At 62.2% G+C, this 54,926-nt stretch carries 62 protein-coding genes (1 of these 62 running past the window's edge); 27 read left to right on the forward strand and 35 right to left on the reverse strand.

The window, feature by feature from the left end; genetic code table 11:
* The 3 genes from ASD02_RS10920 to ASD02_RS10930 all read right to left on the reverse strand — a co-directional run.
* Positions 1-653 (reverse strand): ThuA domain-containing protein (locus ASD02_RS10920; protein WP_057220851.1); only part of this gene is annotated, 653 nt, incomplete at its 3' end.
* Positions 654-772: 119 nt separating this feature from the next.
* A complete protein-coding gene (locus ASD02_RS10925; RefSeq protein WP_025428080.1) occupies positions 773-1,114 on the reverse strand; it encodes an SMR family transporter in 342 nt (113 codons plus the stop codon).
* A gap of 17 nt (positions 1,115-1,131) precedes the next feature.
* Complete coding sequence (locus ASD02_RS10930; RefSeq protein WP_025428081.1) at positions 1,132-1,692, reverse strand: TetR/AcrR family transcriptional regulator; 561 nt, start codon at positions 1,690-1,692, stop codon at positions 1,132-1,134.
* 139 nt (positions 1,693-1,831) lie between these two features.
* Between ASD02_RS10930 and ASD02_RS10935 the strand changes: the two genes are divergently transcribed.
* Positions 1,832-2,224 (forward strand): group II truncated hemoglobin, encoded by a 393-nt coding sequence (locus ASD02_RS10935; RefSeq protein ID WP_057220852.1) that lies wholly within the window; start codon positions 1,832-1,834, stop codon positions 2,222-2,224.
* A gap of 7 nt (positions 2,225-2,231) precedes the next feature.
* Positions 2,232-2,600, forward strand: coding sequence for a DUF423 domain-containing protein (locus ASD02_RS10940; protein WP_025428082.1), 369 nt, complete (start codon positions 2,232-2,234; stop codon positions 2,598-2,600).
* 31 nt (positions 2,601-2,631) lie between these two features.
* Here ASD02_RS10940 and ASD02_RS10945 read toward each other — a convergent pair whose 3' ends face one another.
* The 5 genes from ASD02_RS10945 to ASD02_RS10965 form a co-directional block, all read right to left on the reverse strand.
* On the reverse strand, positions 2,632-2,946 hold the full coding sequence (locus tag ASD02_RS10945) for an antibiotic biosynthesis monooxygenase (RefSeq protein ID WP_025428083.1): 315 nt from the start codon (positions 2,944-2,946) through the stop codon (positions 2,632-2,634).
* A 10-nt stretch (positions 2,947-2,956) separates the two neighbouring features.
* Positions 2,957-3,226: a hypothetical protein gene (locus ASD02_RS10950; RefSeq protein ID WP_025428084.1), complete on the reverse strand. Its 270-nt coding sequence runs from the start codon at positions 3,224-3,226 to the stop codon at positions 2,957-2,959.
* A 62-nt stretch (positions 3,227-3,288) separates the two neighbouring features.
* Entirely contained in the window at positions 3,289-3,705 is a 417-nt protein-coding gene (locus tag ASD02_RS10955; protein WP_025428085.1) for a DUF2325 domain-containing protein, read from the reverse strand.
* 215 nt (positions 3,706-3,920) lie between these two features.
* Complete coding sequence (locus tag ASD02_RS10960) at positions 3,921-4,835, reverse strand: energy transducer TonB (protein WP_057220853.1); 915 nt, start codon at positions 4,833-4,835, stop codon at positions 3,921-3,923.
* A 62-nt stretch (positions 4,836-4,897) separates the two neighbouring features.
* Positions 4,898-5,332: a hypothetical protein gene (locus tag ASD02_RS10965; protein ID WP_107028056.1), complete on the reverse strand. Its 435-nt coding sequence runs from the start codon at positions 5,330-5,332 to the stop codon at positions 4,898-4,900.
* 213 nt (positions 5,333-5,545) lie between these two features.
* On the opposite strand from ASD02_RS10965, the gene hemP reads away from it, so the two are divergent.
* The 7 genes from hemP to ASD02_RS11000 all read left to right on the forward strand — a co-directional run bounded on the left by hemP (position 5,546) and on the right by ASD02_RS11000 (position 10,713).
* Positions 5,546-5,728 (forward strand): hemin uptake protein HemP, encoded by a 183-nt coding sequence (hemP, locus tag ASD02_RS40585; RefSeq protein ID WP_025428088.1) that lies wholly within the window; start codon positions 5,546-5,548, stop codon positions 5,726-5,728.
* Between the two features lie 10 nt (positions 5,729-5,738).
* Positions 5,739-6,800 (forward strand): hemin-degrading factor, encoded by a 1,062-nt coding sequence (locus tag ASD02_RS10975; protein ID WP_025428089.1) that lies wholly within the window; start codon positions 5,739-5,741, stop codon positions 6,798-6,800.
* 10 nt (positions 6,801-6,810) lie between these two features.
* Positions 6,811-7,761: a hemin ABC transporter substrate-binding protein gene (locus ASD02_RS10980; RefSeq protein ID WP_025428090.1), complete on the forward strand. Its 951-nt coding sequence runs from the start codon at positions 6,811-6,813 to the stop codon at positions 7,759-7,761.
* Positions 7,748-8,872 (forward strand): iron ABC transporter permease, encoded by a 1,125-nt coding sequence (locus ASD02_RS10985; protein ID WP_025428091.1) that lies wholly within the window; start codon positions 7,748-7,750, stop codon positions 8,870-8,872. Before ASD02_RS10980 ends, ASD02_RS10985 begins: the two co-directional genes overlap by 14 nt.
* A gap of 9 nt (positions 8,873-8,881) precedes the next feature.
* On the forward strand, positions 8,882-9,673 hold the full coding sequence (locus tag ASD02_RS10990) for a heme ABC transporter ATP-binding protein (RefSeq protein WP_025428092.1): 792 nt from the start codon (positions 8,882-8,884) through the stop codon (positions 9,671-9,673).
* Positions 9,674-9,832: 159 nt separating this feature from the next.
* Positions 9,833-10,201 carry a DUF883 family protein gene (locus ASD02_RS10995; protein WP_025428093.1) on the forward strand — a complete coding sequence of 123 codons (369 nt, stop codon included), beginning with the start codon at positions 9,833-9,835 and terminating at the stop codon, positions 10,199-10,201.
* A gap of 80 nt (positions 10,202-10,281) precedes the next feature.
* Positions 10,282-10,713 (forward strand): hypothetical protein, encoded by a 432-nt coding sequence (locus ASD02_RS11000; protein WP_025428094.1) that lies wholly within the window; start codon positions 10,282-10,284, stop codon positions 10,711-10,713.
* On the opposite strand, the gene ASD02_RS11005 is transcribed toward ASD02_RS11000, so the two are convergent.
* The 3 genes from ASD02_RS11005 to ASD02_RS11015 all read right to left on the reverse strand — a co-directional run bounded on the left by ASD02_RS11005 (position 10,710) and on the right by ASD02_RS11015 (position 13,124).
* Positions 10,710-12,218, reverse strand: coding sequence for an HWE histidine kinase domain-containing protein (locus tag ASD02_RS11005; protein WP_025428095.1), 1,509 nt, complete (start codon positions 12,216-12,218; stop codon positions 10,710-10,712). The genes ASD02_RS11000 and ASD02_RS11005 overlap by 4 nt on opposite strands.
* 148 nt (positions 12,219-12,366) lie before the next feature.
* On the reverse strand, positions 12,367-12,921 hold the full coding sequence (locus tag ASD02_RS11010) for an RNA polymerase sigma factor (protein ID WP_025428096.1): 555 nt from the start codon (positions 12,919-12,921) through the stop codon (positions 12,367-12,369).
* An 8-nt stretch (positions 12,922-12,929) separates the two neighbouring features.
* Entirely contained in the window at positions 12,930-13,124 is a 195-nt protein-coding gene (locus tag ASD02_RS11015) for a NepR family anti-sigma factor (RefSeq protein ID WP_025428097.1), read from the reverse strand.
* 135 nt (positions 13,125-13,259) lie between these two features.
* Here ASD02_RS11015 and ASD02_RS11020 point away from each other — a divergent pair, with 135 nt between their 5' ends.
* On the forward strand, positions 13,260-14,054 hold the full coding sequence (locus ASD02_RS11020; RefSeq protein ID WP_025428098.1) for a response regulator: 795 nt from the start codon (positions 13,260-13,262) through the stop codon (positions 14,052-14,054).
* A gap of 319 nt (positions 14,055-14,373) precedes the next feature.
* Here the strand turns inward: ASD02_RS11020 and ASD02_RS11025 are convergent, their stop codons facing one another.
* The 9 genes from ASD02_RS11025 to ASD02_RS11065 form a co-directional block, all read right to left on the reverse strand.
* Positions 14,374-15,957: an FGGY-family carbohydrate kinase gene (locus tag ASD02_RS11025; protein ID WP_057206516.1), complete on the reverse strand. Its 1,584-nt coding sequence runs from the start codon at positions 15,955-15,957 to the stop codon at positions 14,374-14,376.
* 97 nt (positions 15,958-16,054) lie between these two features.
* Positions 16,055-16,723 (reverse strand): HAD family hydrolase, encoded by a 669-nt coding sequence (locus ASD02_RS11030; protein WP_025428100.1) that lies wholly within the window; start codon positions 16,721-16,723, stop codon positions 16,055-16,057.
* A gap of 110 nt (positions 16,724-16,833) precedes the next feature.
* Positions 16,834-18,318, reverse strand: coding sequence for a mannitol dehydrogenase family protein (locus ASD02_RS11035; protein WP_025428101.1), 1,485 nt, complete (start codon positions 18,316-18,318; stop codon positions 16,834-16,836).
* A 40-nt stretch (positions 18,319-18,358) separates the two neighbouring features.
* On the reverse strand, positions 18,359-19,132 hold the full coding sequence (locus ASD02_RS11040; protein ID WP_025428102.1) for an L-iditol 2-dehydrogenase: 774 nt from the start codon (positions 19,130-19,132) through the stop codon (positions 18,359-18,361).
* Complete coding sequence (locus tag ASD02_RS11045) at positions 19,129-20,130, reverse strand: ABC transporter ATP-binding protein (protein ID WP_025428103.1); 1,002 nt, start codon at positions 20,128-20,130, stop codon at positions 19,129-19,131. The genes ASD02_RS11040 and ASD02_RS11045 overlap by 4 nt, the downstream gene beginning before the upstream one ends.
* A gap of 11 nt (positions 20,131-20,141) precedes the next feature.
* A complete protein-coding gene (locus tag ASD02_RS11050; protein WP_025428104.1) occupies positions 20,142-20,972 on the reverse strand; it encodes a carbohydrate ABC transporter permease in 831 nt (276 codons plus the stop codon).
* Positions 20,973-20,977: 5 nt separating this feature from the next.
* Positions 20,978-21,850 carry a sugar ABC transporter permease gene (locus tag ASD02_RS11055; RefSeq protein WP_025428105.1) on the reverse strand — a complete coding sequence of 291 codons (873 nt, stop codon included), beginning with the start codon at positions 21,848-21,850 and terminating at the stop codon, positions 20,978-20,980.
* Positions 21,851-21,993: 143 nt separating this feature from the next.
* Positions 21,994-23,304: a sugar ABC transporter substrate-binding protein gene (locus ASD02_RS11060; protein WP_025428106.1), complete on the reverse strand. Its 1,311-nt coding sequence runs from the start codon at positions 23,302-23,304 to the stop codon at positions 21,994-21,996.
* Between the two features lie 209 nt (positions 23,305-23,513).
* A complete protein-coding gene (locus ASD02_RS11065; RefSeq protein WP_025428107.1) occupies positions 23,514-24,467 on the reverse strand; it encodes a sugar-binding transcriptional regulator in 954 nt (317 codons plus the stop codon).
* A gap of 312 nt (positions 24,468-24,779) precedes the next feature.
* Between ASD02_RS11065 and ASD02_RS11070 the strand changes: the two genes are divergently transcribed.
* Together ASD02_RS11070 and preA are read left to right on the forward strand one after the other, a co-directional pair.
* Entirely contained in the window at positions 24,780-26,141 is a 1,362-nt protein-coding gene (locus ASD02_RS11070; RefSeq protein ID WP_057206520.1) for an NAD(P)-dependent oxidoreductase, read from the forward strand.
* A gap of 20 nt (positions 26,142-26,161) precedes the next feature.
* Positions 26,162-27,475 (forward strand): NAD-dependent dihydropyrimidine dehydrogenase subunit PreA, encoded by a 1,314-nt coding sequence (preA, locus tag ASD02_RS11075; RefSeq protein WP_025428109.1) that lies wholly within the window; start codon positions 26,162-26,164, stop codon positions 27,473-27,475.
* Positions 27,476-27,529: 54 nt separating this feature from the next.
* Here preA and ASD02_RS11080 read toward each other — a convergent pair whose 3' ends face one another.
* Complete coding sequence (locus tag ASD02_RS11080; protein WP_025428110.1) at positions 27,530-28,552, reverse strand: NAD(P)-dependent alcohol dehydrogenase; 1,023 nt, start codon at positions 28,550-28,552, stop codon at positions 27,530-27,532.
* Between the two features lie 106 nt (positions 28,553-28,658).
* Here ASD02_RS11080 and ASD02_RS11085 point away from each other — a divergent pair, with 106 nt between their 5' ends.
* The 4 genes from ASD02_RS11085 to ASD02_RS11100 all read left to right on the forward strand — a co-directional run bounded on the left by ASD02_RS11085 (position 28,659) and on the right by ASD02_RS11100 (position 32,639).
* Positions 28,659-29,558, forward strand: coding sequence for a LysR family transcriptional regulator (locus tag ASD02_RS11085; RefSeq protein WP_025428111.1), 900 nt, complete (start codon positions 28,659-28,661; stop codon positions 29,556-29,558).
* 128 nt (positions 29,559-29,686) lie between these two features.
* Positions 29,687-29,845, forward strand: a complete 159-nt coding sequence (locus ASD02_RS39725; RefSeq protein WP_143347943.1) for a VOC family protein — start codon at positions 29,687-29,689, stop codon at positions 29,843-29,845.
* A gap of 139 nt (positions 29,846-29,984) precedes the next feature.
* Positions 29,985-31,661 (forward strand): adenylate/guanylate cyclase domain-containing protein, encoded by a 1,677-nt coding sequence (locus ASD02_RS11095; RefSeq protein WP_057206555.1) that lies wholly within the window; start codon positions 29,985-29,987, stop codon positions 31,659-31,661.
* A gap of 48 nt (positions 31,662-31,709) precedes the next feature.
* Positions 31,710-32,639, forward strand: coding sequence for a DMT family transporter (locus ASD02_RS11100; RefSeq protein ID WP_051509177.1), 930 nt, complete (start codon positions 31,710-31,712; stop codon positions 32,637-32,639).
* A 12-nt stretch (positions 32,640-32,651) separates the two neighbouring features.
* Here ASD02_RS11100 and ASD02_RS11105 read toward each other — a convergent pair whose 3' ends face one another.
* Positions 32,652-33,305: a TetR family transcriptional regulator C-terminal domain-containing protein gene (locus tag ASD02_RS11105; protein WP_025428115.1), complete on the reverse strand. Its 654-nt coding sequence runs from the start codon at positions 33,303-33,305 to the stop codon at positions 32,652-32,654.
* 285 nt (positions 33,306-33,590) lie between these two features.
* Between ASD02_RS11105 and ASD02_RS11110 the strand changes: the two genes are divergently transcribed.
* On the forward strand, positions 33,591-34,841 hold the full coding sequence (locus ASD02_RS11110; protein ID WP_025428116.1) for a Zn-dependent hydrolase: 1,251 nt from the start codon (positions 33,591-33,593) through the stop codon (positions 34,839-34,841).
* An 82-nt stretch (positions 34,842-34,923) separates the two neighbouring features.
* Complete coding sequence (gene hydA / locus ASD02_RS11115) at positions 34,924-36,378, forward strand: dihydropyrimidinase (protein WP_025428117.1); 1,455 nt, start codon at positions 34,924-34,926, stop codon at positions 36,376-36,378.
* A gap of 98 nt (positions 36,379-36,476) precedes the next feature.
* On the opposite strand, the gene ASD02_RS11120 is transcribed toward hydA, so the two are convergent.
* Positions 36,477-36,890, reverse strand: coding sequence for a cupin domain-containing protein (locus ASD02_RS11120; protein WP_025428118.1), 414 nt, complete (start codon positions 36,888-36,890; stop codon positions 36,477-36,479).
* 121 nt (positions 36,891-37,011) lie between these two features.
* On the opposite strand from ASD02_RS11120, the gene ASD02_RS11125 reads away from it, so the two are divergent.
* The 9 genes from ASD02_RS11125 (at position 37,012) to ASD02_RS11165 (ending at position 47,413) form a co-directional block, all read left to right on the forward strand.
* Positions 37,012-37,803 (forward strand): ABC transporter ATP-binding protein, encoded by a 792-nt coding sequence (locus ASD02_RS11125; protein ID WP_025428119.1) that lies wholly within the window; start codon positions 37,012-37,014, stop codon positions 37,801-37,803.
* A 43-nt stretch (positions 37,804-37,846) separates the two neighbouring features.
* Complete coding sequence (locus tag ASD02_RS11130) at positions 37,847-38,269, forward strand: GNAT family N-acetyltransferase (protein ID WP_225906277.1); 423 nt, start codon at positions 37,847-37,849, stop codon at positions 38,267-38,269.
* Entirely contained in the window at positions 38,266-38,601 is a 336-nt protein-coding gene (locus tag ASD02_RS11135) for a hypothetical protein (protein ID WP_025428121.1), read from the forward strand. The genes ASD02_RS11130 and ASD02_RS11135 overlap by 4 nt, the downstream gene beginning before the upstream one ends.
* Positions 38,602-38,603: 2 nt before the next feature.
* A complete protein-coding gene (locus tag ASD02_RS11140; RefSeq protein ID WP_025428122.1) occupies positions 38,604-39,488 on the forward strand; it encodes an ABC transporter permease in 885 nt (294 codons plus the stop codon).
* Positions 39,485-40,354, forward strand: coding sequence for an ABC transporter permease (locus tag ASD02_RS11145; protein WP_025428123.1), 870 nt, complete (start codon positions 39,485-39,487; stop codon positions 40,352-40,354). Before ASD02_RS11140 ends, ASD02_RS11145 begins: the two co-directional genes overlap by 4 nt.
* Before the next feature lie 97 nt (positions 40,355-40,451).
* Positions 40,452-41,444 carry an ABC transporter substrate-binding protein gene (locus ASD02_RS11150; protein ID WP_025428124.1) on the forward strand — a complete coding sequence of 331 codons (993 nt, stop codon included), beginning with the start codon at positions 40,452-40,454 and terminating at the stop codon, positions 41,442-41,444.
* Between the two features lie 536 nt (positions 41,445-41,980).
* Positions 41,981-43,168 carry an efflux RND transporter periplasmic adaptor subunit gene (locus tag ASD02_RS11155; protein WP_025428125.1) on the forward strand — a complete coding sequence of 396 codons (1,188 nt, stop codon included), beginning with the start codon at positions 41,981-41,983 and terminating at the stop codon, positions 43,166-43,168.
* Between the two features lie 14 nt (positions 43,169-43,182).
* The gene (locus ASD02_RS11160) at positions 43,183-46,497 is read left to right on the forward strand and encodes an efflux RND transporter permease subunit (RefSeq protein ID WP_025428126.1); all 3,315 of its coding nucleotides are present in this window, start codon (positions 43,183-43,185) and stop codon (positions 46,495-46,497) included.
* Between the two features lie 235 nt (positions 46,498-46,732).
* On the forward strand, positions 46,733-47,413 hold the full coding sequence (locus tag ASD02_RS11165) for a Crp/Fnr family transcriptional regulator (protein ID WP_025428127.1): 681 nt from the start codon (positions 46,733-46,735) through the stop codon (positions 47,411-47,413).
* A gap of 201 nt (positions 47,414-47,614) precedes the next feature.
* On the opposite strand, the gene ureG is transcribed toward ASD02_RS11165, so the two are convergent.
* The 12 genes from ureG to ASD02_RS11225 form a co-directional block, all read right to left on the reverse strand.
* A complete protein-coding gene (ureG, locus tag ASD02_RS11170; RefSeq protein ID WP_025428128.1) occupies positions 47,615-48,235 on the reverse strand; it encodes an urease accessory protein UreG in 621 nt (206 codons plus the stop codon).
* A 130-nt stretch (positions 48,236-48,365) separates the two neighbouring features.
* The gene (locus tag ASD02_RS11175) at positions 48,366-49,037 is read right to left on the reverse strand and encodes an urease accessory protein UreF (protein WP_025428129.1); all 672 of its coding nucleotides are present in this window, start codon (positions 49,035-49,037) and stop codon (positions 48,366-48,368) included.
* Positions 49,030-49,503 carry an urease accessory protein UreE gene (ureE, locus tag ASD02_RS11180; RefSeq protein ID WP_025428130.1) on the reverse strand — a complete coding sequence of 158 codons (474 nt, stop codon included), beginning with the start codon at positions 49,501-49,503 and terminating at the stop codon, positions 49,030-49,032. Before ureE ends, ASD02_RS11175 begins: the two co-directional genes overlap by 8 nt.
* A gap of 1 nt (position 49,504) precedes the next feature.
* The gene (locus ASD02_RS11185; RefSeq protein WP_057206526.1) at positions 49,505-49,801 is read right to left on the reverse strand and encodes a putative quinol monooxygenase; all 297 of its coding nucleotides are present in this window, start codon (positions 49,799-49,801) and stop codon (positions 49,505-49,507) included.
* A 94-nt stretch (positions 49,802-49,895) separates the two neighbouring features.
* Positions 49,896-50,435 carry a peroxiredoxin gene (locus tag ASD02_RS11190; RefSeq protein ID WP_025428132.1) on the reverse strand — a complete coding sequence of 180 codons (540 nt, stop codon included), beginning with the start codon at positions 50,433-50,435 and terminating at the stop codon, positions 49,896-49,898.
* Between the two features lie 195 nt (positions 50,436-50,630).
* Entirely contained in the window at positions 50,631-51,281 is a 651-nt protein-coding gene (locus ASD02_RS11195; RefSeq protein ID WP_038577388.1) for a TIGR02117 family protein, read from the reverse strand.
* 64 nt (positions 51,282-51,345) lie between these two features.
* The gene (ureC, locus tag ASD02_RS11200; protein ID WP_057206528.1) at positions 51,346-53,058 is read right to left on the reverse strand and encodes an urease subunit alpha; all 1,713 of its coding nucleotides are present in this window, start codon (positions 53,056-53,058) and stop codon (positions 51,346-51,348) included.
* A 4-nt stretch (positions 53,059-53,062) separates the two neighbouring features.
* Positions 53,063-53,710 (reverse strand): hypothetical protein, encoded by a 648-nt coding sequence (locus ASD02_RS11205; RefSeq protein ID WP_025428135.1) that lies wholly within the window; start codon positions 53,708-53,710, stop codon positions 53,063-53,065.
* Between the two features lie 2 nt (positions 53,711-53,712).
* A complete protein-coding gene (locus ASD02_RS11210; protein ID WP_057220864.1) occupies positions 53,713-54,129 on the reverse strand; it encodes a lysozyme inhibitor LprI family protein in 417 nt (138 codons plus the stop codon).
* An 8-nt stretch (positions 54,130-54,137) separates the two neighbouring features.
* Entirely contained in the window at positions 54,138-54,443 is a 306-nt protein-coding gene (locus ASD02_RS11215; protein WP_025428137.1) for an urease subunit beta, read from the reverse strand.
* A gap of 19 nt (positions 54,444-54,462) precedes the next feature.
* Positions 54,463-54,717, reverse strand: a complete 255-nt coding sequence (locus ASD02_RS11220) for a DUF1272 domain-containing protein (RefSeq protein WP_025428138.1) — start codon at positions 54,715-54,717, stop codon at positions 54,463-54,465.
* A gap of 12 nt (positions 54,718-54,729) precedes the next feature.
* A protein-coding gene (locus tag ASD02_RS11225; protein WP_025428139.1) for an urease subunit gamma crosses the window boundary here: on the reverse strand, positions 54,730-54,926 show its 3' portion. The gene runs 106 nt beyond the window's last position; only the last 197 of its 303 coding nucleotides appear in the window; its start codon lies off the right edge, out of view; its stop codon occupies positions 54,730-54,732.

Raw genomic sequence — 54,926 nt, forward strand, 5'->3', positions numbered from 1 at the left:
TTGACCGAATTGCGCAGCACCTTCTGCACGTTGGCGTCGTGATAGGTCGGATAGGTCTCGTGACCCGGGCGGAAATAGAAGATGTTGCCGGCGCCCCGACGCCAAGTCAGACCCGAACGGAACACCTCGCCGCCGGCAAACCAGGAGATGAACACGGTTTCGAGCGGTTCCGGCACGGAGAACTGCTCGCCGTACATCTCCTCGTTCTCGAGCACGAAGTTCTCGCCGATGCCCTCGGCGATCGGATGACGCGGGTTGATCGCCCAGAGCCGTTCACGCTCGCCGGCCTCGCGCCACTTCAATGCGCAGGGCGTGCCCATCAGCCGCTTGAAGATCTTGGAGAAATGGCCGGAATGCAGGACGATCAGGCCCATGCCTTCCCAGACGCGCTTGGCAACGCGCTCGACGACCTCGTCGCTGACGGCGCCGTGGTCCTTGTGCCCCCACCACAGAAGCACATCGGTCTTCGCCAGTCGCTCCTCGCTCAGGCCATGCTCCGGTTCCTGCAGCGTCGCCGTCGTTGCCTCGATCGAAACGTCCGTGTTCAGCGCCGCCGCGATGGTGTTGTGCATCCCGTTCGGATAGATGCTCCTGACCACCTCATTGGTCTGCTCATGGATATTCTCGCCCCATACGATTGTTCTGATTGACATCGGCAAATTCCCGTTTATGCGCAGCTGTTAAAATTGAAAGCGGTTTCAATTTGTAAGGCTAGTGACACGCCGGCGCCTTTGCAAGAGCTTTTTGCCCTCTAGGCGTCAGTGGCCAGACATCAATGGAACGTGGATTTCGAGAAGACGTTGAGGACCACGACGCCGGCGATGATGAGCCCGAGCCCGAGCATGGCGGCAAGATCCAGCTTCTGGCCGAAGGCAAAGTATCCGACGAGCGAAATCAATACGATGCCGAGACCGCTCCAGACCGCATAGGCGATGCCGACCGGGATGTAGCGCAGCGTATAGGACAGAAAGAAGAAGGCGACAGCGTAGCAAACGACCATCGTCACGGTCGGCAACAGCCGGGTGAAATGCTGTGCCGCCTGCATTGCCGAGGTGCCAAGCACCTCGAAGACGATGGCAACGACCAGGACGGAATAGAGCATAGCGGGGTTCATCTGGGTCTCCATCCGGTCTATCGCGTCGAAAGCGCTTTGAGATTTTCAGCCAGGGCAACACGCGCCGCGGCATCGAGTTCATGGCTCTGCATCAGGTCGGCGAGCCAGAGACCGTCGGCGGCAAAACGGGCGAGCACGCAGTTGGGTGAAGAGTCGGTTTCCGCAAACTCCTGAGCCCGGCGGTTGACCCATTCGCGCCAGCGGATCTTCAGGTTCGGCTCGGCAATCAGCGCGATCGTCAGCATTCGCCAGCCCGGAACGTCGGTGTCGGGATCGAGCTTCGAGCAGACATCGACATAGGCGCGGGTAAAGCGTCCCTGCGCCTCCGGATCGCCAGCCATCGCCGCCTCGATCGCCGCATCGAAACGCGCGACGAGATCGTCGAACAAGCCATCGAGCAGCGCCGACTTGTTGGGGAAATGGTGCAGCAGCCCGCCCTTGCTGACGCCGGCCGCTTGCGACACCGCATCGAGCGTGATGCCCGCCACCCCCTGCTCGTGCGACAGGCGTGCGGCGACCTCCAGCAATTGCTGGCGGACCTGCTCGGGCTGCTTCTTGCGGCGATGGGCTTCTGTCATGCTTCCATAAAGATACCGTCTGGACGGTTTGTCAAGATCGATGTGTCGAACCGCGCGGAAACGCCGCAAAGGCGAGACTGGAAAGCCGTTGTCCACAAGACCTTGGCGGGCTAGGACTTCGGGGACGAAGGAAGCGGCAATGGCAGAACCGGAAACGACGACACTCTACGAAGCGATCGGCGGCGACCCGACGGTGCGCGCGCTGACCCGTCGTTTCTATGAACTGATGGATACGCTGCCCGAAGCGGCACGCTGCCGCGCGGTTCATCCACCTGACCTTTCCGGCAGCGAGGAAAAATTCTACGAACATCTGACCGGTTGGCTTGGCGGTCCGCCGATCTATGTGGAAAAGCGTGGCCATCCGATGCTGCGGCGCCGGCATTTCGTTGCCGAGATTGGGCCGGAGGAGCGCGACGAATGGCTGCTCTGCTTTACCCGCGCACTGGAAGAAACGGTGGCTCACCCAAAACTGCGGCAGATCATTCTCGATCCGATCACCCGCCTCGCCTTGCACATGCAGAACAAGGAATGACCTGACAATGCCGACCAGTGGATTGCGCGCAACGACGCTCTTCGTCGCGGGATTGATGGGGATTGCCGGGGTGGTCAGTGCTGCAGCCGCCTCGCATGGCACCGACCCCAGGCTGCTCGCCGAGATCTCGGCCATGTGCCTGGCGCACGCGCCGGCGCTCGTCGCGCTTTATGCGGCCTGGCCGAGCTTCCGCACGGCTCCGGTCGCAGCCTTGCTGATCGCTTTCGGCACTGCGCTGTTTTCCGCTGACCTTGCCATGCGTCACGTGACCGGACAGGGCCTGTTTCCGATGTCGGCACCGCTCGGCGGCACGACGATCATGGCCGGCTGGCTTGCCGTTTCAATCGGCGCCTTCCTTCCACGAAAGGCGCCGTGACGCTCAACGCGCCAGTTTGAAGCTCTTGAGATCAGGCGCCTTCGACGACGGAAAAACCTTCGAACTTCGGCGGGCCGAGATACATCGAGCGGTTTTCGCCGGCATTCTTGTGCGCGGCCCGGAAGTTCTCCGACTTCGTCCAGGCGGAAAAGGCATCCTTGTCCTTCCAGGTCGAGTTCGAGACGAAGAGCGTATAGCCCTCGTCCGGCACGTTTTCGCCCCTCAGAAGATGAAACGAGACAAAACCCGGCATGTCCGCAAGGCTTGAATCGCGGCTCTTCCAGACGGCTTCGAAAGCCTCTTCCTGGCCAATGGCGATACGAAAACGGTTCATTGCGAAGAACATGGCCTGCCTCCTATGCGCTGTCTTTCTTGCGAGCCGCGTCGTTCGCGGCTCTCGGGAAGGCCAGAATAGTGCCCTCCTGCGGCTCCGCAAGCCCGAAAGGGTCGCGGCCGGGCCGGCGCGTTTCCCAAGACGGGAACTCGGTGACATTGGGGTTTTCCTCGATCATGCGCGAACGCCGCGTCAGCAATTCGTAGAGTTCGGGCACCAGCCCGTCGCCATTCTGCGCTGCCAATTTGTGCAGGCCGATCATCATGCACTTGTCCGGGCGGTTTTCATTCATCTCGAAAAAAATCTCCATGCGCGCGGAAGGTCAATCACCTCCATCGCGCGTCATATGTTTGGCTATGCCAAGTCGTTGCGGCTGTTGGTCAGGTCCTGCAGCGCCCGCTCAAGGCTCGACTTCGAGCCGTTGCGCAACGGCACGAAAGCCTTGCCCCACTTCTTGCAGCCGGTCTTCACGCGAAGACACGCATCGTGGCTGATGCAATCGATCGGGCAGAAAACACAGTCGACGGAAGGAAGGACACGGTCGATGCGCGATACCGCCTCGCGCAGGCCGCCATCGTGGTGAAGCAGCTCGGCACCGAAGGAGCTGACAATCTCGCGCAGATGCGCAACCTGGCAATCGCGTCCGCCGACATAGAGGAAACTGCGGCCTTCGAGTGTCGCCTTGGCGGCCTCTTCGCAGACCTCGACCCGTTCGGAACCGGAACGACCCTTGCCGTTCTTGGCCGCATTATGGTGACGCTTGCCGCGCATGCAATCTTCTCCGCCTCTTTGCTGCGTCGACGGCCCTCATGGCAACCGATCGCACCGGGATCGACACACACCGTTCGGTTGCGTCACGGCGGCAACTTATTAAACTTGATTATCAGAGTAAAGTATAAACATGAGTTTTATAATCATATTTTTCCCATCAGTTTTGAAGGGCTTCGGCTTCTGCCGCGGATCACACCGTGGCCGGCGGCAGTCGCCTAGCGAACACTTGCCTGAATAGGCAAAGTGAACGGTATTGCACTTTTTCCGGCCCCCTCTGGAATGGCAGGAAATGGAGCCGCACGGCGCACGGCATCAAGAGCAGCCGTGTCCAGAACGAGTGAGCCTGAACTCCCGGCAACGCTGACGCGGGAAACACCGCCGTCCGCCAACACCGTAAAACTCACCGTCGTCGTGCCCGACAGCCCCTGTCGGCGCGCTTCGGATGGAAGCTTGTATCGCCGGTTTATCTTCGCGCGAACTTTGCCATTGTAGTTCGACATATCGGCGTTGCCGACCGCGGTAGAGCGGTTCTTGCCGGTTGCCGCCGCAGAATTGCCGTTTACGTCCCCATCCAGCTTACCCTTGACCTGGCTCTGTGCCTGTTCCCCCTTGTCGCCCGTTTTCTTGCGGGTGACTTTCTTTTTCCTGACGGGATCCTTCTTGGGTTCAGGCTTTTCAACCTTCTCCTTCTTCGGCTCCTGGATCTCCGGCTTTTCCTCGGGCTCGACCGTCTCGATCGGCGCGACGCTGGCAGTAACCACAGCCTCGGCGACCTGCAGGGTGGGAACCTGCTCGGCAGGCAGGATGACATCGGCTTCCGTGGCGATCAAATCATGCGGTTGCTCCGCCGTGATCTCCTGCGTGGTCGACGTGACGTCTTCGACCGGGGTAATCTCCTCGGGCTTGACTTCGTCGGGAACGTCTTCGGTCGGCTCGACGACTTCCGTCGGATCGCCGGACTGCAAGGTTTCTTCGAAGGCATCACCGAGGATCGCAACTTCGACCTCGGCACCGCCGGCGATCAGGTCTTGCGGCTGTTCCGGCGTAGAGGAGGCAAGGTACATGGCAACGCTGGTATGCGCCACGAGCGAGAAGGCAATTGCGCCGATCCATTTCACGGTATGCTTCATCTTGGCCTAACCTTCGCCGCGAGCCGCGACGCAAACGCAGTACTCAATGCGAAAAATCAACCTCAGCCCTTGAGTTCGACCGGCGACTTCGAACCGGTCTTGAGGCCCTTCATGCAGGCATCGCCCTCTACACCATCGCCGACGCAGGCGGGCGCGTCATTGATCAGCAGGCTCTTCACCGCTTCGCAATTCGTGCCGGGAAGATCGAACTGCCGAACCTTGGTCTTGCCAGCAGGCAGATCGCGGAAGTCGAGCACCGCCATGCGCTCGACCAGACCCTTCTGGTCGAAGATCACGAACTCAAAGGAAACCTTGCTCAAATTCTGCACGAAGGCGTTGCCGGCGACGAAGGTGAGCTTGCAGCCCTTCTGCGACGGCGTGACCTCGTTGAGTTCGATGTTGAGCGCGCCAGCGGACGACGCCTCCTGGGCGACTGCACCGCCTGCCGCAAGAACAAACGCGAATGCCACGGGAACAACCATACGGGAAAGGTGCATCATTCTAATACCACTCACGATCGGCGCTCCGAACCCTGGGAGCGTTGAAGTCGTCGCCATCTATCCACAAGCGCGGACATCTTAACTTGAGTGTGGCGATCCGGTATTGCGTCCATAAAGAAATATGAGTAATGAAGTCAAGATAGTAAACGAATTGCACGGCAGGAAATGCGGGAAAAACACCGCCTCCCGCCATCTAGAGACGACCGAACCGTGGCAGCCGACGACACCGATTATGCGCGATTTTCACAACCTGTAGCCTCCGCGCAGCGGGCCCAGCGGATCGTCGAGAGCCGCGACCTCTTTCGCGGCGAAAGCGAGATCCTCATTTCCCACGACGGGGCGATCTACCGCATGAAGATCACCCGCCAAGGCAAACTGATCCTGAACAAATAGGCAAATAACAATGACCGAGAGCCTCCGTCCCACCCCGTCCGAAATCCGTGCCTACCGCGCTGAGAACCCGAAAATGCGCGAGCGCGACATCGCGGCCCAGCTCGGAGTTTCGGAAGCAGCCCTCGTGGCGGCCGAATGTGGCTTGACCGCCGTGCGCATCGACGCGGATGCCAACCGCTTCCTGCTGCGCGCCGAGGAACTGGGTGAGGTCATGGCTTTGACCCGCAACGAAAGCGCAGTTCACGAAAAGATCGGCGTCTACGAAAAGATCACAACCGGCGAGATGGCCAGCATCGTGCTTGGCGAGCAGATCGACCTGCGCGTCTTCCCGAGCGCCTGGGCGCATGCCTTTGCCGTAACCAAGACCGATGACAGCGGCGAAGCCCGCAAGAGCCTGCAGTTCTTCGACAAATGGGGCAATGCGGTGCACAAGCTGCACCTGCGCCCGGCGTCAAATGTCGCCGCCTACGACAAGATCGTTGAAGACTTCCGTCTCGACGACCAGTCGCAGACCTTCGTTGCGGACGCCAGCGCACCGGCTGCCGATGACAAGCAGGAGAACGTCGTCGACGTCACCGAGCTGCGCGACCGCTGGTCCAAGATGACCGACACGCATCAATTCCACGGCCTGCTGCGCAAGCTGAAGATCGGCCGCCGCCAGGCGCTGCAGCATATCGGCGACGACTTCGCCTGGCGTCTCGACCCGTCGAGCATCGAAACGATGATGCGTGCCAGCGCCGAGATCGAACTGCCGATCATGTGCTTCGTCGGCAATCGCGGCGTGATCCAGATCCATTCCGGCCCGATCGCCAAGATCGCCCCGATGGGTCCGTGGCTGAACGTCATGGACCCGACCTTCCATCTTCACCTGCGCACCGATCACATCGCCGAGCTTTGGGCCGTGCGCAAGCCGACTGCCGATGGTCACGTCACCTCGATCGAGGCGCTCGACGCCAAGGGCGAGATGATCATCCAGTTCTTCGGCAAGCGTAAGGAAGGTTTTGCCGAGCGTCCCGAGTGGCGCGATATCGCCGAGGGCCTCGCACGCCTTGACACCACCGTCGCAGCTTAAGGACAGCGTGATGATCAACGGTCTCGACTTCCGCCGCCTTCGCCTCTGGGAGCTGGCTCTGGCCGCGTTTGCGGTTTCGGCTCCCTTCCTGTTGCCCGCCGTGGCGCCAGGGGCGCCGTCGTTCATCCGCCCGGCGATGGCACAGAGCATTGAGCAGCCGGACGTCTCGCGCGTCGTTTCGGTTGGCGGTGCGGTTACCGAGATCATCTACGCACTCGGCGAGGAAGGCCGGCTGGTCGGCCGCGATTCGACCAGCACCTATCCGGAAGCTGCAACCAAGCTGCCTGATGTCGGCTACATGCGCGCGCTCGCCCCGGAAGGCATCATCGCGGTCAATCCGACCGCGATCGTCGCCGTCGAAGGCAGCGGCCCGCCGGAGGCGCTCGCCATCCTGAAGGATGCCAACATCGCCTTCACCAGCGTGCCGGAAACCTTCGACAAGGACAGCATCCCGGCAAAGATCCGCTCGGTCGGCACCTTCCTCAATGTGCCCGACAAGGCCGATGCGCTCGCAAAGTCGGTGGAAGCCGACCTTGCTGCAGCGGTTGCCGGTGGTGCCAAGCGCCCGGAAGGCGAGCGCAAGCGCGTTCTTTTCGTGCTCAGCACCCAGGGCGGCAAGATCATGGCGTCGGGCACCGGCACGGCTGCCAACGGCATCATCGAGCTTTCCGGCGCGATCAACGCCGCCGGAAAATTCCCGGGCTACAAGGCCCTGACCGACGAGGCGATCATTGAAGCCAAGCCCGACGTCATCCTGATGATGGACCGCGGCGGTGAACACAGCGCCAAGGCGGACGAACTCTTCGCCCTGCCTTCGCTGAGCCTGACGCCTGCCGCCAAGACCAAGACGCTGATCCGCATGGACGGCCTGCACCTGCTCGGATTCGGCCCGCGCACCGCAAGCGCCATTCGCGAACTCAACGCCGCAATCTACGGAAAGAAGGCCAATGCCTCGCAGTGAGGCTTTGGACCTCGGCAGGCGCGTGACCGCCCTCGCCGCCGATATCCGGGCCGAATGGCGGTCGGGCAATCGTGCGCGGCTGGCCCGCGTCGTCATTGTTCTACTCGTCATCTTCGCGGCAGCCACCTTCATCGGCTCGATCATGACCGGTGCCGCCGACGCTTCGCTGTCCAACGTCGTGCGCTGGCTGCTCGGCGCGAGCGATGCGGATCAGGTCCTGAGCGTTCGCGACCGCATCATCATTCTCGACATCAGGTTGCCACGAGCGGTGCTCGGAATGCTCGTCGGCGCATCGCTTGCTGTCTCCGGCGTTGTCATGCAGGGGCTATTCCGCAACCCGCTGGCCGATCCCGGCCTTGTCGGCGTCTCCTCCGGTGCAAGCCTCGGCGCCGTTCTGCTGATCGTGCTCGGCTCGGCCGTGTTCGGCCCGCTGTTTGCGCTGTTCGGTTTTTATGCGCTCCCGGTCGCAGCCTTCATCGGCGGCCTTGTCACCACGCTTCTGCTCTACCGGATCGCCACCCGCGGCGGCCAAACCTCGATTGCCACCCTGCTTCTCGCCGGCATTGCGCTTGGCGCGCTCACCGGCGCCTTCACCGGCGTGCTGATCTTCATCGCCGACGACAAGCAACTGCGCGACGTCACTTTCTGGGGTCTCGGCTCGCTTGCCGGCGCCAGCTGGACGAAGATCGCCGCGGCCGCGCCGATCATCCTGTTGTCGCTCGCGGTCACGCCCTTTCTGGCGCGCGGCCTCAACGCCATCACGCTCGGCGAAGCAGCCGCGTTCCACATGGGCATTCCGGTGCAGCGCATGAAGAACATCGCCATCGTCAGCGTCGCCGCAGCAACCGGTGCGTCCGTTGCCGTCAGCGGTGGCATCGGCTTCGTCGGCATCGTCGTACCGCATCTGCTGCGCCTCGTCATCGGCCCGGATCACCGCTATCTCGTGCCGGCATCGGCGCTTCTCGGCGGAACATTGCTGATCCTGGCCGACATGATCGCCCGCACCATTGCCTCGCCTGCAGAGTTGCCGATCGGTATCGTCACCGCCTTCATAGGCGCGCCGTTCTTCCTCTGGATCCTGCTGCGCGGTCGCACGACCATGGGACTGTGAGCCGAAACCATGATCAAGGTATCCAACCTCTCCGTCCGGCTTGGCGGCCGCCAGGTCATCCACGGCATCTCGCTTGAGGCAGAGCCGGGCGCGCTGACCGCGATCGTCGGGCCGAACGGCTGCGGCAAGACAACGACGTTGAAGGCGATCTCCGGCGAGTTGCCGCCGGAAAGCGGATCAGTCAGCATCAATGGCCGCAATCTCAAGGGCCTGAAACCCTGGGAGCTCGCGCTGAAACGCGGGGTGCTTCCACAATCGACGGTGATCTCGTTTCCCTTCACGGTCCGCGAAGTGGTGCGGCTCGGCCTGACCGCAGGCGCGACATCAGATGCCAGGGCCAATGACCGCATTGCCGCCGAAGCGCTCGAGGCCGTCGATCTCGGCGGCTTTGCCGGGCGCTTCTATCAGGAGCTTTCGGGCGGCGAACAGCAGCGCGTGCAGCTGGCGCGCGTCCTCTGCCAGATTTCCAACCCGGTCGGCGATGGCGAACCGCGCTATCTGCTGCTCGACGAACCGGTCTCGAGCCTCGATATCCGCCACCAGTTGACCATCATGCAACTGGCGCGCCGGTTCTGCGAGCGCGGCGGTGGCGTCATCGCCGTCATGCACGATCTCAACCTGACGGCGATGTTCGCCGACCGGATGATCATGATGAAGGCCGGGAAGATCCGCGCAGGCGGCGCGCCGCGAGAGGTGTTGACCGACGAGACGATGGAGGTGGTGTTCGGCTGCCGCATGCAGGTCAGCGCCATGCCGGCAGCCGACGTGCCCTTCGTGTTGCCGCAGACGGCGACGCTCTAGCCGGCAAATCGCGCCAACTTCAAGATTTATCGAAACAATTTGCGCACTCGTGCGTTGTTCTCCCCGAAGTACCGGTCGTGGCAATGCGCTTGCCATGTCGGTGCCAACGGATCACGCCGGTCGTCCTTGGCCGGCGTTGCAGCGAAAGGGAGACCAATCATGGCTTCAGGCCTCTTCTCAGGTTCAAGTTCACGGTCGAGCAAGCGCAACGGCGCGCTCGCTGACATTTCCATCGAAGACCAGCTCAGCGAACTGCGTAGCGACATGGCGGCGCTCGTTGCCCTGCTTGCCGATCGCGGTGCCGACGCTTCGAAACAGGCGCGTAGCAAGGCGCACGATGCCCGCGAGCACGCGGAAGCCGGCCTTCAGGATTTGCTCGCAAGCGGCGAGGAACTGCTCGGCGATCTGCGCGACCGCTATGCCGGCACGGAAAAGCAGCTTCGCCATGCGGTACGCGAGCACCCGTTCGCAACGCTTGGCACGGCAGCCCTCATCGGTCTGATCGCCGCCGCACTGCTGCGGCGCTAGGTTCGATGCAGATCTTGGAACGGGGTGGGATCGCCAGACGCATCCCACCCGTTTTGACGTGTTACCAGGAGTAAATGCGCATGGGACCACTCGGGGCCGCTCTGTCCGCCTTGCTGGCTGCCGACATCGGCGCCACCGCATCACGTTTCAAGCGCAACGCCGCCTTGTGCGCCGTCGTCGCCGTGCTGCTTGTCACCGCCTACATCTTCGCACTGATCGCCATCGCGCTTTATCTCAGCGCCGCCTATTCGCCTGTGGTCGCCGCCGCGTCGATAGCCGCAGCCCTCATCCTGACGGCCTTGATCCTGATCATCGTGATGATTGCCCTGCAAGGACGGGATAGGCGGCTCGCCGAAGAGCGCCGCCGTCGGTCGATGATGCAAACCAATCTGACGATGCTGGCCGCAGCAAGCATCCTGCGCAAACAGCCGCTGCTCGCCGTGGGCACGGCCCTTGCCATCGGCGCCTTGCTCGGCACCGGCAGGAAGCGCAGGCCGCGACGGGAAACCTAAAGCGGCAAGCGGATCAGCGCGGTCACGCCGGCCGCCATATATTCGACCTTCACCGAACTGCCGAGAACCTTGTCGAGGCTGCGCTCTATCAGGATGGAGCCAAAGCCTCGACGTTTCGGTTCGCGCACGGGCGGTCCGCCGACCTCCGTCCAGGTCAGGTGCAATACCGCTTCGCCTTCTTCGACGACGTTGCGCGCCGTCAGCACCACCTTGCCGGTCGGCACCGAAAGGGAGCCGTATTTCACCGCATTGGTCGCAAGTTCATGCAGCACGAGCCCCAGGCCGACGGCCTGGTCGGGGCCGAGCAGCACCTCGTCCTTGTGCAGTTCGATCTGGTCCGCATAGACGCTGACATGCGGCATCAATTGCTTGGAGATCAGGTCCGCAAGCCGGATCGTGCCCCACTCATGGTCCGAGAGAAGTCCATGCGCCTCGGAGATCGCTTGCAGTCGTCCGGCAAAGGCGGTCATGAATTCGGCCGGGTCGCTGGTCTGGCGCAGGGTCTGGCGGGCGAGCGACTGCAGCATCGCCAGGGTATTCTTGACCCGGTGGTTGAGTTCCTTGAGCAACAGCCGCGTTCGCTGCACCGATGCCTGCTGGTCGGTGACATCGATGGTGACACCGATGAAGGTCAGCGGATTTCCCTTGGCATCCCGATCGTGCACCCGCCCGCGGCCGAGCAGCCAACGGCCGGTGTTTCCGACCCGGAACATCCCGTCATATTCCTCGTCCGCCTTCATCGCCTGGCGAAGCTTGGCGAAGGTTGCGCCGCGGTCATCGGCATGGATGGCGCCGAACACTTCCCTGGCGCCGAACGACCGATCGGCCGGCAAGCCGAACATGCGCATAAAGGCGCTGTTGCCGACGATCACGCCGGAGCGAACGTTCCAGAGCCAGCTGCCGATATTGGCCGCCTCAAGCGCCATCGCGTGGCGCTGTTCCTCGCGGGAGAGCGCTGCCTCCTTGATGGCGCGCCGTCGCGCCTCGTCCTTGAGCTTGAGAAGCGAGGCGGCAAGATCGGCAAGCCGGCGCAGCTGCTCCATCAGATGCGGTGCGACCTCGCTGCGCGCGGCAACGTCGAGCACGCAGACCGTGCCGACCGGCTGGCCATCGAGAACGATCGGCGCGCCGGCGTAAAAGCGCAGGAATGGCGCGCCGGCGACCAGCGGCCGATTGCGAAAACGCAGATCGACTGAGGCGTCGAGTACAACTAGGCCGTTGCCTCCCGCATCGGCTGCCGCGTGCACGCAGAACGAATCCTCCGATGACGCCCGCGTCTCCGTGGTACCGACCGCCGCCTTGAACCATTGCCACTCGCGGTCAAGCAGGCTGACGAGCGCGATCGGCGCATCGAAGAGGCGGACAGCGATCTCGGCAATGCCGTCGAAATCCGCATCGGGTACCGCCATGTCCGGCACCGTCGCATGCAGCACGCTCAACCGCTCGGGCGCGTCGAGCAGCGATGTCTCCGGCGGGGCGGTCTTTTCTTCTCTTTTTTCGCGCATCCGGCCTCAACTCCAAACTGCCGCACCCGTCAGCCGGCGCCGATTGCCATTGACACACGGCGCTCTTCTGCGGAGACGTTCAGGCCGCCAGTGAAAGCAGGGCTGCTCTCGATTTGCAACGCTCTGGCGGCCAAAAAGAGCTGTCGGATCAGGAAACGAATGCCCGTGAGGTAATGGGAGCGGACGTTTCGTCCGGACCGTAGTCGTTTTCGCCCTGCACCTTGAGGATATCCTGAAGGCGCTGGCGGGCGCGGTTCACCCGGCTCTTGATCGTGCCCAGGGCGCAGCCGCAGATCGTCGCCGCTTCCTCATAGGAAAAACCCGACGCGCCGACGAGGATGATCGCCTCGCGCTGGTCCGGGGGCAGCGTCTCGAGGGCCCGGCGGAAATCCTGCAGGTCGAGCGAACCATATTGTTCCGGATGATGGGCAAGCGATTCGGTGAAATGGCCGTCGCTGTCCTGCACCTCGCGTCCGCGCTTGCGCATCTGGCTGTAGAGCTCGTTGCGCAGGATCGTGAACAGCCAGGCCTTCATGTTCGTGCCCATCTGGAAGTGGTCCTGCTTGGCCCAGGCTTTCATGATCGTGTCCTGAACAAGATCGTCGGCCCGGTCATGACGACCTATGAGAGACATGGCAAAGGCGCGAAGGCTCGGCAGGGCGGCGAGCATCTCTCGCTTGAACTCATTCTTTTCAGACGACATTCTGGCGCTCACTCCCTTCCCTGCAGAACCGACTGCCGCTCGGCTGCGTCGAGTTTTTCCAGAAGATCGAGAAAGCGCGAAGGTATCGCTTCTTCCTGAACGGACTGATAGAGCGCCTTTAACTTGGCCGCGATCTGCGTGTTTGGGTCTTCGGACCATGAGGTCGTACCGGAAGTGCGCCCCGCCCCTGTTTTATACTTCATTGTCAATCTGTCGCCTTGTGGTGTTCATTACCGCCTTAACGCGTCTGAAAAATGAAATGTTCCCTCCCGGAACTTTTTTTTGCGTGAAACGTTTTGGAGCATCACTGCAAGATTATATTCTCGAGGGAGTACTCCATGACATTGTCCACACGGATCGCGCCGCTGCTGCCCTATCTGCGCCGCTACTCGCGCGCATTGACCGGGTCGCAGACATCAGGCGACGCCTATGTGGCCGCGGTACTCGAAGCCCTGATTGCCGATACCTCCATTTTCCCGGAGGCCAGCAATGACCGGGTCGCGCTGTTCCGCCTCTACACGTCGCTCTTCGGCTCCTCGTCGGTGCTGGTTCCCGAGCCGGTTTCGCCCTTTGCCTGGGAGCAGCGCGCCTCGGTCAATCTGGCAAACGTTTCGCCGCTTGCCCGCCAGGCTTTCCTTCTCGTCTCGGTCGAAGGTTTCCGGCCCGAGGAAGCAAGCGAAATCCTTGCCGTCACCGACGACAAGATCGGTTCCCTTCTCGACCGCGCTTCGCAGGAAATCTCGCGACAGGTCGCAACCGATATCATGATCATCGAGGACGAGCCTCTGATCGCCATCGATATCGAAAACATGGTCGAGAGCCTTGGCCACCGAGTGACCGGCATTGCCCGCACCCGCGACGAAGCAATCGCGCTCTATAAGAAGACCCGTCCGAGCATGGTGCTTGCCGATATCCAGCTCGCCGACGGCAGCTCCGGTATCGATGCGGTCAACGATATCCTGAAGGCCAGCGCCATCCCGGTGATCTTCATCACCGCCTTCCCTGAGAGGCTGCTGACCGGCGAACGCCCTGAGCCGACCTTCCTGGTCACGAAGCCTTTCAATCCTGACATGGTGAAGGCGCTGATCAGCCAGGCGCTGTTCTTCAACGAATCGACGAAGGCCGCAGCCTGATCATCGACACAGCATCTATCGCCGGCGGCCTCGGTCGCCGGCTTTTGTTTGTCCACTTGTTGCTGTCGCCCGCCCTTGCCTTTCGTCGCTGGTGTCCTGATTGGCATGCCCGTTGATGGCAAGCGCTGGAAACAAAACAGCCAGTGCCGAGGGAAGGCACTGGCTGACATTGTTCAACTCACCGGGGGAGTGTGAGTTGTAAACCGGCGGATTACCTCCGGCGCCACATTGGGGGCGATGCGCGCCACCGTCCGGTCTGAAAATAAAATGCGTGACGCAAACAAAGGTTCCCGGAGTTGCGCGTTTGCCGATCATTTTTTTATTGCAGCGCGTCCAGTTCGTCGCGATGGCGGTAGAGCGCAAGGAAGCGGCGGTAGTCGCGATCGTAGATGTCACGCATGGCGTCGTTCGGCCGCCGCTCGCGCCCGCCGGACGCCATCGCCGCACCGGCCACGGCGAGATCGACGTGAACCTGACCGGCAACGGCTGCCGCCATCGCCGTTCCGAGAAGAACGGCGTCAGGCGCATCGGGTGCTACGACCCGGCAACCCGTGACGTCGCAATAAAGCTCCATCAGAAGCGCATTGCGCACGTGGCCGCCGGTGACGTGAAGTGTGTCGAGTTCGTAGCCGACCTCACGCATCATCTCGAGGATATGGCGGATGCCGAGCGCGATCGCCACGCAGGTGCGCCAATAGAGCCGGCACAGCGCATCGAACGACGAATCGAACGGCAGGCCGCTGATGACGCCGAGCCCGTGTGGATCGGCAAGCGGTGAGCGGTTGCCGTGGAAATCCGGCAGTACATGCAGCCGTTCGGCAAACTGCGTTCCGTGCAGGACGCGCAGTTCCTGGACGCGCGCGATGATCCGGCCGTGGGTCTCGGTCGTTGGCTCCAGGCCGCCGCCATGAATGCGCACGATGTGATCGAGCAGGGCGCCGGTCGCCGACTGGCCGCCTTCGATCAGCCAGGCGCCGGGCAGCACCGCTTCGAAATAGGGTCCCCACATGCCGAAGCCGGGCTTCATATCCTTGGAGAAGGCAACGATGCAGCTCGAGGTGCCCGCGATCAGCGCCAGTTGCCGCTCGAGCTTTTCCGGCTCGCCGGCAAAACCGCCGAGCACGCCGAGCGCCCCGGCATAGGCGTCGATCAGACCCGGTGCCACCTGGCAGCCGATATCAAGACCGAGCTCGGCGGCAGCCTCCACCGACAAGCCCCCGACCGAGCTTCCGACCGGCTGCGTTTCCTCCGGCAATCCGCCCCGCGCAAGCAGATCCTCGAGGCCGATCCGCGCGAGATAGTCCGCCTGCCAACCGCGCTGTTCATGGGCGAGATAGTTCCATTTCGCCGTCAAGGTGCAGCGCGAGCGCGCCGCACTGCCGGTCGCCCGCCAGGAGAGATAGTCGGCGAGATCGAAGAAAAAGCCTGCCTTCTCCCATTGGCTAGGCAGATTCCGCTTCAGCCACATCAGCTTCGGCATTTCCATCTCCGGCGACATGACGCGGCCGGAGAAATCGAGGACCGGGTGTCCGGTGGCGGTACAGAAATCGGCCTCCGTCAGCGCCCGATGATCGAGCCAGACGATTGTGTCCCAGCGCGCCTCGCCCTTTCGGTTGACGGAAAGCGGCGCGCCGCTCCGGTCGCGCACCACGAGCGAACACGTTGCATCGAAACCGATGGCGGCAATGCTCTCCGGCGCGATGCCGGCCTTGTCTCTGGCAGCTTTCACCGAGCCGCAGACAGCTCTCCAGATATCTTCCGAATCGTGTTCGGCATGATTTTCTTCCGGCCGGTTCATGGCGATCGGCAGGTCGGCACGCGCCAGAAGCCTGCCATTCCGGTCGAAAATTCCGGCACGGGCACTGCCGGTACCGACATCGACCGCAACGACGAATTCACGCATCAATGGAGATCCCCGTCCCCGTTACAGCACGCTGCAACATCTTGAAACTGCCGCATAATTTTCCCATCAAATCGATTTCGACTTGAGGAATTATGCACTATTGGCGGACAAACTGTAACAATTCGCCCATGTCGTCAAACAGCACGTCGGGGTCGAGCTTGGCGAGTGTCTGTCGATGACGGTCGCTGCGCGCATGTCCGCCACCGGCGAAGGCAAAGGCCCGCATGCCAGCGGCGTGCGCGGCTTCGATGCCGGCCGGACTGTCTTCGACGACGATACAATCCTTGGGTGCATAGCCCATCTCCCGGCTCGCCAGCAGAAACAGGTCGGGCGCCGGTTTGCCATGTTTGACCATCGTTGCAGAGAAGATGTTCGGCTCGAAAAGATCGATCAGACCGGTGACGGTCAGCGACAGCCGGATGCGTTCCGGCTGGCTGGACGAGGCGACGCAACAGGCGACGCCAAGGTCTTCGACCGCCCGGCGAATACCGGCGATCGGCTGCAACTCCGTACGGAAACGCTGATAGAGCCGCGTGCGCATTTCTTCGAGAAAGGCGTCGTCTGTCGCCAGGCCATATTCGTCGTGAAGTATGGCAGACATGCTTTTCAGGCTGCGCCCGAGAAACCGTTCGGTCGCCTCCTCCGTGGTCATCGACACGCCTGCCGCCGCCAGGACGTCGACCAGGACTTCGAGCGAGATCGGCTCGCTGTCAACCAGCACGCCATCGCAATCGAAGATCACCAACCTGGACGCGCCGTCGGCCATAACACCCTACCCCTTACAGCGCCGCGCATCTTTTAAGACGCGCCAACGTCGCTGTAACTCTTTGAATTGCTGCGTAATTTCATCCTTAAATCGGGCCCCGTTCTAAGGAATTATGCAGTAAGCTTGCCGTCCAGATAAAGCTGGAGCGTAGCGCGCGTACCTTTTTCCCAGAGGGTTTTCAATGCGTGGGTGAAGCGCTTGCGGAAGAGATCGGATTGGGCGACCTCGCCGAAAATGTCCGACAGCGCCAGAAAAGCCGTCGGATCCTGCCTTGCGGCACGGGCTGCCGCCTGAAGCCGTTCGGCGTTCTGGTCGTTGAAGACAATCTGCTTGCCGCTATCGGTCGTGCCGTCGAAGTAGCGGCACCAGAGCGCTGACACCAGCGCCAGGCCGACGACGTCTTCGCCCCGCGCCAGCCGGTCGGCCGTCGAGGGCAGGATGAATTTCGGCTGCCGGTTGGAGCCGTCCTGTGCAAGCCGCGGGATCGTGTCGCCGATCTTCGGGTTGGAAAAGCGCATCTCGATCAGCTTGTAATAATCGCCGAGATCGGTGTTCGGCACCGGCGGAATGACCGGAATGATCTCGTCATGCTCAAGCTTGGCGAGAAAATCACGGATCAGCGGCTCCTCCATCGCCTCGTGGACGAAATGAATGTCGAGCAGGGCTGCGGGATAGGCGATTGCCGCGTGGCCGCCGTTGAGGATGCGGATCTTCATGTGCTCATAGGGCGCTACATCGGGCACGAACTGCACGCCGACCTTTTCGAGCGCCGGGCGTCCCTGCGGAAAATGATCCTCCAGCACCCATTGCTTGAACTCTTCGCAAAACACCGGCCAGCCATCCTCGATCTCGTAATCGGTTGCGACGATGCCGATTTCGCGTGCGCCCGTGGCCGGCGTTATGCGGTCCACCATGCCGTTCGGAAAGGCGATATTGGCGTCGATCCAGTCGGCGAAATCAGGATCGAACAGCCGGGCAAGGCCTGAAACCGCAGCGTGGGTCACCTCGCCATTGCCCGGAATGTTGTCGCATGACATCACCGTGAACGGCGGAATTTGTCCGTCGCGGCGTGCCTTCAGACCGGCAACGATCAAACCGAAGACCGTCTTCGGCGCGGCGGGATTTTGCGCATCGTCAACGATGGCCGGGTGGGTCGGATTAAAAACGCCGGAGGCTGGATCGATGAAATAGCCGCCCTCGGTGATCGTCAGCGAAACAATGCGGATCGCCGGGTCTGCAAGCCTGGCGACGATGCCAGCGACGTCGCCGGGCCTGAGATAGTCGATCATCGCGCCAGTCACATGCGCGCCGGTGCGGTTGTTGTCCTGCTCGACCACCGTCGTCAGGAAATCCTGCGCCGCGAGCTTTGCCCGCATTTGTTCATCGGAGGGAAGGACCCCGGCACCGACGATCGCCCAGTCATGGTCGTGCCCGGCATTGAAGAGATCGTCGAGATAGACGGCCTGATGGGCACGGTGAAAATTGCCGACACCGAAATGCACGATACCGGCTTTCAGATCGGCGCGATCGTAGCTCGGCACGCCGGCCTTGGCCTTCACTGCGTCGAGCGCGGCAAGAGAAAGTTTGGTCGTCATGGTCTCGTTTCCTTATCGAGGCATCGTCCGGAGACGGGCCTCAGCTCATCCAGTTGCCGCCATCGACGTTGTAGGTCTGCGAAACGACGTAATCGCTCTCGGCAGAAGCGAGGAAGATCGCCATGCCCGTGAGATCCTCGGCCGTTCCCATGCGCCCATAGGGGACTTCCGCTCCCGCGAGCCTCTTCTTCTCGCCGCGCGGGCGGTTCTCGTATTTGGCAAACAGTGCGTCGACGCCGTCCCAGTGCTCGCCATCGACGACGCCGGGCGCAATGGCGTTGACGTTGATGCCGTGCTTGATCAGGTTCAGCCCCGCCGACTGGGTCAGGCTGATGACCGCTGCCTTGGTGGCGCAATAGACGGCGACCAGCGCCTCGCCGCGCCGGCCTGCCTGGCTCGCCATATTGATGATCTTGCCGCCCCTGCCCTGGGCGATCATCTGTTTGGCAGCCGCCTGCATCGTGAACAGCGTCCCCGAAACATTGATCGAAAACAGCCGGTCATAGCTTTCACGCGTGATCTCGACGATCGGCGCGAGATCGAAGAGCGCGGCGTTGTTGACGAGGATATCGAGACCACCGGCCTCGGTGACAACCGATGCGATCGCCGCGTCGATGGAGTTCTGCTGCGTCACATCCATCTCGACGGCATAGGCGCTCGGGCCGATTTCCGATGCGGTCTCACGCGCCCGCGCCAGATTGATGTCGGCAATCGCCACTGTGGCGCCTTCTCGCACATAGGCTTCGGCGAAGGCACGACCGATACCCCGCGCGGATCCGGTGATCAGCGCGCTTTTCCCGTGAAGACGTTTCATCGAACTGCCAGTCCCTTGTCGTCGAACCTGTGGACGCGCTGGGCGTCGGGCGTCAGGAACACCCGGTCCCCGTGGGCGACGGCGAAATCGCCGCTGACACGCGCGGTCATCGTTCCGATATTGTCGACGTTGACGTGCAGGAAGGTGTCCGAGCCCAGGTGCTCGGCAACGCCGACCGTGCCGGCCCAGGTGCCGTTTTCCGTTGAAAGCACCAGATGCTCGGGCCGGATGCCCATAGTGTGCGCCTGGTAGGCGGTAGCCGGCGCACCGGAAACGAAGTTCATCCGCGGCGACCCGATGAAGCCCGCCACGAAGAGATTGTCCGGCTTGTGATAGAGGTCGAGCGGCGAGCCGACCTGCTCGATGCGCCCCCGGTTGAGAACCACGATCTTGTCGGCCATGGTCATGGCTTCCACCTGATCGTGGGTGACGTAGACCATGGTCGTCTTCAGATCCTGGTGCAACTGGCTGATTTCGAGCCGCATGTTGACGCGCAGTGCTGCGTCGAGGTTCGACAAAGGCTCGTCGAACAAAAAAGCTTTCGGCTGGCGCACGATCGCGCGGCCGATGGCGACACGCTGGCGCTGGCCGCCGGAAAGCTGGCGAGGCTTGCGGTCGAGATAGTCGGTCAGGTTGAGCACACGCGCTGCGTCGGCCACCTTCTTGTCGATGACAGCCTTGTCCTCGTTCGCCATCTTCAACGGGAAGCCTATGTTCGAGCGCACACTCATATGCGGATAGAGCGCATAGGACTGGAACACCATCGAAAGTCCACGTTGCGCTGGCGGCAGCTCGGTGGCGTTCTTGCCGTCGATGACGATCTCACCATCGCTGACATCCTCTAGCCCGGCGATGAGCCTGAGCAGCGTCGATTTTCCGCAGCCCGACGGGCCGACGAAGACGACGAACTCGCCATCGTCAATATTGAGGTCGATCGACGGGATGACGGCATGGGCGCCGAAGACCTTCGAGACGTTTCTGAGTGTAATGTTTCCCATTGTCGTATCCCTTATTTGACCGCGCCGAAGGTGAGGCCGCGCACGAGCTGTTTCTGCGAGAACCAGCCGAGTATGAGGATGGGGGCAATCGCCATGGTCGAGGCCGCCGAGAGCTTGGCGTAGAACAGGCCTTCGGGGCTCGAATAGGAGGCGATGAAGGCCGTGAGCGGCGCCGCCTTCGCGGCGCTGAGGTTCAGCGTCCAGAACGCCTCGTTCCAGGCAAGGATGATGTTGAGGAGCAGCGTCGAGGCGATGCCCGGGATCGCCATCGGCGTCAGCACATAGATGATCTCCTTGGACAGCGATGCTCCGTCCATGCGTGCCGCCTCGAGGATCTCGCCGGGGATTTCCTTGAAGTAGGTGTAGAGCATCCAGATGATGATCGGCAGGTTGATCAGCGTCAGCACGATGACGAGGCCGGTGCGGGTATCGAGCAGGCCGGTGTTGCGGAACAACAGGTACATCGGCACGAGCACACCGACCGACGGCATCATCTTGGTGGAGAGCATCCACATCAGCACGTCCTTGGTGCGCTTGGTCGGCGAGAACGCCATCGCCCAGGCAGACGGGATGGCGATGATCAGGCCGATCAGCGTCGAGCCGAAGGAGATGACGACCGAGTTCATGAAGTGCAGGAAGTAGTTCGATCGGCTCTGGACCTCATGATAGTTCTCCGTCGTCCAGTCGAAGAAGAACAGGGACGGCGGCGAGGCGATCGCCTCTGCCTCGGTCTTGAAGCTCGTCAGGAACGTCCACAGGATCGGGAAGAAGATCAGGATGCCGATCGTCCAAGCGACGACCGTGACGACGATCTTTCTTTGGGTGGAGACAGTGCGTGCCATCGGTATCAAGCCTCCAGCGTCTTGCCGATCATGCGCATCAGGAAGAATGCGACGATGTTGGCGAGGATGACGGCGATGATGCCGCCGGCGGATGCGCCGCCCACGTCGAACTGCAGCAGGGCCTGCGCATAGACGAGGAAGGTGAGGTTCGTGCTCTGCGTGCCCGGACCGCCATTGGTCGTCACCAGGATTTCCGCAAAGACCGAGAGCAGGAAGATCGTCTGGATCAGGATCACCACGGTGATCGCACGAGAAAGATGTGGCAGCACGAGATAGATGAAGCGGCTCCAGGCGCTGGCGCCGTCCATCTGGGCTGCTTCCTTCTGCTCTTCATCGAGCGATTGCAGCGCCGTCAAAAGGATCAGCGTCGCAAAGGGCAGCCATTGCCAGGCGACGATGAGGATCACCGACATCAGGGGTGCATTGGCGAGAAAGTCGAAGGGCTGCAGTCCGAAGAGCTTGGCCAGCCAGGCGAACAGCCCGTTGACCGGGTTCATGAACATGTTCTTCCACACCAGCGCGGCGACGGTCGGCATGATCAGGAACGGCGCGATCACCAGGATGCGCACGATCCCCTGACCGAACATCGGCTGATCGAGAAGAAGCGCCAGCGCAATGCCGCCGACGACGGTGATGAAGAGCACGCCCAGCACGATGGCGAGCGTGTTGAAGATCGCCTGGAAGAAGGCGGGATCGGTGAGGAAGTAGCTGTAGTTCGAAAAGCCCGCGAACTCCTCCATTCCCGGCATCAAGAGATTGTAGCGCAGGAACGAGAAGTAGATTGTCATGGCCAGCGGAACGATCATCCAGGCCAGAAGCAGAAGCACCGAGGGCGCGATCATCAAACGCGCGGCGGAGCGGGTGTGCAAGGTCGCCATGGCGTCCCCCCAAATGACGGAATTCAACGCTGTTTCGAGATCGGGTCGGGCCAGCGCGTTTACCCGCGTGGGCCCCTTGACTGCCTCCAGGAATTACCGGGGCGCCAACCATTTGCGGCCGGCACCCCGGGCCCTTGGGAGCCTTATTTGATGTAGCCGGCCTTGGTCATCTCACGCTCGGTCAGTTGCTGGGCGCTGGCAAGCGCCTGGTCGACGGTCATCTGACCGGCAAGAGCCGCCGCGAACTGCTGCCCGACTGCTGTGCCGAGCCCCTGGAATTCAGGGATCGCCACGAACTGCACGCCGACATAGGGCACCGGCTTGACGGCCGGGTTCTTGGGGTCGGCTGCATTGATCGAGTCGAGCGTCATCTTCGCGAAGGGCGCTGCCTTCTGGTACTCAGGGTTGGCGTAGAGCGATGTGCGCGTGCCCGGAGGAACGTTGGCCCAGCCTTCCTTGTCGGCAACGAGCTTCAGATAGTCCTTGCCGGTTGCCCAAGCGATGAACTTCTCGGCCGCGGCCACCTTCTGCGAACCGGCGGGGATGGCAAGATTCCAGGCCCAGAGCCAGTTTCCGCGTTTGCCGAGGCCAGTGTCAGGTGCAAGCGCGAAGCCCACCTTGTCGGCAACCGTCGATTCCTTCGGGTTGGTCACGAACGAGGCCGCAACCGTCGCGTCGATCCACATGCCGCATTTGCCGGTCTGGAACAGCGACAGGTTTTCGTTGAAGCCGTTCGAGGATGCACCGGGCGGTCCGGCGTCATTCATCAGCTTGACGTAGAAGTCGAGCGCGTTCTTCCATTCCGGCTGGTCGAACTGCGGCTTCCAGTTCTCGTCGAACCAGCGGGCGCCGAAGGCGTTCGCGGTTGCGGTCAGGAAGGCCATGTTCTCGCCCCAGCCCGCCTTGCCGCGCAGGCAGATGCCGTAGACTTCGTTGCCCTTGTCGGTGATCTTGCGCGCCGCGTCGGCGATGAAGTCCCAGGTCGGCGCGTCGGGCATGGTCAGCCCGGCCTTTTCGAACAGGTCCTTGCGGTACATCACCATCGAGCTTTCGCCGTAGAACGGTGCGGCATAGAGCTTGTCGTCTATGGTCAGGCCCGAGCGGATCGCCGGCAGCAGGTCGTCGACGTCGTAGTCGGCGCCGAGATTGTCGAGCGGCATAAGCCAGCCCTGCTTGGCCCAGATCGGCACTTCGTAGGTGCCGATGGTCATGATGTCGTACTGGCCACCCTTGGTGGCAATATCCGTCGTCACGCGCTGGCGCAGCACGTTTTCCTCGAGTGTCACCCACTCGAGCGTAATGTCCGGATTCTTGGACGTGAATTCATCCGCCAGCTTCTGCATTCGGATCATGTCGCCGTTGTTCACGGTCGCAATGGTCAGCGTTTCTGCTTGGGCCAGACCTGCCAGAGCGACTGCCGAGCACGTGCTCAGCAGGAAAGTTCTCAAATTCATCGACTTCCTCCCAGAAGAAATTGAGCATTTGCCTTGCTCATGAGCAATTACTCACTTCTTGTGAAAAAATGTCAATCCGCTTTCGTTGCTGCGCTGCAACCAGAGCCGTTATGAATCTGTTTTGATTGCGGATTTTTTATCAGCAGGTGGTGATATGAACGCCAAAGGGCCGGCGCATGGCCGGCCCTTCCCAAGCAGAAACGCTGCGATCAGGCGTTGAGCAGATAGGCGGCGGTCGCCTCATCGGTGATAATGCCGTTGATGATCCGCCCCTTGAGCGCGGCCTTCAGCGCCTCATATTTGCGCCGCCCCTTGGCAAGCCCGATCACCGACGCATTGTCGCGCGATGGCAGAGGAACGGAGGCGACACGGTCGTTGAAACTGCCCGCCAGCAATGCGCCGTCGTGGTCAAACATCCAGCCGCAGATTTCCCCTGCGGCGCCGGACTTCGTCAGCTGCCCCATCTCGTCCTGCGACAGAAATCCGTCCTGGCAAAGCGGCGCCTCGGGGCCGAGTTCGCCGACACCGACAAAGGCGACATTCGCCTCCGCGCCCAGCTTCAACGCCACCTGGACGAGGCTCTGGCTGTGCAGCACCGCGCGCTCCTCCGGCGAGGAGGCGAGAACCGGCAAAGGCATCGGGAAATGCCGCGCCTTGACGGCATCGGCCATGCTAAAGATGACGTTGTAATAGGCGGCCGAGCCGTCGAGCCTGATATTGCCAGTCAAGGACACGATGCGATGCTGCGGACATTCCATCGCCGGCAATTGGTCGATCGCCGCCTTCAGGGTCCGGCCCGTACCGATCGCCAGAACCTGGGGCTCGGTTAATTTGAGCCAGCGCTCGATCTCGGCGGCCCCTGCCTCGGCGATGCCGACCGTGGTCGAACTCGATCCGGGATCGCTCGGAACCACGTCCACATGCTTTAGCTCGTATTTTTCCCGAAGCCGTTCGGCAGCCTCCAGGCATGCGGCAATCGGATGATCGAGCCTGACCTTGATCAGGCGCTCCGCCATGGCAAGCGAAACCAGCCGCTGGGCCGATTGGCGCGAAATGCCCATGACCGTGGCGATCTCGTCCTGGGTACGGCCGGCGACATAGTATAACCAGCCCGCGCGGGCAGCATCATCAAGCCTGTTGTTCGCCTCAGCCCGTCGCGCCATGCCACTTCTCCATTCCCCCGCGATCGCGATGTTTTGGGTCGAATCAACTCAAAACATCGCGATCGCTTCCCCTAAGTTAGAGCGGGATGCGGGCGGAAAACCGCACACACTTTTCCTCATCCCGCTCTGATTTGCTGCCACTATTTGCCCTGCCCTGTCAAACAGCAGTCAAGAACAATGGCTTGGCAGGTCTGCAGCAAATCCCCGGATCGCAAGGCTTTCCCAGCATTTCGATGCCAAACTTTTACCGTTTGATAAAAAAATAAAGCGTGTTACCGTTCCATCATCCTGAGAAAACATTGGGAGCCAAAAATGGGAACGACGCAATCTGGGATCCTCGGCGGCCGCCTGCCGCTCGCGGACTACGAAACCAATTTCTCCGACCTCCATCCAGCCCTCGACAGGCACGAGGCATTGGTCGCCTCCGACCGCTGTTATTTCTGTCATGACGCGCCCTGCATGACGGCCTGTCCCACCTCCATCGATATCCCGCTGTTCATTCGGCAGATATCGACGGGCAACCCCATCGGCTCGGCAAAGACGATCTTCGACCAGAACATCCTGGGCGGCATGTGCGCCCGCGTCTGTCCCACCGAAACGCTCTGCGAGCAGGCCTGCGTGCGCAACACGGCTGAGGAGCGTCCGGTCGAGATCGGCCGCCTCCAGCGCTATGCGACCGATATCGCGATGAAGGAGAACAAGCAGTTCTACACCCGCGCTGCGACCTCCGGCAAAAAGGTTGCCGTCGTCGGCGCCGGGCCAGCGGGGCTTGCCTGCGCCCACCGCCTTGCGGTCAAGGGCCACGAGGTCGTCATCTACGATGCCCGTGAGAAATCCGGCGGCCTCAACGAATACGGCATCGCCGCCTACAAGTCCGTCGACGATTTCGCCCAGAGCGAGGTCGACTACGTGCTGTCGATCGGCGGCATCGAAGTCCGCCACGGCCAGGCGCTCGGCCGCGATTTTTCGCTTGGCGATTTGACCGAACAATATGACGCCGTCTTCCTCGGTCTCGGCCTTGCCGGCGTCAACGCGCTGCGCCTCGAAGGCGAAACCGCCGAGGGCGTAGACGACGCCGTCGATTTCATCGCCGCCCTTCGCCAGTCGAAGACCAAGGCCGACATTCCGGTCGGTCGCCGGGTCGTGGTTCTCGGTGGCGGCATGACCGCCATCGACGCCGCCGTCCAGGCCAAGCTGCTCGGCGCCGAGGAAGTGACGATCTGTTATCGCCGCGGCAAGGAGCACATGAACGCGTCCGAGTTCGAGCAGGACCTGGCCACCTCCAAGGGCGTCACCATCCGCCACTGGCTGCAGCCCAAGCGCATCGCGCTCAAGGACGACAAGGTCGCCGGGATCGAACTCGAATACACTACGCTCGTCGATGGAAAGCTGACGACGACGGGCGAAACGGGTATCATTGCCGCAGACCAGATCTTCAAGGCGATCGGTCAGTCCTTCGAGGCGTCCGGCCTCGGATCGCTCACGTTCGAAGCCGGCCGCATCGTCACCGATGCCGAAGGCAAGACCTCGCTCGCCAATGTCTGGGCCGGCGGCGACTGCGTGCTGGGTGGCGAGGACCTGACGGTCTCCGCCGTCGCCATGGGCCGCGATGCCGCTGAAGCGATCAACCGGGCTTTCGCCGCGGCCATGCCGCGCGCGAGCGCCGTTGCATAACGGATCGGGAGAACGGAACAATGGCTGATCTTCGCAACAATTTTGTCGGCATCAAATCCCCGAACCCGTTCTGGCTGGCGTCCGCGCCGCCGACGGACAAGGCCTATAACGTCGAGCGTGCCTTCAAGGCAGGCTGGGGCGGCGTCGTCTGGAAGACGCTCGGCGAGGAAGGACCGCCTGTCGTCAACGTCAACGGCCCGCGCTACGGCGCGATCTGGGGCGCCGACCGCCGGTTGTTGGGCTTCAACAACATCGAGCTCATCACCGACCGCGACCTTTATGTGAACCTGCGGGAAATGAAGCAGGTCAAGATGAACTGGCCGGACCGGGCCCTGATCGCATCGATCATGGTGCCCTGCGAGGAAGAGGCCTGGAAGGCGATCCTACCGCTGGTCGAAGAAACCGGCGCCGACGGCATCGAGCTCAATTTCGGCTGTCCGCACGGCATGTCCGAACGCGGCATGGGCGCCGCTGTCGGACAGGTGCCGGAATATATCGAAATGGTCGTTCGCTGGTGCAAGCAGTACACGCGCATGCCCGTCATCACCAAGCTGACGCCCAATATCACCGACGTCCGCAAGCCGGCCCGCGCCGCCAAGGCCGGCGGCACCGACGCAGTGTCGCTGATCAACACGATCAACTCGATCGTCTCCGTCGATCTCGACAACTTCGCCCCGAACCCGACGGTCGGCGGCAAGGGTACCCACGGCGGCTATTGCGGCCCGGCGGTCAAGCCGATCGCGCTCAACATGGTCGCCGAAATCGCCCGCGATCCGGAAACCTACGGCCTGCCGATATCAGGCATCGGTGGCATCACCACCTGGCGCGATGCGGCCGAGTTCCTGGTGCTTGGCGCCGGCAACGTGCAGGTCTGCACCGCGGCAATGACCTACGGCTTCAAGATCGTCCAGGAAATGATCTCCGGCCTGTCCGACTGGATGGATGCCAAGGGTCACCGCAACCTCGACGACATCACCGGTCGCGCCGTGCCGAATGTCACCGACTGGCAGTACCTCAACCTCAACTACATCGCCAAGGCCAAGATCGATCAGGATTCCTGCATCAAATGCGGTCGCTGTCACATCGTCTGCGAGGACACCTCGCACCAGGCGATCACCCAGTTCGTCAACGGCGTGCGCCACTTCGAGGTGATGGACGACGAGTGCGTCGGCTGCAACCTCTGCGTCAGCGTCTGTCCCGTCGAGAACTGCATCACCATGGAAGAACTGCCGGCAGGCGCCATGGACCAACGCACCGGCAAGCCGGTCGATCCGAACTATGCCAACTGGACGACGCATCCGAACAATCCGATGGCCCGCCAGGCAGCGGAATGACCAAAACCGACGCCGCCGGATTCTTGTCCGGCGGCGTCGGGAATTGGTGTTCGATCAGACCGCGACCACCACCTTGCCGAAGGCGCCGCGATCGAGATGCGCCAGTGCCTCGCGGAAATCCGCAAACCGATAGCGCGCATCGACCACAGGCTTCAGACCGGTTTGATCGACAGCCGCGACGAGGTCCTCAAGCGCCCGGCGATGGCCGACGCCGATGCCCTGGATGACAGGCGATTTCAACAGCACCAGCGGCGCCGGCGCCGAGATCTCGGCGCCTTCGAGCACCCCGATGACCGAGATCCGTCCCTGCACCGCCACCGCATGCAGCGACCGGCCGAGATTGGCGCCACCGGCAAGCTCCAGGATATGATCGGCGCCGTGATCGCCGGTGATCTCAAGCACACGCTCCACCCAGTCTTCCGACAGGCGGTCGATGCCATGGTCGGCACCGAGCTCGAGGGCGCGATCGAGCTTGTCCCGGCTTGCCGACGTGACGATGACTTCGGCCCCATGCGCCTTGGCGATCTGCAACCCGAACAGCGCGACACCACCCGTCCCCTGCACGACGACGCGGTCGCCGGCCTTCGGCCGCCCCTTCTCGACCAGCGCGTACCAGGCCGTTACACCGGCGCAGGGCAAGGTGCTTGCCTCGCCATCGTCAAGGCTCTTTGGCGCATGGACGAACCAGTCTTGCGGGAACGTGACATATTCCGAAGCAACGCCCGGATTGAGACCGCCGAGCGCAAACGACGTCGGTTGACGGGCCGTTCCCGGCTTTTGACCGTCGATCCAGCTGGGGTCGAAGACGGAAATGACCCGATCGCCGGCCTGAAAGCGCGTCACGTCGCTGCCGACCGCCTCGACGACGCCGGCCATGTCGGAGCCCGGCACGAAGGGGAAGACGAGCGGCATGCCCATGCCGTTTTCGAGCACCAGCTTGTCGCGAAAGTTGAGCGAAAAGGCGGTCGTGCGAACCAGCACCTCGCCCGGCCCCGCCTGTGGGATCGGCCGCTCCGTGAGCTTCAGGTTCTGAGGGCCGAACGCATCGATGGTCCATTCCTTCATCAGTCTCGCCATGGTCTTTCCTTTCATCGGATTTGATCTGATGGAGAAAGCATAGCGTTGAAATTATCTCTCCAGTTGCGATATGATTTCGTCATATTGGTTCCATGAGGGATACAAGATGAGCTACCTGAACGGCGTTTCGGTGTTCGTGGAGGCGGCCGACGCGGGCGGATTTTCCGCCGCCGCCGAAAGGCTCAACCTGTCGCGTTCAGCCGTCGGCAAGACCGTCGCCAAGCTGGAGCAAAGGCTGGGCGTGCGCCTGTTTCATCGCACCACCCGCACCCAGAGCCTGACCGACGAGGGTCAGCTGTTCTACGAAAACTGCCAGAGGGCGCTCAGCGAAATCAGAGCCGGCGAGGCGCTGCTGGAATCCGGCAAACAGGAGATACAGGGACGGCTGCGCCTGTCGATGCCGGTGCATTTCGGCCGCCAATGCATCATGCCGTTGCTGTCGAAACTGCTGCAGCAACATCCACGGCTGGAGTTCGACCTCAACTTCAGCGATCGCAACGTCGACCTTGTCGAGGACGGCTTCGATCTCGCCATCCGCACCGGCCCGCAACGGGATGAGCCCGAACTGATGATGCGCAAGATCGCCGACCAGCGCATGACCGTGTGCGCCTCCCCGGCCTATATCGAAGCGAATGGCGCACCGGAGACGATCGAAGACCTGACGGCGCACCAGGCGATCCTCTATCGGCGCAGCGGACAACCTCTCGCCTGGTCCTTTCCAGTGAAGGCCGGCCAGACGCAGACCGTCACGCCGCCGGCGCGTCTGCGGCTCGACGACCTGACGTCGATCGCCGACGCGGCGGCCGACGGCTTCGGCATCGCCTGGCTGCCTTGCTGGCTGGTGGGCAACCGCATCGCTTCCGGCTCGCTCGTGCAGATACTCGCCGATGTGCCCGCTCTGTCCTACGGCACCTATGTCGTCTGGCCGAAAACCCAATATATGCCGCCAAAGCTGCGGCTGCTCATCGATACCCTTGCCGCGCGGCTGCCGCCCATGATGGAATGACGCCAACGGCTATCCCTGTTGCGAGCGGAGGCGTCGGAAGCCAAGCAAGGAGGCAACGCGCCGGCAGCACCGTCTTCGCCCCGTTCAAGCGCGACACCGACTGTTTCGGCCAAAGCCAACAGATGTGGATGCTGAACTTCCGCGTCGACGCCATGACGGAGCAGCTTCGTACTGCGGGCATCGAGGTGACAGCCGACCCGCAAACCTATCCGAACGGCCGCTCCGCCAGGCTCTACGACCCCGAAGGCAACCCGATCGAGCTTTGGCAGCCGAACCCCGCCGAATAGCGCCAGTGGCCAATGACGCGCAAGACACGATAACGAAACAGATTGTGTAGAAAAGGTAAGTTGTCGGCGTATGCGATCTGGATAATAAAGGGGGAAATAACCGAAGCCGGTGTTTCGCCGGCAGAGCTGGGCTCGCTATTTGACGATCATTTCCGCCAATAGACGCAAGCGCATTCACCTCGTTTCCGGGGCAGTGCTTGGTACGTTCATCCTTGCCCATTTTCTCAACCATTCGCTCGGACTGATCTCCATCGATGCCATGGAGTCCGGCCGCAAGGTCTTCAACGTCGTCTGGCACAGCGTGCCCGGCACGGTGCTGCTCTATGGTGCGCTGCTTGCGCATTTCATGATGGCACTCGATAGCCTGTATCGCCGCCAGACGCTGCGCATGCCGATGCGCGAAGCGCTCAAGATCGTCTTCGGCCTCAGCCTGCCCTTCCTGCTGCTGGGCCACGTGACCGCCGCACGGGTCGAACCGCTTTTGACCGGAGTGGAGGCCGATTATCCCGGCATGCTGCGGGCGCTCTGGTCCAGCTGGACCAATGCCACTCGCCAATCTCTCGCCCTTTTGCTCGCCTGGAGCCACGGCTGCCTCGGCGCCTGGTTCTGGATGCGCGGACGGACCTGGTTTCCGCGCTACGAGGTCCTGCTCTACACGATCGCGATCCTCGTGCCGATCTTCGCGCTTCTCGGCTTCTTCAGCGGCGCCCGCTCGGTCGAGCGCGTCTATGCGGAGCATGGCGGCTATGGCGACAGCGCTGAAGCCAAGCCGGCCTTCGATGTCGACCTGCTCGAGAATATCCGGCTCGGTCTCTATCTCGGCTTTGCCGGGCTGATCGTCGGCACGTTTGCCCTGCGCGTCCTGCCCAAGGGTGGGCGCATCCGCGTGCGCTACCCCGATGGCCGTGTCGCCACCGTCAATCTCGGCTTCAGCGTGCTGGAGGCAAGCCGCGCCGCCGGCATCCCGCATGTCTCGGTCTGCGGCGGTCGCGGCCGCTGCTCTACCTGCCGCGTGCGCGTGATTCAGGGTCTCGAAGGCCAGCCGGGGCCGGAAGATGCCGAGCTGACGACGCTGACACGGATCGGCGCACCCGACAATGTCCGCCTTGCCTGCCAGTTCCGTCCGATCCACAACGTCACCGTCGTGCCTATCCTCGATACCGACAGCATCGGCATCAAGAAGCAGCTGGTGCGCCAGGATGGCGAGGGGCGCGAGCGGCGTATCGCCGTGCTCTTCTGCGACCTGCGCGGCTTCACCAGCATCGCCGAGCATAAGCTGCCCTTCGATACGGTCTTCCTCCTCAACCGCTATTTCGAGATGGTCGGCGAGGCGGTGGAGGATTCCGGTGGGGTCATCGACAAGTTCATCGGCGATGGCGCGCTGGCAATCTTCGGCCTGAAGAACTCGTTTACCGAGGCCTGCCAGCAATCGCTTGCAGCCGCGGTGCGCATTTCCAAGGGCATCGATGCTCTCAACCAGACCTTCCAGGGCGAGCTCGACGAGCCGCTGCGGATCGCGATCGGTATGCATGCCGGCCCAGCCATCATCGGCGAGATCGGCTATGGACAGGCGACGTCTCTGACTGCCGTCGGCGATACCATCAATACGGCAAGCCGGCTCGAAGGCCTTGCCAAGGAACACGACGCCCAACTCGCCGTTTCGGCCGAGCTCGTCAATCGCGCCGGTGTGGTGATGGAGGCGCACAAGCGGCTCGACATCAGCCTTCGCGGACGCCAGGCGACCCTCGAAACCTGGATCGTCGAAGATGCCGGCGATATCGCCAAGGCCTTGCAACCCTCACCCGCTCCGGCTTAGGTGTATGGGCGCTCGCTCGAGTCTTCAGCACCGGATCCGGAAGCCAGCATGAAACAGGATGTCTCGCCGAAAACGGCGCACCAGAGCCACGCCAAGGGCGTCGAAAAGCTCAAGGCGCATCTGGCGATGCTGACCTTTTCGGCGCTCATCGCCGGTTCCTTCTCCTTCGGCGGATTGGCGGCACAGCACATGGGCGCCGGCCCGCTGACGCTCTGGCGCTATCTCTTGACCGTCGTGGTGCTTGGCGTGCTCACCTTCGGTTACGCCAGGGTGCCGTTTCGGATCCCCAGGCAGTTGTGGCGCTTCCTCATCCTCGGCGGGCTGATCGCCGTCTACATGCTGACGATGTTCAAGGCGCTGGAATTCACCGACCCGGTGTCGACGGGCGCCGTCTTCACGCTGATGCCGCTCTTGAGCGCGGGCTTTGCCTTTCTACTGCTCAGCCAGCACACCCGTCCCGGCGTGCTCGCAGGCCTGATCATCGCAGCACTTGGCGCCGTCTGGGTGATCTTTCGCGCCAACATCCAGGCAATCCTCGCCTTCGACATCGGCCAGGGCGAGCTGATCTTCTTCGTCGGCGTCATCTGCCACGCGATCTACGTGCCGCTGATCCGCAAGTTCGACCGCAAGGAAAACCCCTTCGCCTTCGGCTTCTGGGTTGCCGCCTGCACCGTGCCGTGGCTGCTTGTACCCGGCGCCGCAGGCCTTGCCAGCACCGACTTTCCAAGCCTGCCGGCCATCGTCTGGATCGCCGTCGCATATTTGGCCGTCGTCACCACCGCGATCACCTTCCTCCTGCTGCAATACGCATCCCTGCGCCTGCCATCGTCGAAAGTGCTCGGCTACGGCTATCTGACGCCCAGCTTCATCATTCTGCTTGAGGGCATTCTCGGTCACGGCTGGGTCAGCCTGCCGGTTCTCGCCGGGGCACTGACGACGGCCTGCGGGCTGGCGTTGATGGCATTGCTGCCGGATTGATCCCAACGGCGCTCAGGCGGCAGGCTGTTCGCTCACCTGCAGCCCGTCGACGAACAGGCGCTCGAGAAACCGCGCCGCATCCTCGAACCGACCCTCGCCGGAATTGCCCTGCCCGAGCACGGCGCGCACCTGCACGTCGAAGTCGGCATAATGCTGCGTCGTCGACCAGATCGCGAAGATCAGGTGGTAGGGGTCGCATTTGGCGATCTTGCCGGCTTTGGTCCAGGCGCGGATGACCTCCGCCTTCTCATCGACAAGCTCCTTCAGCGGCCCCTTGAGTTCGTCTTCGATATGCGGCGCGCCTTGCAGGACCTCATTGGCGAAGAGCCGGCTTTCGCGCGGGAAATCGCGCGCCATCTCCAGCTTCCGCCGGATGTAGCTGCGGATCTCGGTAACCGGGTTTCCCTCGGCGTCGAAGGCACGCAACGGATCAAGCCAGGTATCGAGCACGCGATCGATCAGCGCGCGGTGCATCGCTTCCTTGGTGCGGAAATAATAGAGCAGGTTCGGCTTCGACATGCCGGCCACATCGGCGATCTGATCGACGGTCGCGCCGCGAAAGCCGTTCGCCGAAAACACCTCCAGCGCTGCCTCCAGAATGCGCTCTTCCTTCTCCTCCTGGATGCGTGTACGCCTCTGGGTCTTGGCCGCTCTCGGAAGTACCATTTCGCCCCCTGCAGGTGCCTGCGCGTTCATCCGCACAGGTCGTATCTGCCCAAATTTCGGCGCCGCCATCTTTTCGGGCAACAACTTCGTTTTTTTGTTTTTCCGACTTGAGTGCCGCAACGGAAGTTGTAATGTTTTACCAACCGGTCAAATTATCAGCCAGTTCGCCAGCAAAGGCAACGACTGATCGAAGGGCACCAGAAAAAACCAAGCCTGGATTTGACCAAGGGAACGTGAGGGGCATGCACCACCCAAGGTGCCGCCCAAAAAAATGAGGAGACCGCCGTGGCAGCACCTGGCGAGAACATGCGCGTCAATGCCGACCGCCTGTGGGATACGTTAATGGACATGGCCAAGATCGGCCCGGGCATCGCCGGCGGCAACAACCGCCAGACGCTGACCGACGAGGATGGCGAGGGCCGCAAGCTCTTCCAGTCCTGGTGCGATCAGGCCGGCCTGACCATGGGCGTCGACACCATGGGCAACATGTTTTTCACCCGGCCCGGCACCGACCCGGATGCCCTTCCTGTGTATGTCGGCTCTCATCTCGATACCCAGCCGACCGGCGGCAAGTTCGACGGCGTGCTCGGCGTGCTCTCGGGCCTCGAGGTCGTGCGCTCGATGAACGATCTCGGCATCAAGACCAGGCACCCCATTGTCGTCACCAACTGGACCAACGAGGAAGGCGCGCGCTTTGCGCCGGCGATGCTCGCCTCCGGCGTTTTTGCCGGCGTGCACAGCCAGGAATTTGCCTACGCCCGCAAGGACCCGGAAGGAAAGGCCTTCGGCGACGAACTGAAGCGCATCGGCTGGGTCGGCGACGAAGAGGTCGGCGCCCGCAAGATGCACGCTTATTTCGAATATCACATCGAGCAAGGCCCTATCCTCGAGGCCGAAAACAAGGATATCGGCGTCGTCACCCATTGTCAGGGCCTGTGGTGGCTGGAGTTCACACTGACCGGGCGCGAGGCGCATACCGGCTCGACCCCGATGAACATGCGCGTCAATGCCGGCCTGGCCATGTCGCGGATCATCGAGATGGTTCAGGGCGTGGCGATGGAAAACCAGCCGGGCGCCGTCGGCGGCGTCGGTCAGGTGGTCTTCTCGCCCAACTCGCGCAACGTGCTGCCTGGCAAGGTCGTCTTCACCGTCGATATCCGCTCGCCCGACAAGGCCAAGCTCGACCGCATGCGCGCCAAGATCGAGGCGGAAGCGCCTGAGATCGCCGATGCGCTCGGCGTCGGCTGCTCCGTCGAGGCCATCGGCCACTTCGAACCGGTGACCTTCGATCCGAAACTCGTCACTGCCGTGCGCAACGCCGCCGAAAGGCTCGGCTACAGCCACATGAACCTGATCTCAGGTGCCGGACACGATGCCTGCTGGGCAGCCAAGGTCGCGCCCGCGACCATGGTCATGTGCCCCTGCGTCGGAGGCCTCAGCCACAACGAGGCGGAGGACATCTCAAAGGAGTGGGCCGGCGCCGGCGCCGACGTCCTCTTCCACGCCGTCGTTGAAACGGCCGAAATCGTCGAATGAGTTTGCGGGCGGGACGAAAGTTCCGCCCTTTTTCGTGGCGGCCCAAGGGCCACCGGAAGCACAATCGCGAGGATGAAAATCAATGAGCACTGTCATCAAGGGTGGAACCATCGTCACCGCCGATCTGACCTACAAGGCGGACGTGAAGATTGAAGACGGCAGGATCATCGAGATCGGCCCGGACCTCAAAGGCGACGAAACGCTCGACGCCAGCGGCTGTTTCGTCATGCCCGGCGGCATCGACCCGCACACCCACCTCGAAATGCCCTTCATGGGTACCTACTCTTCCGACGATTTCGAAAGTGGCACCCGGGCAGCACTCGCCGGCGGCACGACCATGGTCGTGGATTTCGCCCTGCCCTCGCCCAACCAGTCGCTGCTCGAAGCGCTGGATATGTGGCACAACAAGTCGACCCGCGCCAACTGCGACTATTCCTTCCACATGGCGATCACCTGGTGGAGCGAGCAGGTCTTCAACGAGATGGAGACCATCGTCAGGGACAAAGGCATCAACACCTTCAAGCACTTCATGGCCTATAAGGGCGCGTTGATGGTCGACGACGACGAGATGTTCTCGTCCTTCCAGCGCTGTGCCGGCCTGGGTGCGCTGCCGCTCGTCCACGCGGAAAACGGCGACGTGGTTGCCCAATTGCAGGCGAAGCTGCTGGCGGAAGGCAACAACGGCCCGGAGGCGCATGCCTATTCGCGGCCGGCCGAAGTCGAGGGCGAGGCAACCAACCGGGCGATCATGATCGCCGACATGGCGGGCAGCCCGGTCTACATCGTCCACACCTCCTGCGAACAGGCGCATGAAGCAATCCGCCGAGCCCGCGCCAAGGGCATGCGCGTCTTCGGCGAACCGCTGATCCAGCACCTGACGCTCGACGAAACCGAATATTTCAACAAGGACTGGGACCACGCCGCCCGCCGCGTGATGTCGCCGCCGTTCCGCAACAAGCTGCACCAGGATAGTCTCTGGGCCGGCCTCGCATCCGGTTCGCTGCAGGTGGTCGCGACCGACCATTGCGCCTTTACCTCAGAGCAGAAGCGCTCCGGCGTCGGCGATTTCACCAAGATCCCCAATGGCACCGGCGGGCTTGAAGATCGCATGCCGATGCTGTGGACCCACGGCGTCAACACCGGCCGCATCACCATGAACGAGTTCGTGGCCGTCACGTCGACGAACATCGCCAAGATCCTCAACATCTACCCGAAGAAGGGCGCTGTTCTCGTCGGCGCCGACGCCGACCTGGTGGTCTGGGATCCGAAGCGGTCGAAGACGATCTCGGCCAAGAACCAGCAGTCGGCGATCGACTACAACGTCTTCGAGGGCAAGGAAGTAAAGGGCCTGCCGCGTTACACGCTGACGCGCGGCGTCGTCGCCATCGAGGAAAACACGGTCAAGACGCGCGAGGGCCATGGCGAATTCGTCCGCCGCGATCCGTTCCCGGCCGTCAGCACCGCGCTCACCACCTGGAAGGAAGTCACCGCCCCCCGCGCCGTCCAGCGCAGCGGCATCCCGGCAACAGGCGTGTGATCCCCGTGCTTCACGGCCTGCACGTCTTCCCACCACTCTGTCCCACCGGACATGTTCCGCCGCACCGGCGGGACGCTTCGGCGCGTTTGCTGGTCGCGTCACCCGGGCACGAGAGCGTCAAGCTCCGGCAAGAGGACGACGCTTTCCTGCCCATTGGGGTCGGTGCGGGCGATCACGGCCGAACAGGGTGCATCGGAGAGGTTTGCCGGCAGGTGCGGCACGCCGGCCGGAATGTAGAACATCTCGCCGGCGCGAACGACGGCATGCTCCTCGAGCCGCTCGCCGAACCAAGTGTGCGCCTCGCCCGACAGCACGTAGATCGCCGTCTCATGGTCCTCGTGCAGATGCGCCTTGGCACGGGCGCCGGGCGGGATTGTCAGGAGGTGCATGCAGATGCCGGTCGCCCCAACGGTTTCCGCCGCGATGCCCTCGAAATAGCTGAGCCCCTGCTTTCCGGCATGTCCGCTGCCGGGGCGAACCACGCGACAGCCAGGATTGGATGATCGAGACATGACTGTTCTCCAGAATTCCCTGAAAAACCAGCAGCAAACGGCTCCGCTTACAAATCCGCGATTGCATGTTGCCGGTCCGGATAGCAGTCTGACACAGCCAAGCCAGAATGAGTATTCGCCGATGACGTCCAATACCGCATCCGTGGTTTCGGCCCGGGACCTCTGTCTGACCTTCGAGACCGCCGACGGCCCGGTGAACGCCCTGACCGGCGTCAATCTGGATGTGACCAAGGGGGATTTCGTTTCCTTCATCGGCCCCTCCGGCTGCGGCAAGACGACGTTCCTGCGCGTCATCGCCGATCTGGAAAAGGCGACCTCCGGTACGATCACCGTCAATGGCATGACGCCCGAGGAAGCGCGGCGGCAACGCGCCTACGGCTATGTCTTTCAGGCGGCCGCCCTCTATCCCTGGCGCACCATCGAGAAGAACATCGCCCTGCCGCTCGAAATCATGGGCTACAACAGGCAGGAGCAGAAGGCGCGCATCGACCGCACGCTGGATCTCGTCAACCTCGCCGGTTTCGGCAAGAAATACCCATGGCAACTGTCGGGCGGCATGCAGCAGCGCGCGTCGATCGCCCGCGCGCTTGCCTTCGACGCCGATCTTCTCCTGATGGACGAGCCCTTCGGCGCGCTTGACGAGATTGTTCGTGATCATCTGAACGAGCAGCTGTTGAAGCTCTGGGCCCGTACCAACAAGACCATCTGTTTCGTCACGCATTCCATTCCCGAAGCGGTCTATCTCTCCACCAGGATCGTGGTGATGAGCCCTCGCCCCGGCCGCGTCACCGACATCATCGAATCGCCCTTGCCGCGAGAGCGCCCGCTCGGCATTCGCGAAACGCCTGAGTTTCTCGAGGTCGCCCATCGCGTGCGCGAGGGCCTGAGAGCGGGGCACAGCTATGAGGAATAGCGGGGCGTCTTCGACCATTTGCCGTCCTGCAACACGGGCCGACATGAGTGCCTGCGCCGACATTCTCAACCGCTGGATCGACGCGACGCCGTGGATGCCGCGGATACACCAGCATGCCGACGTCGAGCGATATTATCTCGAGACGGTCTTTCCCGAGCGGACCGTGATCGTTGCCGAGCGCAACGACCGGGTCGCAGGCTTCATGGCGCTCTCAAGTGATCATTATGTAACGGCGCTTTATGTCGACGACGTCCACCGCGGCGTGGGCGTCGGCAGCAATCTGCTCAAGACCGCGAGGTCGCTGTCCGCAACAGAGTTGAACCTCTGGACCTTCGAGGCAAACGGCAACGCCCAGCGCTTCTACGAACGCCAGGGCTTCTCTGCCGTAAGCCGCACCGATGGCGACAACGAGGAAGGCCTGCCTGACATTCTCTACCATTGGCGTGGAGCGGGGGTACGGCCATGAACCTTGCCTATGTCCTCTGGCTGCTGCTTGCCACGACCATTTTTCTCGGCGGCGCGACGGCTTCGCGCGCCTATGTCTCCAACAGCCATGTCGGCGTGCTGGTTCTGGCCCTCGGGCTCTACATGGTCGGCAACATCATCATGGTGAAGCTGATGCGCGACGGCGGGCTTGGCCTCGCAATCTCGTTGTCAGCCATCGTGCAATTGGTTCTCGTCAACATCATTGCCTTTGCCGTCTTCGGCGAAAAGCTGAGCCTCACCCAGGCGGCCGGCGTCATGCTCGGCATCGCCGCCATGGGCCTGATTTTGCTGCCGGCAAGCGGAAAGGCATGACGATGAGAGAAGAAAGCTTCCTCAGGGACAAGCTCTTGCCAGTCGGCACCGTCGTCGCGCTGTTGATCGTGGTCTGGTACATTGCAGTCGTGTTCCTGAACGCGCCGTTCGAGCGCGACACCGCTGCCCGCGCCGGCACCGAGATCAGTTTCTCGCAGATCGTTCACAACACCATGGCGCAGGAGCGCCCCGTTCTGCCGGCACCGCACCAGGTTATCGCCGAGATCTGGGATACGACCGTCAACAAGCCGATCACCTCGAAACGCAGCCTGGTCTATCACGCCTGGATCACGCTTTCGGCCACTCTGCTCGGTTTCGGCATCGGCGCTGTACTCGGCATTCTCCTGGCCATCGGCATCGTGCACAACCGCGCCATGGACCGGTCGCTGATGCCCTGGGTGATCGCCAGCCAGACGATCCCGATCCTCGCCATCGCGCCGATGATCATCGTCGTCCTCAACGCGATCGGCATCTCCGGGCTTTTGCCGAAGGCGCTGATCTCGACCTATCTCTCGTTCTTCCCCGTGGTCGTCGGTATGGTGAAGGGCCTGCGCAGCCCCGAGGCGATCCAACTCGATCTGATGCACACATACAATGCCTCGCAAGCGCAGGCCTTCTGGAAGCTGCGCTGGCCGTCATCGATGCCCTATCTCTTCACCTCGCTGAAGGTTGCCGTCGCAATTTCGCTCGTCGGCGCCATCGTCGGCGAACTGCCGACAGGTGCCGTAGCCGGCCTCGGCGCGCGCCTGCTCGCCGGTTCCTATTATGGCCAGACGGTGCAGATCTGGTCGGCGCTGTTCATGGCGGCAGCGCTTGCGGCGGTGCTGGTCATGATCGTCGGCTTTGCACACACCGCCGTCCTGAAGCGCATGGGGGCCAAGCCATGAATCTTCCGATCCTGATTGGTGCCGTCGTCTTCTGGCTTGCGGCCTGGGCCTTCAACGAATGGCTGGTGCGCCAGCGGTTTCAAAGCGAAGCCGCCAACCGGGCCGCACATTTCGCCGTACCGCTCCTCTTCGGCATCACCCTGCTGGTGCTCTGGGAAGGCATCGTGCGCGGCTTTTCCGTACCCTCCGTCCTGCTGCCGGCACCGTCGATGATCTGGCAGCGCCTGATCAACTCGCTGCCAACACTGGCGGCAGACTTCCGCCAGACATTCCTGAAGGCGGTGCTAACAGGCTATGCCCTCGGTTGCGGCCTTGGTTTCGTCGTCGCCATCCTCATCGATCGCTCGCCATTCCTGCAAAAGGGGCTGCTGCCGCTCGGCAACTTCGTCTCGGCGCTGCCGGTCATCGGCGTTGCGCCGATCATGGTCATGTGGTTCGGCTTCGACTGGCAGTCCAAGGTCGCCGTCGTCGTCATCATGACGTTCTTCCCGATGCTGGTGAACACCATCGCCGGACTGGCAGCGTCCAGCCACATGGAGCGCGACCTGATGCGCACCTATGCCGCCTCCTGGTGGCAGACGCTCGTCAAGCTGCGCCTGCCGGCCGCCTGGCCGTTCATCTTCAACGCGCTCAAGATCAACTCCACCCTGGCGCTGATCGGCGCCATCGTCGCCGAATTCTTCGGGACACCCATTGTCGGCATGGGGTTCCGGATCTCCACGGAAGTGGGCCGCATGAACGTCGACATGGTCTGGGCCGAAATCGCCGTCGCGGCGGTGGCAGGTTCGGCCTTCTACGGGGTGGTGGCGCTCATCGAGCGCGCCGTCACCTTCTGGCATCCTTCCATTCGCGGAGGGCGCGCCTGAGAACACCGTGGAGCAATTCCAGGAAAAGTGTGAAACGGTTTTCCGTCCCGAATTGCCTACTTCAAACACAATGAAACAAAAACAAGAGGGAACTGACATGAACAAGAGACTTGCATCGCTTCTCGCCGCAGGCGTCTTTTCGCTCGCAGCATTCCATGCCGAAGCCGCCGACAAGGTGACACTGCAGCTGAAATGGGTCACGCAGGCGCAGTTTGCCGGCTACTACGTCGCCAAGGACAAGGGCTTCTACGAAGAAGAAGGGCTCGACGTCGATATCAAGCCCGGCGGCCCGGATATCGCGCCCGCGCAGGTGATTGCCGGCGGAGGCGCCGACGTCGTCGTCGACTGGATGCCGTCAGCCCTTGCCACCCGCGAAAAGGGCGTGCCGCTCGTCAACATCGCTCAGCCGTTCAAGAAGTCGGGCATGATGCTGACCTGCCTCAAGGAGAGCGGCGTCACCAGCCCGGACAAGTTCAAGGGACACACGCTTGGCGTCTGGTTCTTCGGCAACGAGTATCCGTTCCTGTCGTGGATGTCGCATCTGAAGATCCCGACGGACGGCGGCCCGGAAGGCGTGACCGTCCTGAAGCAGGGCTTCAACGTCGATCCGCTGATCCAGAAGCAGGCGGCCTGCATCTCGACCATGACCTACAACGAGTACTGGCAGGTCATCGATGCCGGCATCAAGCCGGACGATCTCGTGACATTCCAGTATGAAGACCAGGGCGTGGCGACACTCGAAGATGGCCTCTACGTGCTCGAAGACAAGCTCAAGGATGCGGCCTTCAAGGAAAAGATGGTCAAGTTCGTGCGCGCCTCGATGAAGGGCTGGAAGTATGCCGAACAGAACCCGGATGAAGCAGCCGACATCGTTCTCGAGAATGACTCAACCGGTGCCCAGACCGAAAAGCACCAGAAGCGCATGATGGGCGAAGTGGCCAAGCTGACCGCCGGTTCGAACGGCGCCCTGGATGAAGCCGACTACAAGCGCACCGTGCAGTCGCTGCTTTCGGGCGGTTCCGATCCGGTCATCTCCAAGGAGCCGGAAGGCGCCTGGACGCACGAGATCACCGACGCCGCGTTGAAGTAGGAAGAAAACAAACCGAATGACAGAAGAGGGTCGCGCGACAGCCATCGCGCGGCCCTCTTCCGTTTGCGTGCAGGCCTTTCATGGCCCGCTAAGGTTGCCTCGAATTTCCGGGCGTGGGGGTGGCAATTCGGGGCCAACGGGCCGTTGATGCGCCTCGATTGTCAAGATCGTGTCGAGATTGCAACCAAGATTGCAGAACGGAAGAAATATTGAGGAACCATCACTTCACCGCACTTGTAAGCAGATGATGTGAAGATTACATAGGCGCGGATGTTTGTTGGAGGCAAGCAACACGGAGGAGTTGATTTTTCCGAATAGTTTGCCTGCGGGAGCCTCTCCCCGTCCTGCCCGCGCTCACGGTCTGATACCGTGCGAGTGGCGCATGAATGAAAATGGCCGTGCGCCTATGCCTTGTTTCGCTTAATCCGCGAAGACAAGCGTCGGCGAAACTGAAAATCGCTTGATTGCATTGGGATCCGGCCTGCGAAGGCACAGTTCCTTTTTATGTCGTTTCCGTTGCCAGGATTGTAAAGCCGATGGCTCAGAAAGTATTACCTGCTCTCAGCGTTTGCGTTGCGATGATGATTGCTCCGTTTTCAAGTGCATTTGCCGAGGAACCAGCCAAGGCGCAGCCCGCGCAGAGCCTGCCGTCGATCGTCGTGACCGAGGCAGTCGATCAGTCGATCAGCGATCGCGTCGTTGCAACCGGGACGATACAGGCGGTTGAGCAGATCTATGTCGCGCCGCTGGTCGAGGGCTTGTCGATCCGCTCGCTCAATGTCGATATCGGCGACAAGGTCGAAGCAGGCAGCGTGCTGGTGGTTCTCAACGACGACGCGCTGCGGCTTGAAAAGAGCCAGCTCGAAGCGGCGCTCGCCAAGGCGGAAGCCGGGCTGGCGCAGCTCACCGCTCAACTTAGCGAAGCAAAGGCCAATTCCGAAGAAGCGACACGCGTCAGCGATCGCAACGCGGAGCTTGCCAAGAACGGCACCGTTTCGACGGCGGAAGCCGATCGCGTCCGCGCTCTTGCCGCGGCCACCCGTGCCCGGGTCCGCTCCGCCGAACAGGCCGCTGCGGTCTCCAAGGCCGATATCAAGGTGGCGCAGTCCCAGATCGACGACATCGATCTTCGCCTCACCCGCACCGAGGTCAAGGCCCCGGTCGCCGGCGTCATTTCCGCCAAGAACGCCAAGATCGGTGCGATCGCCAATGGCAGCGGCGAACCGCTGTTTGCGATGATCCGCGATGGCGCGATCGAGATGAAAGCGGATGTCGCCGAAGCCGACATCATCAAGCTTGCCGTCGGCCAGCCGGCGACGATCACGCTTGCCGGCGGGAACACCAAGGTCGAGGGCGCCATCCGCCTGATCGCCCCGACGGTCGATCCCGTTTCCCGGCTCGGCACCGTGTTCATCAGCCTCAAGGACACCGCCAAGGCACGCTCCGGCATGTATGCCAGCGCCATCATCACCGCCGAAGAGAAAACAGCTGTCGTTCTGCCGCAAACGGCGGTTACCAATGAGAACGGCAAGACCATCGTGCGCAAGGTCGACAACGGTGTGGTCAACATCATCCCGGTGACGACCGGCATCTCCGATGGCAAGTTCGTCGAGGTGGTCGAGGGGTTGAAGGCCGGCGAAGAGGTTGTCGCCAGGGCCGGCGCCTATGTGCGCGACGGCGACCGCATCAACCCCGTCAAACCAGCGCAACCAGCGACCAACTGACAGGAACCGTGACCATGAACTTCTCAGCCTGGTCCATCCGAAATCCGATCGCTCCGATCCTCGCCTTCTTCGTGCTGCTGGTGCTCGGCTATCAGTCGTTCTTCAGCCTGCCGATCACCCGCTTCCCCAACATCGACGTGCCGATCGTGTCGATCAGCGTGGCGCAGAGCGGTGCCTCGCCGGCCGAACTCGAAACCCAGGTCACCAAGGAAATCGAGGACGCGGTCGCCAGCGTCACCGGCGTCGACCATATCCAGTCGACGATCAACGACGGCACATCGACCACGGCCGTGATCTTCCGTATGGAAGTACCCACGACCCAGGCCGTCCAGGACGTCAAGGACGCCATCGACCGCATCCGCGGCGACCTGCCCACCTCGATCGAAGAGCCCATCGTCTCCAAGGTCGACGTCGAAGGCCAGGCGATCCAGAGCTTCTCCGTCTCTGCACCGGGCATGTCGCTGGAAGAACTCTCGTGGTTCGTTGACGACGTCATCAAGCGCGAAATTCAGGGCAAGAGCGGCATCGGCCGGGTCGATCGCTACGGCGGTGCCGACCGCGAGGTTCGCGTCGAGCTTAGCGAGGACAAGCTGAATTCGCTGGGGATCACCGCCGCCGACGTCAATGGCCAGCTTCGACGCATGAACATGGACCTGGGCTCCGGCCGCGGTCAGGTGGGCGGCAGCGAACAGGCGATCCGTACGCTCGGCGACGCCCGCAATGTCGACCAGCTTGCCAACACGATGATCTCGGTGCCAAGCGGTCGCTTCGTGCGTCTTTCCGAACTCGGCACCGTGACCGATACCTATGAGGAGCCCCGCTCCTTTTCGCGCTTCAACGGCAATCCCGGCGTCACCTTCGCGGTCTTCCGGGCCAAGGGTGCCAGTGAAGTCAGCGTTGCCGAAACCGTTGCCAAGTCGCTGGAAAAGATCCGCGCGGCCAACCCTGACGTCACCATCGAGATGGTCGACGATTCCGTCTACTTCACCTACGGCAACTATGAAGCGGCCCTGCATACGCTGATGGAAGGCGCACTGCTTGCCGTCATCGTCGTCATGCTGTTCCTGCGAAACTGGCGCGCCACGCTGATTTGCGCCGTCGCCCTGCCGCTCTCGGCGGTACCGACCTTCTGGGTCATGGAACTGCTCGGCTTCTCGCTCAATCTCGTCAGCTTCCTGGCGCTGACGCTGGCGACCGGCATTCTCGTCGATGACGCGATCGTCGAGATCGAGAACATCGAGCGGCATATCCATATGGGCAAGTCGCCCTATCGGGCGGCGATCGAAGCAGCAGACGAAATCGGCCTTGCGGTTATCGCGACCACGTTCACGATCATCGCGGTGTTCATACCGGTGTCGTTCATGCCGGGCATCGTTGGCCAGTACTTCATCCAGTTCGGCCTGACTGTCGCCGTCTCGGTGTTCTTCTCGCTGCTGGTTGCACGGCTGATCACGCCCGTCATGGCCGCCTATCTGATGCGTCCATCCAAACTTGATGGACATCATCTCGAAGACGGCTACCTGATGCGCAAGTATACGCGCCTGGTTCATGCAACCACGAAGCGCTGGTACATGCGCTACCTAACGGTGCTCATCGCCATCGGCGTCACCGTGGCCTCCATGGCCGCGCTGTTCCTGTTCGTGCCCGGCGGCTTCCTGCCCCCGGACGACACGTCGCGCGTCAGCCTCTCCGTCGAACTGGCCCCGGATGCCATGCTCGAAGACACGGACCGCACGACCGCGCAGATCTATGAGAGGGTCAAGGACCTCGAGGGCGTGGACAGCGTCTTCGTGCTCGGCGGTGCCTCACCCAAGGGCGACCTGGAACTGCGCCGGGCTACCGTGACGGTGCTGCTGGAAAAGCGCGACCACTCGCTTCTCAACAAGATCGTCAACGACGTCATTGGCGGCCTGCCGGTCATCGGCCAATACCTGCCGAAGCTTGAGCCAGATGGCCGCATCATTCCTCAGGCCCAGATCGAAAAGGAAATCTTTGCCCGCGTCCGGGATATTCCGGACGTCCGGGTCATCAAGCTCAACGACCGCGGTGAGCGAGAGCTGTCCTTCAACCTGCTCTCGAACAACGAGACGGATCTGGACCAGGCCGTTGCAATTCTCGAAGCCAAGCTGCGCAGCGATCCACTCCTGGCCAATGTCAGCCCTGACGGCGCCCTGCCCCGTCCAGAGTTGCAGATCCGTCCGCGTGACGAGCAGATGTCACGCCTTGGCATTACCACCGCGCAAATCTCGGAAGTCATCCGTGTTGCCACAATCGGCGATATCGACGCGGCGCTGACGAAGATTGCCCTCGATGGTCGGCTCATACCGATCCGCGTCCAGATCAACCGTGACTTCCGCACGGATATCGCCGCGATCCGCAACCTGAAGATCCAGACCGCTTCGGGCTTGACGGTGCCGCTGTCGAGCGTTGCCGATATCAACTATTCAGAAGGCCCGAGTTCGATCAAACGTTACGATCGCAACCGTGTCGTTGCACTTGGCGCCGATCTCCCGATCGGCGTGGCGCTGAACACCGCCTCTGCACGGTTCGAGCAGATTGCAAACGATGCCGAGATGCCGAGCACGGTTCAACTCCTCAAGAGCGGTGACGCCGAGGTCGAGGAGGAGATGCAGGAAAGCTTCGTCAATGCCATGCTGCTCGGCCTGATGCTGGTGCTGGTGGTGCTGATCCTGCTGTTCAAGGATGTGATCCAGCCCTTCACCATCCTGTTCTCGCTGCCGCTTGCCATGGGCGGTGTCGCTGCCGGCCTGATCCTGACGCAGAACTCGCTGTCGATGCCGGTTCTGATCGGTATCCTCATGCTGATGGGCATCGTCACCAAGAACGCGATCCTGCTGGTCGATTTCGGTATCGAGATGATGCACCACGGCATGGATCGCACGCAGGCAATGATCGAAGCGGGCCGCAAGCGCGCCCGCCCGATCATCATGACCTCGATCGCCATGTCGGCGGGCATGCTGCCCTCAGCACTCGGCGTCGGCGAAGGTGGTTCGTTCCGGGCGCCGATGGCGATCGCGGTCATCGGCGGCATCATCGTCTCGACGATCCTCAGCCTCGTCGTGGTACCGTCCTTCTTCCTGATCATGGATGATCTGTCGCGCCTGCTCGCCTGGATCTTCGGCCGCCTCGTCGGCAAGAAGGACGAGGAAAACCTGCCGCTCGACCGCGAGGCGTTGACCGAATTCGTCAACGACCAGGGCAAGACGATCGAGGGCCTGGAAGAGCGCCTGAAAACGATTGAGGACGGGCAGTCGAAAGGCAAGCAAACGGGCAAGGTAATCAATCATCCGGCGCTCGCTGCCGAATAGTGGCCAAAAATCACCTGAAAATCGGGCCCGCACCCACCGGTGCGGGCTTTTTTGTGAGAATTGTTTGATCGAGGTCAATTGACGTTTCAAAAGCCCGGTTACCCTGACACCAGAGCATTTCCAGGAAAGTGCGAAGCAGCTTTTCGTCGGGAGATGCGTAAAAACGGGGAGCAAGAGCGTTTTCGTGCTCCTTCTAAGGCGGAAACGCTCTAGACTTTACCTCAGGGCCGGTGTGATGAAGACCTTGCGATTGAACTCGAATGACAGAGCGGTGCTGCTGGGCTCCCGCTTCTTCGAGAAGCTGTCACCGACAGCATCCGATGCCGTTCTCGAAGGCGCCGTCGTAACGAACCACGAAGAACACGACATTCTGTTTCATCAGGACGAACCCATTGACAGCGTCTTCTGCGTCCTGTCCGGCCTTGTGCGCGTCTACCGGCTCGGCAAGGATGGGCGCGAGGCCGACATCGCCGTCTTTCCAAAGGGTGAGCTCTTCGGTGAAAGCGCCATGTTCCTCGGGCACCGCGCCACCGCCAACGCACAGGCCATCGGGTCCTCGACCATCGCCCGCCTCGACAGCCGCAATCTGCGCAAGCTCGCCGAGCAGCATCCGGATATTGCCCAGGCGCTGATGGAGCTGCTCTGCCGTCATGGCCAGATGGCCGAGGACTGCCTGGCAGAGGATCGTCTTCTGACGGCGCCACAGCGGGTCGCGAGCTACATCCTCGGTCACTGCCCGGATGGCTCGACGACCTTCTCGTTCCGGCTGCCGTTCCAGAAGAATGTGCTGGCGGGCAAGCTGGGCCTGGCGCCAGAGGCGCTGTCGCGGGCCTTTTCGGCTCTTCGCCGCTCCGGCGTCACCGTTAAAGGACGCATGATCGAGATCCACGACCGTCAGGCGCTGGAACGGTTCTAGAGCATTTCCAGGAAAAGTGCGAAGCGGTCTTCCGTCCGGAAATGCGTAAAAACAAAGAGATAGAGCGTTTGTGCGGTTCCGTCTAAATCGGAAGCGCTCTAGCTAGCGGTCGCAGCAGGCCACAACGCAAAAGCGGAATCTCGTCGCCCACGATCACGAAGGACGACCATTCCTCCCTGTGGCCCCGGCTCGACCCAGGCGCTACCTCGAGCTAAGCCCGCCATGCAGCGTCAGGAAATCGACGATCCGGTTGACGCCGTCGCCGCGTTTCATGTCGGTGAAGACAAAGGGCTTTTCCGCCCGCATCCGGGTCGCGTCACGATCCATGACGTCGAGGTCGGCGCCGACATAGGGCGCCAGATCCCGCTTGTTGATGACAAGCAGGTCAGATTTGGTGATGCCCGGCCCGCCCTTGCGCGGGATTTCCTCGCCCTGGCAGACGGAGATGACATAGATCGTCAGGTCGGCCAGATCAGGCGAGAAGGTGGCGGCCAGATTGTCGCCGCCGGATTCGATGAAGACGATATCGAGATCGGGAAAGCGACGGTTGAGATCGGCGATTGCCTGCAAGTTGATTGTCGCATCCTCGCGGATAGCCGTGTGCGGGCATCCGCCGGTCTCGACGCCGACGATGCGGTCCGACGGCAGCGCCTGCATGCGCACCAGCGCTTCGGCATCTTCCTTGGTGTAGATGTCGTTGGTCACGACCGCGACCGAGTAATTCTCCCGCATCGCCTTGCAGAGCTTGTCCGTCAGCGCCGTCTTACCCGAACCGACAGGCCCGCCGATGCCGACACGCAGGGGACCATTCTTCGATGCCATGTGACGTTCCTTTCTAGAGCATTTCCAGGAAAAGCGTGAAACCTTCTCCGCTAGGAAACGCGTAAAAACAAAGAGATAGAGCGTTTCCACGTCTCCGTCCGAACTGGAAACGCTCTATGGCCGCGCACGCTTACGAGCGGAACAGCCGCGAATGCAGGGTCTCGTGTCTGAGAGATGAAATATCGGCTGCGATCGTGGCCGAGCCAAGGTCTTCCAGCGATGCGGCGCTCGCCTTTCGCGCCACTGCAGCGATGGTCGGCTCAAGGGCTGCGATCAGCCCGACGCCGTCACGTTGGCCGGTGACGCCGCAGCGAATGGCCACCGATACGGCATTGGATACGGACGCATGCAGATAGGCGGCAATCGCCGGCTCGAGGCCTGTGGCGTGGGCACCCGCAACCGCACCGACGGCGACCGGATAGGCGGTTCTTTCTCCCAGCCGATCGAGCACGGTGTGCGGCCAATGCCGCGCTGCCGCCAGAAAGGCTTCGCCCTGCAGCATGGTTTCCATGTGCCGTTCGCAACTTGCCGCCATCGCCTCGGCAAGCTCGATCACGGATTGAAGCTGCACCGGCTCGCCGAAACCGCGATAGGCTTCGCCAAGCAGCACCGCATCGTTCCAGCCGGATCCGTGGCAAAGAAGCGTCTCCAGCCACAGCCGCAGGCTCTCGATATCGCTGACATGGCCATCGTGAACTGCCTGCTCCAACCCGTTCGAATAGGAGAAGGCGCCGACCGGGAAAGCCGGCGACAGCCAGGTCACGAGGCGAAGCAGCGCCTGCGTGTCGACCCGTTCAGCCATGGTGATGGTGGTGGCCGTGATCGTGGCCTCCGGCCGCGTGATAAGCGCCGCGCAGCGGATGGAACGGCTCGGAGATTTCGACGACCGCCGCCCCCAGCCCCTCAAGCATCGCCCGAATGACCGGATCGCGGGAAATCAGGATGCGGCCTGTCTCGATCTGCGCCGGGAGGTGGCGATTGCCCAGATGCCAGGCCAGTTCGACGAGATGCAACGGGTCGCGCGGACGGATCTCGTAAAGCGCTTCGGATGCCGCAACGATGCGGATATGACCGCCACCCTCGAGCACCAGCAGGTCGCCGTCGGCCAGCATCACCGCTTCCTTCAGGTCAAGCATGACGACATCGTCGTTTTCGAGATGCAGCAGCTTGCGGCGCAGATGCCGCGCATCGTGGGCCAAGGTGATGCTGTGCAACGGCGCCTCGTCCCTGGGTCCGGGCGAAAGTACCTCGGTCGACCGATAGGGCATCTCAGAGCACCTCGACCTTTTCCGGGTGCACGAGCTCGATGCGCGCTTCGACCAGCAGATCCGCCGTCGCGACCTGGAACGCCTTCAGATGCGGCTCGGCAAAATGGGCGTCGACCGCGGCCTTGTCCTTCCAGGTTTCGACAAACACCAGCGCGTCGGGATCGGCAGGCTTTTGATAGAGCTCGTAGCTGATGCAGCCTGCCTCCCGCCGCGTTCCTTCGATCAGGGGCTCGGCCAGCGCCAGGATTTCCACGCCCTTGCCCGGGTGCGCCGTCAGATATGCAATAATGTAAACCATTGAACCCTCGACATCTTTTCTGCCTGGCACTGTAGCAAGAAAAAACCCCGGCGCTAGCACCGGGGTTTCAAAAATCGATCCGTCGTCAGCCGGATCAGGCTGCGAGCTTCTGCGACTTCAGCGTCTCGAGAATGTTCTGCGGCGAGGAAACGCCGTAGGGATCGCTGTCGCAATTGTCGGAGTAGCCTTCCTCTTCGAACCACTGTTCGACGACACCGTTGTTGACAACGGCAGCATAGCGCCAGGAGCGCATGCCGAAGCCGAGATTATCCTTGGCGACGAGCATGCCCATCTTGCGGGTGAACTCGCCCGAGCCATCGGGGATCAGCTTGACGTTCTCGAGGCTCTGCGACTTGCCCCAGGCGTTCATCACGAAGGCGTCGTTGACCGAGATGCAGTAGATTTCGTCAACGCCTTCGGAGCGGAACTCGGCCGTCAGCTTTTCGAAGTCGGGCAGCTGGAAGGTCGAGCAGGTGGGCGTGAAGGCGCCCGGCAGCGAAAACAACACGACACGCTTGCCGGCGAAGTAATCGTCGGAGGAAACGTCGTGCCAACGGAACGGGTTGGAGCCGCCGACGGCTTCATCGCGAACGCGGGTGCGGAACGTTACGGAGGGTACTTTTCTGCCGAGCATGGTCATCTCCTTCAGTGCAGGCACTCGATTGCGAGCGGCCTTGGGAGAACAGTCGCGATCGAGGAAAATATCAGCTCGTTTCCTACCGGAAATTCCGCTGCGGTGCAGCACGAAAGGCGTCGATTCACACCCGCGCATGGCAGACATGCGACAAGCGCATGCCTGTGGCGATCCCGAACCGGCGCGGACAATGTCTCAGTTGTGTAGCCGCAGGGACAGGCCAAGAGTGGAAGGCAAGGGATTCCAGAACCCCGTCTGCAGTCCGGCTTCTCTCAATGCCCGCGCCGTCCAGGTGTTGCATCCAAACAGTGCATTGAAGCTGCCCTCCGCCTCAAAGAAGCGGTCGGCATAACCATAGGAAAAGCCCTCGATCGGAAAGACGGCGCCGCCGTTCCTGGCAAAGCTTCCGGAGATGAACGTCATCAGCTTCTCGAACTCGGCGCGCTTGAGGTCAACGCTCGTAACCGACGGCTGGGGTTCGACGATCGCCCCGGCAATATCGACATGCATAACGGAACGGTCGAGCGCCAGCGCCCTCAAGACCGGCATTGGCTTCAGCTCCGACCATGTCGGCGTTTCCAGGTAGAACGAGCGGCCACCCCAGCCGAAGATCAGCCATCGCGCCTCCGGGTGATCCAGAGGCACGCCTGCCTCGCCGGCGAAGGCAAACCGCGTCCGCGTCTCGTCATTGAGGGGAATGGCGATATCGGTGTGGATCGGACTGGCGAGGATCAGGACGCGTTCGCCGGCAACAGCCGGCTCAACCGCAGCGGCCGTGGCCGTCTTCGGCAACAGCGGTCGCGGCACGACCATCCCGAGGACGACTGCCAGGACAAGACCCGACACCCCGTAGGCGGTCCACTTGAAGGCCCGCCAGCTACCGCTTTTTCGAGACAAAATCGTTTGCCGCTCAGAACAGGAAATAACGCTGCGCCATCGGCAGAACCGTCGCCGGCTCGCAGGTGAGGAGCTCGCCATCGGCCCGCACTTCGTAGGTCTCCGGATCGACCTCGACATGCGGCGTCAGGTTGTTGTGGATCATCGATGCCTTGCCGATGCCGCCGCGGGTGTTCTTGACGGCGACGAGCTGTTTGGCAACGCCGAGCCTGGCCGCCAACCCGCCATCGAGCGAGGCCTGCGAGACGAAGGTGACGGAGGAGTTCGTGCGGCTCTTGCCATAGGCGCCGAACATCGGCCGGTAGTGCACCGGCTGCGGCGTCGGGATCGAGGCGTTGGGGTCGCCCATCGGTGCTGCGGCGATCGTTCCGCCGATCAGCACCATGTCGGGCTTGACGCCGAAGAAGGCCGGTTTCCAGAGGACGAGGTCGGCGCGCTTGCCGACTTCGAGCGAACCGATCTCATGGCTGAGGCCATGGGCGATCGCCGGGTTGATGGTGTATTTGGCGATATAGCGTTTGACCCGGAAATTGTCGTTGTCGCCGGTTTCCTGCGGCAGCGCGCCGCGCTGGCGCTTCATCTTGTCGGCCGTCTGCCAGGTGCGGATCGCCACCTCGCCGACGCGGCCCATCGCCTGGCTATCGGACGAGATGATCGAGAACGCACCGATATCGTGCAGGATGTCTTCGGCGGCGATCGTCTCCTTACGGATCCGGCTTTCGGCAAAGGCGATATCCTCGGGGATCGACGGCGACAGGTGATGGCAGACCATCAGCATATCCAGGTGCTCGGCCAGCGTGTTCTTGGTGTAGGGTCGGGTCGGGTTGGTCGACGACGGAATGACGTTCGGCTGGCCGCAGATCTTGATGATATCCGGCGCATGGCCGCCACCCGCCCCTTCCGTGTGGAAGGCATGGATCGTGCGGCCCTTGATCGCCGCGATCGTGTCCTCGACGAAACCGCTCTCGTTCAACGTGTCGGTGTGGATCATCACCTGCACATCGTACTCGTCGGCAACACCAAGGCAGCAGTCGACGGCAGCCGGCGTCGAGCCCCAATCCTCGTGCAGCTTCAGCGAGGTCGCGCCCGCAAGCACCATCTCGACCAGCGCGGCGGGCAGCGAGGCATTGCCCTTGCCGGCAAAGGCAAGGTTCATCGGGAAGGCGTCCGCAGCCTCGATCATGCGGGCGAGATGCCAGGGCCCGGGCGTGCAGGTGGTCGCGAGCGTGCCATGCGCCGGCCCCGTGCCGCCGCCGAGCATGCAGGTGAGCCCGCTCATCAGCGCTTCCTCGATCTGCTGCGGGCAGATGAAGTGGATATGGCTGTCCATGCCGCCGGCGGTGACGATCTTGCCCTCGCCGGCGATCACCTCGGTGCCCGGACCGACGATGATCGTCACGCCAGGCTGCATATCGGGATTGCCGGCCTTGCCGATCGCCGCGATGCGCCCGTCCTTCAGCCCGATATCCGCCTTGACGATGCCCCAGTGGTCGACGATCAGCGCGTTGGTGATCACGGTGTCGACCGCACCCGCCGCTCGCGTCACCTGGCTTTGGCCCATGCCGTCGCGGATCACCTTGCCGCCGCCGAACTTCACTTCTTCGCCATAGGTGGTGAAATCCTTCTCCACCTCGATGAACAGTTCCGTGTCGGCCAGCCGAACCTTGTCGCCGACCGTCGGGCCGAACATGTTGGCATAGGCCGCGCGCGACATTTTGTAGGGCATGGGTTCAGGCTCCTTGGGACAAGTCTGAAGAAGAAGGGGAAAGACGGCGAAGACGGCCCTCGGCCGCAAGTGCGTCGACGTACCGGCGCTCGGCGGCAAAGGGATGCCACTCCCAACCGACATGGCCGAAGCCAGCCAGAACGACCAGATCGTCGGCCGATGCAAAACCGGAAAGCACGTCGGCAATCACGACCATGCCGCTCGACGGCACGACATAAGGCGTGGGCGCGAACCGCGACAGATCCCGGTCCAGCTGCTCGTGCGCTGCGAGGGGGACGACCCGATGCACCCGGCCGGTCGCCGTTGTAAAACTCTCGAAACCGCAAGTGTAGTCGTCGCAGAAGTCGTCGAGATCCGGATGCGTTTCGGCCAGTGCCGCGCGCATGCCGGCAAACTTTTCAGCCGACCGAACGCTCCAGATCTCGCGTGCCTGCCGCACGGCGGCGCTGTTCTTCCAGCGCCCGCCACCAAGCATGGCAAGCGCCGGCCGGCCAGTATTGCAGACGGCGACGATATCGGTCCTCGCCCCGCCGGTGCCGACAGAACGGCAATCGTTGAAACGAATGACGACATCGGCCGTATCGATCGTTGCCGCAGCGCCTTCCGGCACTTCTCCATTCCCCACGATCATGATGGTGCGGCCAGACATCAGCGCTAGTTTTCCGTGGGCTCGAGCAGCTCTTTGAGTTCCGTGGTGCGGGCCGCAGTCAGCTGCGCCAGGCAGACGGATACCAGCATCGGCTCCATCGATCCGCCGCGCGCTTCGAAGCCGGCAAGCTCGCACTGGCCGTCGCGGTAGCCGATCCAGGCGCGCTGCGCCTTCTTCAACGCCTCCTCCGCGCCGACATAGTCGGCGCTGATGTCACCCAGTTCCTTGTCCTTGGCCCGCATCGCCGCAACGGTCTGCTTGTAGACCGTGTTGAGTTCAGCGTCGGCCGCCTCATAATCCTTGTTGGAGCAGATGTTCATATCCGCCTGCGTCATTGCATTGGCGCAATCGACATCATCCTCCTGCGCCAGCGCGGGCATGGCCGCCAGCAGCAAGGCGCTCGCGATAAGCGTCGTTCGCATCATCATGCTCAAAGCTTTCCCATGACCTGCTGGCGGAAACCAAAAACCTCGCGCTTGCCCGAAAGCGGGATGAGCGTGACCTGTCTTTTCTGTCCCGGCTCGAAGCGGACGGCGGTGCCTGCGGGAATGTCCAGTCGTTTGCCATGGGCGGCACTGCGATCGAAGTCGAGCCCGGCATTGGTCTCGGCAAAGTGATAGTGGCTGCCGACCTGCACCGGCCGGTCGCCGGTATTGGAGACCTCGATCGTCACCGTCTCAAGCCCGTGGTTGAGTTCGATATCGCCGCTTGCGGCAATGATTTCCCCTGGGATCATCTGAGTTCCCTCTCCCTTGTCAGGCCGCGTCGACGTCGGCGCAGCCGAGCGGCTTCAGCACCCGTTCGGTCGATGCCGGATATTTCACAAGCAGCGCGGCCGGGCGTACCGGGCGCCGGGTAAACTCGCCGCCGCAGTTCGGGCAGGTGCCACCGAGCGTGCCTTCGACACAATCGACGCAAAAGGTGCACTCGAAGGTGCAGATCATCGCGTCGCGGCTCTCTGGCGGCAGATCCTTGTCGCAGCATTCGCAGTTCGGACGCAGTGCCAACATGTCTCAGCCTCCTCAGCGGATCGGTTCGTGCACAGTGACGAGCTTGGTACCGTCAGGGAAGGTCGCCTCCACCTGGATGTCGTGGATCATCTCCGCGATCCCCTCCATCACCTGTGCACGGGTGATCACATGGGCGCCCGCCTCCATCAGCTCCGCGACCGATCGGCCGTCACGCGCACCTTCGACAACGAAGTCGGTAATCAGCGCGA

This window comes from Ensifer sp. Root1252, assembly GCF_001425885.1.
GTDB lineage: Bacteria > Pseudomonadota > Alphaproteobacteria > Rhizobiales > Rhizobiaceae > Ensifer > Ensifer canadensis.

Excerpts from the sequence above, each read along its gene's own strand:
- ASD02_RS11020 (WP_025428098.1), top strand. The coding sequence starts at position 13,260 with ATGACATTGTCCACACGGATCGCGCCGCTGCTGCCCTATCTGCGCCGC.
- ASD02_RS10930 (WP_025428081.1), bottom strand. The coding sequence starts at position 1,692 with ATGACAGAAGCCCATCGCCGCAAGAAGCAGCCCGAGCAGGTCCGCCAG.
- ASD02_RS11120 (WP_025428118.1), bottom strand. The coding sequence starts at position 36,890 with ATGTCTCGATCATCCAATCCTGGCTGTCGCGTGGTTCGCCCCGGCAGC.
- ASD02_RS11185 (WP_057206526.1), bottom strand. The coding sequence starts at position 49,801 with ATGGTTTACATTATTGCATATCTGACGGCGCACCCGGGCAAGGGCGTG.
- ASD02_RS11155 (WP_025428125.1), top strand. The coding sequence starts at position 41,981 with ATGGCTCAGAAAGTATTACCTGCTCTCAGCGTTTGCGTTGCGATGATG.
- ASD02_RS11035 (WP_025428101.1), bottom strand. The coding sequence starts at position 18,318 with ATGACGACCAAACTTTCTCTTGCCGCGCTCGACGCAGTGAAGGCCAAG.
- ASD02_RS10985 (WP_025428091.1), top strand. The coding sequence starts at position 7,748 with ATGCCTCGCAGTGAGGCTTTGGACCTCGGCAGGCGCGTGACCGCCCTC.
- ASD02_RS11125 (WP_025428119.1), top strand. The coding sequence starts at position 37,012 with ATGACGTCCAATACCGCATCCGTGGTTTCGGCCCGGGACCTCTGTCTG.
- ureC (WP_057206528.1), bottom strand. The coding sequence starts at position 53,058 with ATGCCCTACAAAATGTCGCGCGCGGCCTATGCCAACATGTTCGGCCCG.
- ASD02_RS10975 (WP_025428089.1), top strand. The coding sequence starts at position 5,739 with ATGACCGAGAGCCTCCGTCCCACCCCGTCCGAAATCCGTGCCTACCGC.
- ASD02_RS10960 (WP_057220853.1), bottom strand. The coding sequence starts at position 4,835 with ATGAAGCATACCGTGAAATGGATCGGCGCAATTGCCTTCTCGCTCGTG.
- ASD02_RS10965 (WP_107028056.1), bottom strand. The coding sequence starts at position 5,332 with ATGCACCTTTCCCGTATGGTTGTTCCCGTGGCATTCGCGTTTGTTCTT.
- ASD02_RS11190 (WP_025428132.1), bottom strand. The coding sequence starts at position 50,435 with ATGCTCGGCAGAAAAGTACCCTCCGTAACGTTCCGCACCCGCGTTCGC.
- ASD02_RS11005 (WP_025428095.1), bottom strand. The coding sequence starts at position 12,218 with ATGCGCGAAAAAAGAGAAGAAAAGACCGCCCCGCCGGAGACATCGCTG.
- ureE (WP_025428130.1), bottom strand. The coding sequence starts at position 49,503 with ATGCCCTATCGGTCGACCGAGGTACTTTCGCCCGGACCCAGGGACGAG.
- ASD02_RS11165 (WP_025428127.1), top strand. The coding sequence starts at position 46,733 with ATGAAGACCTTGCGATTGAACTCGAATGACAGAGCGGTGCTGCTGGGC.
- ASD02_RS11210 (WP_057220864.1), bottom strand. The coding sequence starts at position 54,129 with ATGCGAACGACGCTTATCGCGAGCGCCTTGCTGCTGGCGGCCATGCCC.
- ASD02_RS10935 (WP_057220852.1), top strand. The coding sequence starts at position 1,832 with ATGGCAGAACCGGAAACGACGACACTCTACGAAGCGATCGGCGGCGAC.
- ASD02_RS11140 (WP_025428122.1), top strand. The coding sequence starts at position 38,604 with ATGAGAGAAGAAAGCTTCCTCAGGGACAAGCTCTTGCCAGTCGGCACC.
- hydA (WP_025428117.1), top strand. The coding sequence starts at position 34,924 with ATGAGCACTGTCATCAAGGGTGGAACCATCGTCACCGCCGATCTGACC.
- ASD02_RS11015 (WP_025428097.1), bottom strand. The coding sequence starts at position 13,124 with ATGAAGTATAAAACAGGGGCGGGGCGCACTTCCGGTACGACCTCATGG.
- ASD02_RS11070 (WP_057206520.1), top strand. The coding sequence starts at position 24,780 with ATGGGAACGACGCAATCTGGGATCCTCGGCGGCCGCCTGCCGCTCGCG.
- ASD02_RS10955 (WP_025428085.1), bottom strand. The coding sequence starts at position 3,705 with ATGCGCGGCAAGCGTCACCATAATGCGGCCAAGAACGGCAAGGGTCGT.
- ASD02_RS11000 (WP_025428094.1), top strand. The coding sequence starts at position 10,282 with ATGGGACCACTCGGGGCCGCTCTGTCCGCCTTGCTGGCTGCCGACATC.
- ASD02_RS11160 (WP_025428126.1), top strand. The coding sequence starts at position 43,183 with ATGAACTTCTCAGCCTGGTCCATCCGAAATCCGATCGCTCCGATCCTC.
- ASD02_RS11050 (WP_025428104.1), bottom strand. The coding sequence starts at position 20,972 with ATGGCACGCACTGTCTCCACCCAAAGAAAGATCGTCGTCACGGTCGTC.
- ASD02_RS11045 (WP_025428103.1), bottom strand. The coding sequence starts at position 20,130 with ATGGGAAACATTACACTCAGAAACGTCTCGAAGGTCTTCGGCGCCCAT.
- preA (WP_025428109.1), top strand. The coding sequence starts at position 26,162 with ATGGCTGATCTTCGCAACAATTTTGTCGGCATCAAATCCCCGAACCCG.
- ASD02_RS11220 (WP_025428138.1), bottom strand. The coding sequence starts at position 54,717 with ATGTTGGCACTGCGTCCGAACTGCGAATGCTGCGACAAGGATCTGCCG.
- ASD02_RS11080 (WP_025428110.1), bottom strand. The coding sequence starts at position 28,552 with ATGGCGAGACTGATGAAGGAATGGACCATCGATGCGTTCGGCCCTCAG.
- ASD02_RS11175 (WP_025428129.1), bottom strand. The coding sequence starts at position 49,037 with ATGGCTGAACGGGTCGACACGCAGGCGCTGCTTCGCCTCGTGACCTGG.
- ASD02_RS11150 (WP_025428124.1), top strand. The coding sequence starts at position 40,452 with ATGAACAAGAGACTTGCATCGCTTCTCGCCGCAGGCGTCTTTTCGCTC.
- ASD02_RS11010 (WP_025428096.1), bottom strand. The coding sequence starts at position 12,921 with ATGTCGTCTGAAAAGAATGAGTTCAAGCGAGAGATGCTCGCCGCCCTG.
- ASD02_RS11145 (WP_025428123.1), top strand. The coding sequence starts at position 39,485 with ATGAATCTTCCGATCCTGATTGGTGCCGTCGTCTTCTGGCTTGCGGCC.
- ASD02_RS10980 (WP_025428090.1), top strand. The coding sequence starts at position 6,811 with ATGATCAACGGTCTCGACTTCCGCCGCCTTCGCCTCTGGGAGCTGGCT.
- ureG (WP_025428128.1), bottom strand. The coding sequence starts at position 48,235 with ATGGCATCGAAGAATGGTCCCCTGCGTGTCGGCATCGGCGGGCCTGTC.
- ASD02_RS39725 (WP_143347943.1), top strand. The coding sequence starts at position 29,687 with ATGCTGAACTTCCGCGTCGACGCCATGACGGAGCAGCTTCGTACTGCG.
- ASD02_RS11135 (WP_025428121.1), top strand. The coding sequence starts at position 38,266 with ATGAACCTTGCCTATGTCCTCTGGCTGCTGCTTGCCACGACCATTTTT.
- ASD02_RS11065 (WP_025428107.1), bottom strand. The coding sequence starts at position 24,467 with ATGGCGCGACGGGCTGAGGCGAACAACAGGCTTGATGATGCTGCCCGC.
- ASD02_RS11085 (WP_025428111.1), top strand. The coding sequence starts at position 28,659 with ATGAGCTACCTGAACGGCGTTTCGGTGTTCGTGGAGGCGGCCGACGCG.
- ASD02_RS11055 (WP_025428105.1), bottom strand. The coding sequence starts at position 21,850 with ATGGCGACCTTGCACACCCGCTCCGCCGCGCGTTTGATGATCGCGCCC.
- ASD02_RS11215 (WP_025428137.1), bottom strand. The coding sequence starts at position 54,443 with ATGATCCCAGGGGAAATCATTGCCGCAAGCGGCGATATCGAACTCAAC.
- ASD02_RS11060 (WP_025428106.1), bottom strand. The coding sequence starts at position 23,304 with ATGAATTTGAGAACTTTCCTGCTGAGCACGTGCTCGGCAGTCGCTCTG.
- ASD02_RS11030 (WP_025428100.1), bottom strand. The coding sequence starts at position 16,723 with ATGGCCGACGGCGCGTCCAGGTTGGTGATCTTCGATTGCGATGGCGTG.
- ASD02_RS11040 (WP_025428102.1), bottom strand. The coding sequence starts at position 19,132 with ATGAAACGTCTTCACGGGAAAAGCGCGCTGATCACCGGATCCGCGCGG.
- ASD02_RS10950 (WP_025428084.1), bottom strand. The coding sequence starts at position 3,226 with ATGAATGAAAACCGCCCGGACAAGTGCATGATGATCGGCCTGCACAAA.
- ASD02_RS10995 (WP_025428093.1), top strand. The coding sequence starts at position 9,833 with ATGGCTTCAGGCCTCTTCTCAGGTTCAAGTTCACGGTCGAGCAAGCGC.
- ASD02_RS10945 (WP_025428083.1), bottom strand. The coding sequence starts at position 2,946 with ATGTTCTTCGCAATGAACCGTTTTCGTATCGCCATTGGCCAGGAAGAG.
- ASD02_RS10990 (WP_025428092.1), top strand. The coding sequence starts at position 8,882 with ATGATCAAGGTATCCAACCTCTCCGTCCGGCTTGGCGGCCGCCAGGTC.
- ASD02_RS11130 (WP_225906277.1), top strand. The coding sequence starts at position 37,847 with ATGAGTGCCTGCGCCGACATTCTCAACCGCTGGATCGACGCGACGCCG.
- ASD02_RS10925 (WP_025428080.1), bottom strand. The coding sequence starts at position 1,114 with ATGAACCCCGCTATGCTCTATTCCGTCCTGGTCGTTGCCATCGTCTTC.
- ASD02_RS11105 (WP_025428115.1), bottom strand. The coding sequence starts at position 33,305 with ATGGTACTTCCGAGAGCGGCCAAGACCCAGAGGCGTACACGCATCCAG.
- ASD02_RS11100 (WP_051509177.1), top strand. The coding sequence starts at position 31,710 with ATGAAACAGGATGTCTCGCCGAAAACGGCGCACCAGAGCCACGCCAAG.
- ASD02_RS10940 (WP_025428082.1), top strand. The coding sequence starts at position 2,232 with ATGCCGACCAGTGGATTGCGCGCAACGACGCTCTTCGTCGCGGGATTG.
- ASD02_RS11025 (WP_057206516.1), bottom strand. The coding sequence starts at position 15,957 with ATGCGTGAATTCGTCGTTGCGGTCGATGTCGGTACCGGCAGTGCCCGT.